This window comes from Actinacidiphila sp. bgisy144 (assembly GCF_057708105.1).
On sequence record NZ_JBYIRM010000002.1, the window covers coordinates 227452 to 285122 of the forward strand.

45 protein-coding genes (2 of these 45 only partly in view) are annotated in these 57671 nt (G+C 74.2%); 24 read left to right on the top strand and 21 right to left on the bottom strand.

Annotation, left to right across the window (positions count from 1 at the left end):
* Positions 1–1124, top strand: the 3' portion of a protein-coding gene (locus tag AC3EVP_RS03965) for a sensor histidine kinase (RefSeq protein WP_335977584.1). It extends 328 nt beyond the left edge of the window; the window shows 1124 of its 1452 coding nt (coding positions 329–1452); its start codon lies off the left edge, out of view; its stop codon occupies positions 1122–1124.
* Positions 1125–1268: 144 nt separating this feature from the next.
* On the opposite strand, the gene AC3EVP_RS03970 is transcribed toward AC3EVP_RS03965, so the two are convergent.
* Positions 1269–1526 (bottom strand): WhiB family transcriptional regulator, encoded by a 258-nt coding sequence (locus AC3EVP_RS03970; RefSeq protein WP_037913060.1) that lies wholly within the window; start codon positions 1524–1526, stop codon positions 1269–1271.
* A 324-nt stretch (positions 1527–1850) separates the two neighbouring features.
* Complete coding sequence (locus AC3EVP_RS03975) at positions 1851–2819, bottom strand: diacylglycerol/lipid kinase family protein (protein WP_435126013.1); 969 nt, start codon at positions 2817–2819, stop codon at positions 1851–1853.
* Positions 2820–2867: 48 nt separating this feature from the next.
* On the opposite strand from AC3EVP_RS03975, the gene AC3EVP_RS03980 reads away from it, so the two are divergent.
* Entirely contained in the window at positions 2868–3317 is a 450-nt protein-coding gene (locus AC3EVP_RS03980; RefSeq protein ID WP_435126016.1) for a hypothetical protein, read from the top strand.
* Positions 3318–3537: 220 nt separating this feature from the next.
* On the opposite strand, the gene AC3EVP_RS03985 is transcribed toward AC3EVP_RS03980, so the two are convergent.
* The 4 genes from AC3EVP_RS03985 to AC3EVP_RS04000 all read right to left on the bottom strand — a co-directional run bounded on the left by AC3EVP_RS03985 (position 3538) and on the right by AC3EVP_RS04000 (position 6739).
* Positions 3538–4650, bottom strand: coding sequence for an RNA polymerase sigma factor SigF (locus AC3EVP_RS03985; protein ID WP_435126019.1), 1113 nt, complete (start codon positions 4648–4650; stop codon positions 3538–3540).
* 19 nt (positions 4651–4669) lie between these two features.
* A complete protein-coding gene (locus AC3EVP_RS03990) occupies positions 4670–5083 on the bottom strand; it encodes an ATP-binding protein (RefSeq protein WP_335977263.1) in 414 nt (137 codons plus the stop codon).
* Between the two features lie 155 nt (positions 5084–5238).
* The gene (locus AC3EVP_RS03995; protein WP_335977262.1) at positions 5239–5796 is read right to left on the bottom strand and encodes a GNAT family N-acetyltransferase; all 558 of its coding nucleotides are present in this window, start codon (positions 5794–5796) and stop codon (positions 5239–5241) included.
* A 52-nt stretch (positions 5797–5848) separates the two neighbouring features.
* Positions 5849–6739 (bottom strand): 1-aminocyclopropane-1-carboxylate deaminase/D-cysteine desulfhydrase, encoded by an 891-nt coding sequence (locus AC3EVP_RS04000; protein ID WP_435126023.1) that lies wholly within the window; start codon positions 6737–6739, stop codon positions 5849–5851.
* Between the two features lie 529 nt (positions 6740–7268).
* Here AC3EVP_RS04000 and AC3EVP_RS04005 point away from each other — a divergent pair.
* Positions 7269–8186: a MurR/RpiR family transcriptional regulator gene (locus AC3EVP_RS04005; protein ID WP_335977259.1), complete on the top strand. Its 918-nt coding sequence runs from the start codon at positions 7269–7271 to the stop codon at positions 8184–8186.
* A 30-nt stretch (positions 8187–8216) separates the two neighbouring features.
* Here the strand turns inward: AC3EVP_RS04005 and AC3EVP_RS04010 are convergent, their stop codons facing one another.
* The gene (locus AC3EVP_RS04010) at positions 8217–10238 is read right to left on the bottom strand and encodes an N-acetylmuramoyl-L-alanine amidase (protein WP_435126026.1); all 2022 of its coding nucleotides are present in this window, start codon (positions 10236–10238) and stop codon (positions 8217–8219) included.
* A gap of 264 nt (positions 10239–10502) precedes the next feature.
* Between AC3EVP_RS04010 and AC3EVP_RS04015 the strand changes: the two genes are divergently transcribed.
* Entirely contained in the window at positions 10503–10931 is a 429-nt protein-coding gene (locus AC3EVP_RS04015) for a MerR family transcriptional regulator (protein ID WP_435126029.1), read from the top strand.
* The gene (trxA, locus tag AC3EVP_RS04020) at positions 10928–11275 is read left to right on the top strand and encodes a thioredoxin (RefSeq protein WP_435126032.1); all 348 of its coding nucleotides are present in this window, start codon (positions 10928–10930) and stop codon (positions 11273–11275) included. Before AC3EVP_RS04015 ends, trxA begins: the two co-directional genes overlap by 4 nt.
* Before the next feature lie 111 nt (positions 11276–11386).
* On the opposite strand, the gene sodN is transcribed toward trxA, so the two are convergent.
* Positions 11387–11782, bottom strand: a complete 396-nt coding sequence (gene sodN / locus AC3EVP_RS04025; RefSeq protein WP_335977251.1) for a superoxide dismutase, Ni — start codon at positions 11780–11782, stop codon at positions 11387–11389.
* A gap of 134 nt (positions 11783–11916) precedes the next feature.
* Here sodN and sodX point away from each other — a divergent pair, with 134 nt between their 5' ends.
* The gene (gene sodX / locus AC3EVP_RS04030; RefSeq protein WP_335977250.1) at positions 11917–12342 is read left to right on the top strand and encodes a nickel-type superoxide dismutase maturation protease; all 426 of its coding nucleotides are present in this window, start codon (positions 11917–11919) and stop codon (positions 12340–12342) included.
* Here sodX and AC3EVP_RS04035 read toward each other — a convergent pair.
* The 4 genes from AC3EVP_RS04035 to AC3EVP_RS04050 form a co-directional block, all read right to left on the bottom strand.
* Positions 12246–12878, bottom strand: coding sequence for a CGNR zinc finger domain-containing protein (locus AC3EVP_RS04035; protein WP_435126037.1), 633 nt, complete (start codon positions 12876–12878; stop codon positions 12246–12248). The genes sodX and AC3EVP_RS04035 overlap by 97 nt on opposite strands.
* A gap of 184 nt (positions 12879–13062) precedes the next feature.
* Positions 13063–13815: an amino acid ABC transporter ATP-binding protein gene (locus tag AC3EVP_RS04040; protein WP_335977579.1), complete on the bottom strand. Its 753-nt coding sequence runs from the start codon at positions 13813–13815 to the stop codon at positions 13063–13065.
* Between the two features lie 52 nt (positions 13816–13867).
* Positions 13868–14899 carry an amino acid ABC transporter permease gene (locus tag AC3EVP_RS04045; RefSeq protein ID WP_435126040.1) on the bottom strand — a complete coding sequence of 344 codons (1032 nt, stop codon included), beginning with the start codon at positions 14897–14899 and terminating at the stop codon, positions 13868–13870.
* A gap of 1 nt (position 14900) precedes the next feature.
* Entirely contained in the window at positions 14901–15863 is a 963-nt protein-coding gene (locus AC3EVP_RS04050) for an ABC transporter substrate-binding protein (RefSeq protein WP_335977245.1), read from the bottom strand.
* A 436-nt stretch (positions 15864–16299) separates the two neighbouring features.
* Between AC3EVP_RS04050 and AC3EVP_RS04055 the strand changes: the two genes are divergently transcribed.
* Together AC3EVP_RS04055 and AC3EVP_RS04060 are read left to right on the top strand one after the other, a co-directional pair.
* The gene (locus tag AC3EVP_RS04055; RefSeq protein WP_435126044.1) at positions 16300–17514 is read left to right on the top strand and encodes an NAD(P)-dependent malic enzyme; all 1215 of its coding nucleotides are present in this window, start codon (positions 16300–16302) and stop codon (positions 17512–17514) included.
* Between the two features lie 144 nt (positions 17515–17658).
* Positions 17659–18621 carry a zinc-binding dehydrogenase gene (locus tag AC3EVP_RS04060; protein ID WP_435126047.1) on the top strand — a complete coding sequence of 321 codons (963 nt, stop codon included), beginning with the start codon at positions 17659–17661 and terminating at the stop codon, positions 18619–18621.
* Here the strand turns inward: AC3EVP_RS04060 and AC3EVP_RS04065 are convergent.
* From AC3EVP_RS04065 to AC3EVP_RS04075, 3 genes are all read right to left on the bottom strand, one after another.
* Positions 18611–19624, bottom strand: a complete 1014-nt coding sequence (locus AC3EVP_RS04065) for a PadR family transcriptional regulator (protein WP_435126050.1) — start codon at positions 19622–19624, stop codon at positions 18611–18613. The genes AC3EVP_RS04060 and AC3EVP_RS04065 overlap by 11 nt on opposite strands.
* 1 nt (position 19625) lies before the next feature.
* Positions 19626–20546 carry a DUF4097 family beta strand repeat-containing protein gene (locus AC3EVP_RS04070; RefSeq protein WP_335977237.1) on the bottom strand — a complete coding sequence of 307 codons (921 nt, stop codon included), beginning with the start codon at positions 20544–20546 and terminating at the stop codon, positions 19626–19628.
* 186 nt (positions 20547–20732) lie between these two features.
* The gene (locus AC3EVP_RS04075; RefSeq protein ID WP_335977236.1) at positions 20733–20915 is read right to left on the bottom strand and encodes a DUF6104 family protein; all 183 of its coding nucleotides are present in this window, start codon (positions 20913–20915) and stop codon (positions 20733–20735) included.
* A gap of 333 nt (positions 20916–21248) precedes the next feature.
* Between AC3EVP_RS04075 and AC3EVP_RS04080 the strand changes: the two genes are divergently transcribed.
* From AC3EVP_RS04080 to fxsT (AC3EVP_RS04135), 12 genes are all read left to right on the top strand, one after another.
* Positions 21249–23333, top strand: coding sequence for a VMAP-C domain-containing protein (locus AC3EVP_RS04080; protein WP_435126054.1), 2085 nt, complete (start codon positions 21249–21251; stop codon positions 23331–23333).
* Positions 23334–23369: 36 nt separating this feature from the next.
* Complete coding sequence (locus AC3EVP_RS04085; protein ID WP_335977234.1) at positions 23370–24392, top strand: AAA family ATPase; 1023 nt, start codon at positions 23370–23372, stop codon at positions 24390–24392.
* A gap of 7 nt (positions 24393–24399) precedes the next feature.
* Positions 24400–27789 (top strand): SAV_2336 N-terminal domain-related protein, encoded by a 3390-nt coding sequence (locus tag AC3EVP_RS04090; protein WP_435126058.1) that lies wholly within the window; start codon positions 24400–24402, stop codon positions 27787–27789.
* A 162-nt stretch (positions 27790–27951) separates the two neighbouring features.
* On the top strand, positions 27952–28152 hold the full coding sequence (fxsA, locus tag AC3EVP_RS04095; RefSeq protein WP_335977231.1) for an FxSxx-COOH cyclophane-containing RiPP peptide: 201 nt from the start codon (positions 27952–27954) through the stop codon (positions 28150–28152).
* A gap of 152 nt (positions 28153–28304) precedes the next feature.
* Positions 28305–29501 carry an FxsB family cyclophane-forming radical SAM/SPASM peptide maturase gene (locus tag AC3EVP_RS04100; protein ID WP_435126061.1) on the top strand — a complete coding sequence of 399 codons (1197 nt, stop codon included), beginning with the start codon at positions 28305–28307 and terminating at the stop codon, positions 29499–29501.
* Positions 29498–31111, top strand: coding sequence for an aKG-HExxH-type peptide beta-hydroxylase (locus AC3EVP_RS04105; protein ID WP_435126064.1), 1614 nt, complete (start codon positions 29498–29500; stop codon positions 31109–31111). Before AC3EVP_RS04100 ends, AC3EVP_RS04105 begins: the two co-directional genes overlap by 4 nt.
* Before the next feature lie 96 nt (positions 31112–31207).
* Positions 31208–34216, top strand: coding sequence for an FxSxx-COOH system tetratricopeptide repeat protein (gene fxsT, locus AC3EVP_RS04110; RefSeq protein WP_335977228.1), 3009 nt, complete (start codon positions 31208–31210; stop codon positions 34214–34216).
* 57 nt (positions 34217–34273) lie between these two features.
* Positions 34274–34654: a CU044_2847 family protein gene (locus tag AC3EVP_RS04115; RefSeq protein ID WP_335977226.1), complete on the top strand. Its 381-nt coding sequence runs from the start codon at positions 34274–34276 to the stop codon at positions 34652–34654.
* Positions 34651–35580, top strand: a complete 930-nt coding sequence (locus tag AC3EVP_RS04120; protein WP_335977224.1) for an AAA family ATPase — start codon at positions 34651–34653, stop codon at positions 35578–35580. The genes AC3EVP_RS04115 and AC3EVP_RS04120 overlap by 4 nt, the downstream gene beginning before the upstream one ends.
* On the top strand, positions 35577–37781 hold the full coding sequence (locus tag AC3EVP_RS04125; protein ID WP_435126068.1) for a hypothetical protein: 2205 nt from the start codon (positions 35577–35579) through the stop codon (positions 37779–37781). The genes AC3EVP_RS04120 and AC3EVP_RS04125 overlap by 4 nt, the downstream gene beginning before the upstream one ends.
* On the top strand, positions 37768–39174 hold the full coding sequence (locus tag AC3EVP_RS04130; RefSeq protein WP_435126070.1) for a CHAT domain-containing protein: 1407 nt from the start codon (positions 37768–37770) through the stop codon (positions 39172–39174). Before AC3EVP_RS04125 ends, AC3EVP_RS04130 begins: the two co-directional genes overlap by 14 nt.
* Positions 39171–42602 carry an FxSxx-COOH system tetratricopeptide repeat protein gene (gene fxsT, locus AC3EVP_RS04135; RefSeq protein ID WP_435126075.1) on the top strand — a complete coding sequence of 1144 codons (3432 nt, stop codon included), beginning with the start codon at positions 39171–39173 and terminating at the stop codon, positions 42600–42602. Before AC3EVP_RS04130 ends, fxsT (AC3EVP_RS04135) begins: the two co-directional genes overlap by 4 nt.
* A gap of 87 nt (positions 42603–42689) precedes the next feature.
* On the opposite strand, the gene AC3EVP_RS04140 is transcribed toward fxsT (AC3EVP_RS04135), so the two are convergent.
* From AC3EVP_RS04140 to AC3EVP_RS04155, 4 genes are all read right to left on the bottom strand, one after another.
* On the bottom strand, positions 42690–46553 hold the full coding sequence (locus tag AC3EVP_RS04140) for a multifunctional oxoglutarate decarboxylase/oxoglutarate dehydrogenase thiamine pyrophosphate-binding subunit/dihydrolipoyllysine-residue succinyltransferase subunit (protein ID WP_435126077.1): 3864 nt from the start codon (positions 46551–46553) through the stop codon (positions 42690–42692).
* 259 nt (positions 46554–46812) lie between these two features.
* Complete coding sequence (locus AC3EVP_RS04145; protein ID WP_335977211.1) at positions 46813–48012, bottom strand: HAMP domain-containing sensor histidine kinase; 1200 nt, start codon at positions 48010–48012, stop codon at positions 46813–46815.
* Complete coding sequence (locus AC3EVP_RS04150) at positions 48009–48722, bottom strand: response regulator transcription factor (protein ID WP_435126081.1); 714 nt, start codon at positions 48720–48722, stop codon at positions 48009–48011. The genes AC3EVP_RS04145 and AC3EVP_RS04150 overlap by 4 nt, the downstream gene beginning before the upstream one ends.
* 74 nt (positions 48723–48796) lie before the next feature.
* Positions 48797–49510: a spermidine synthase family protein gene (locus AC3EVP_RS04155; protein WP_335977207.1), complete on the bottom strand. Its 714-nt coding sequence runs from the start codon at positions 49508–49510 to the stop codon at positions 48797–48799.
* 147 nt (positions 49511–49657) lie between these two features.
* On the opposite strand from AC3EVP_RS04155, the gene AC3EVP_RS04160 reads away from it, so the two are divergent.
* Together AC3EVP_RS04160 and lon are read left to right on the top strand one after the other, a co-directional pair.
* The gene (locus AC3EVP_RS04160; protein ID WP_435126085.1) at positions 49658–50596 is read left to right on the top strand and encodes a class I SAM-dependent methyltransferase; all 939 of its coding nucleotides are present in this window, start codon (positions 49658–49660) and stop codon (positions 50594–50596) included.
* A 211-nt stretch (positions 50597–50807) separates the two neighbouring features.
* Positions 50808–53231 (top strand): endopeptidase La, encoded by a 2424-nt coding sequence (lon, locus tag AC3EVP_RS04165; protein WP_435126088.1) that lies wholly within the window; start codon positions 50808–50810, stop codon positions 53229–53231.
* Between the two features lie 114 nt (positions 53232–53345).
* Here the strand turns inward: lon and AC3EVP_RS04170 are convergent, their stop codons facing one another.
* Positions 53346–54230: a lysozyme gene (locus tag AC3EVP_RS04170; RefSeq protein ID WP_435126091.1), complete on the bottom strand. Its 885-nt coding sequence runs from the start codon at positions 54228–54230 to the stop codon at positions 53346–53348.
* Between the two features lie 264 nt (positions 54231–54494).
* On the opposite strand from AC3EVP_RS04170, the gene AC3EVP_RS04175 reads away from it, so the two are divergent.
* The gene (locus AC3EVP_RS04175; RefSeq protein ID WP_435126286.1) at positions 54495–54932 is read left to right on the top strand and encodes a MarR family winged helix-turn-helix transcriptional regulator; all 438 of its coding nucleotides are present in this window, start codon (positions 54495–54497) and stop codon (positions 54930–54932) included.
* A gap of 109 nt (positions 54933–55041) precedes the next feature.
* Here AC3EVP_RS04175 and AC3EVP_RS04180 read toward each other — a convergent pair whose 3' ends face one another.
* Positions 55042–55797, bottom strand: coding sequence for a protein phosphatase 2C domain-containing protein (locus tag AC3EVP_RS04180; RefSeq protein WP_435126094.1), 756 nt, complete (start codon positions 55795–55797; stop codon positions 55042–55044).
* 341 nt (positions 55798–56138) lie between these two features.
* On the opposite strand from AC3EVP_RS04180, the gene AC3EVP_RS04185 reads away from it, so the two are divergent.
* A protein-coding gene (locus tag AC3EVP_RS04185) for a sensor histidine kinase (RefSeq protein WP_435126097.1) crosses the window boundary here: on the top strand, positions 56139–57671 show its start. The gene runs 1581 nt beyond the window's last position; only the first 1533 of its 3114 coding nucleotides appear in the window; it begins with the start codon at positions 56139–56141; the stop codon falls past the right edge of the window.

Below are 57671 nucleotides of genomic sequence, written 5' to 3' on the forward strand. Positions count from 1 at the left end.
CGGTCCGCCGCGACGGCCGGGTGCTGGGGGTGATCGCCCGCAACACCAACCTGCTGACCGTGCGCACCCCGAGCCGGCTGGAGCTGACCTATCTGCAAAGCGCCTCCGACCTGGCGCAGATGATCGCCGCCGGCGCCTTCCCGTTCCCGGCCGAGCAGGTGGACATGGACGCCTCGCCGCGGGCCGGCGACGGGCTGATCCGGCTGGACGCCGACGGCATCGTGCAGTACGCCAGCCCGAACGCGCTGTCCGCATACCACCGGCTGGGCCTGGCCGCCGACCTGGTCGGCCAGCACCTGGGCCAGGCCACCGCCGAACTCGCCCCGGACCGCGGCCCGGTGGAAGAGGCGCTGGTGAAGCTCGCCAGCGGCTGGGCGCCCCGGGAGTTCGAGGTGGAGGCGGGCGACGGGGTGATCCAGTTGCGGGCCATCCCGCTCAAGCCCAAGGGCGTGCACACCGGTTCGCTGGTGCTGCTCCGCGACGTCACCGAACTGCGCCGCCGCGAGCGGGAGTTGATCACCAAGGACGCCACCATCCGGGAGATCCACCACCGGGTGAAGAACAACCTCCAGACGGTCGCGGCGCTGCTGCGGCTCCAGGCCCGCCGGATGGACTCCGAACGGGCCCGGGAGGCGCTGGACGAGGCGGTGCGGCGGGTCGGGTCGATCGCGATCGTGCACGAGACGCTGTCGCAGAACCTCGACGAGACGGTGGAGTTCGACGAGATCGCCGACCGCGTGCTGGCGATGGTCGCGGAGATCTCACCCGGACGGGTCACCACCCGGCGCGGCGGCCGGTTCGGCATCCTCAGCGCGGAGACCGCCACCCCGCTGTCCATGGTCCTCACCGAGCTGCTCCAGAACGCCCTGGAACACGGCTTCGGGCCGGGGGAGTCGGGCAGCGTGGAGGTCGCCGCGACCCGCGCCCGCGACCGCATCACGGTCACCGTCCAGGACGACGGGCGCGGGCTGCCGGCCGGCTTCGACGCCCAGCGGGCGGGCAACCTCGGCCTCCAGATCGTCCGCACCCTGGTGGTGGGCGAGTTGGGCGGCACCTTCGACATGCACCCGGCCCCGACCGGCCCGGGCACCCGTGTGGTGCTCGAACTCCCGTTGGACAGCTGAGCGTTCGGCGCCGCCGGCAGGCGGGCACACGAGAAAGCCCCGTACCCATCCGGTACGGGGCTTTCTCGATGCTGCGTGCTGCGCGTATTGGCAGGTGCTGCGCGCTGCGGCTCGGGGGTAAGGCTTCTAGGTCGTCCGGTGCTCTCAGGCGCTGGCGTTACGGGCCCGGTTGCGGGCGGCGCGGCGCTTCATCGCACGACGCTCATCCTCGCTGAGGCCACCCCAGACACCGGCGTCCTGGCCACTCTCCAGCGCCCACTGAAGGCACTGGTCCATGACAGGGCAGCGCCGGCAGACGGCCTTGGCTTCCTCGATCTGCAGCAGCGCAGGACCGGTGTTGCCGATGGGGAAGAAGAGCTCGGGGTCTTCCTCGCGGCAAACGGCGCGGTGACGCCAGTCCATGGCTGCTCCAACTCCTTGTGTGACAAGCAGGTTGCTTGTGAATGTGAACGCTTTCACGAATCCCCCGCGCAGGAACGGGACGCCACCCAACCGTCGCTGGTCGGTGCGGTCCCGCTGGTGTGAGGTAGGAGATTCGGGCTCTCATGGGGGCCGTTTGCTCGGCCGTCCCGATCGCCAGTAAGAGACTCGCAAACCTCGGCTGGAGATACAACCCCTTCAGGAAAGTTTTTTTGGATTCCTCGGTGTCGCCTCGGTCACAGCCGTACTTCCATGGGGTGCGGGGCAGGCTAAACGTTCGAGTAAAAGGACTTTAGGCTCTTCGACTTACACAATCACACGCAGTGCACGGCGTACGCCTGTGAAGGTTGCGCTCGTACGCAGTCCCAGGTGGTCACCGTCGACCTGGAAGGGCAGCGGCGCCTGCGAATGCAAGGTGAAGTCCGTCAGGTCGTGCAGGGCCACCGCGTACTTGCCGCGGGGGCCGCGCTCCGGCGTGGAGCGCAGCAGCTGCGCCGCGTACCGGGCGCCGGCGACCGTGGACATCTTGGTGACGCCCAGCACGTCGAGGGCGGTGTCGAAGGACGCGTCGGGGGAGGCGTACACCGGTTTGTTGCCGAGATAGGTCCACGGCGCGGTGTTGCAGATTATGGCGGTGGACAGCCCCCCCACCGGCTCCGCGTCCGGCTGCTCCAGCGTGATCGTGCCGTGCCGGCGGTGCGGGTCGGCCAGGAACTGGCGGGCCACCTGCCGCAGGTACAGCGCGTGCGTGGACCGCTTGCCCAACTCCCTTTGCTGCTCCACCCGTCCGACCACTCCGGCGTCGAAGCCCAGGCCCGCGCAGAAGGTGAACCAGCGCGGCGGCACCCCCTCGTCCTCGGTGCCTCTGGTGCCGCTGACCAGGCCCAGGCCGACCGTACGGGACGAGCCGGCGCGCAGCGCGTCCAGCAGGGCGCCGGTGGCCTCCACGGCGTCGTTGGGCAGGCCCAGGGCGCGGGCGAAGACGTTCGTCGAGCCGCCGGGGACCACGGCCAGGTGCGGCAGGGCCTCCGGGTCGGGGCCGTGGTGCAGCAGGCCGTTGACGACCTCGTTGACGGTGCCGTCGCCGCCGAGGGCCACCACGAGCTCGACCTCGCCCTCCTCCGCGGCCTTCCGCCCGAGGTCCCGCGCGTGCCCGCGGTACTCCGTGGTGGCCACCTCCAGCTTCAGGTCGCTGGACAGGGCGGTACTGATCACGTCGCGGACCCGCGCGCTGGTGGTGGTGGCGGCGGGGTTGACCACGAGAAGAGCACGCATGCTCGACAGCGTACCTACGGATTTTCGCGCCCGGCTACGCTGGCAGGTGTGAGCCAGAAGACGACGAAGCGCATGGAGTCCACGGCGTCCGGGGTGTCCGGGGCGGAAACCCCGGGTGAAGCGGCCGGGCCGCCCCCCGCGCGGCTGACCGCCGCGGCCGCGGTGGCCGGGCTCGAAGGGGCCGCCATCGCCGCGTGGGGCGTCACGATGTTCTTCGGCGGCGGCAGCGACGTGCTGCCCGGGCTGCTCGTCCTCGCCCTCGCCGCGCTGCCGCTCCTCGCCGCCTACGGGCTGCGCCGGGCCCGCCGCTGGAGCCGCGGGCCCGCGCTCATCGTCCAGCTCGTCGCGCTGCCCATCGCGTGGAACCTGCTGCGCAGTGACGGCGCCGGCCTCGTCACCGCCGGCGCCGTCCTCGGCGTCCTCGCCCTCGCCGGCCTCGTCCTCCTGGTCCACCCGGCCACCACGGACGCGCTCGGTATCAACCGGACCGCCGCCTAGCCCCTCCCCGTAAGCACCCGGACCTTGCGGTGGGTGGGTGGCTTGTCGCGCAGTTCCCCGCGCCCCTGAGTAACTGCGGCTCGCACCGGGCTTACCCCGGAGGAACCCGGGCATATCCAGGGGCGCGGGGAACTGCGCGACAAGCCACCGCGGACCGCAAGGTCCCGAAGCCCACAGGACGGGGCAGCCCGGGGGGTCCGCTCGGCCCGCCCGGCAAGGGCTACTCGTCGATGAGGAGTTTGTCCCGCAGCTGCGCCAGGGTCCGGGCGAGGAGGCGGCTGACATGCATCTGCGAGATCCCCACCTCCTGCGCGATCTGCGACTGCGTCATGTTCCCGAAGAACCGCAGCAGCAGGATCGTCTTTTCACGCGGCGGGAGCTGCTCCAGCAGCGGCTTGAGGGACTCCCGGTACTCGACCCCCTCCAGCGCCTCGTCCTCGGACCCGAGCGTGTCCGCGACGGCGGGCGACTCGTCGTCGGTGTCGGGCACGTCCAGCGACAGCGTGCTGTACGCGTTCGCCGACTCCAGCCCCTCCAGGACCTCCTCCTCGGAGATCTTGAGGTGCTCGGCGAGTTCGTGCACCGTCGGCGCCCGGCCGTGCCGCTGGGACAGCTCGCCGGTGGCGCTGGTGAGCGACAGCCGCAGCTCCTGGAGCCGGCGCGGCACCCGCACCGCCCAGCCCTTGTCCCGGAAGTGCCGTTTGATCTCCCCGACCACGGTCGGCGTGGCGTACGTGGAGAACTCCACCCCGCGCTCGACGTCGAACCGGTCGACCGACTTGATCAGCCCGATCGTGGCGACCTGGGTGAGGTCGTCCAGCGGCTCGCCGCGGTTGCGGAAGCGGCGGGCGAGGTGCTCCACCAGCGGCAGGTGCATCCGGACCAGCTGATTGCGCAGCTCGGCCCGCTCCGGCGAGCCCTCGGGCAGCTTGCCCAGCTCGACGAAGAGCGCGCGGGCGCCCGAGCGGTCGTGCGGGTCGTGCTGTCCGGCGGACCCGGCCGGCCCGGCCGCGGCGGGCTGCTCCTCGGCCGGCCCGGGCTGCTCAGGCCGGGTGGCCTGCTCGCCCGGTGCCGCGTGCTCGTGCTGATCCATCCGGTCCGCCTGCTCCGCCTGCTCCGCCTGCTCCGACGCGTCCATCACTTCCCTACGGTCCGTCCGGCCGGGGCCGTCCTCCACCGCCCCGTGGTCGGGGTGGGGTCTTGCCGACAGCCGCGGCGGCCCGGCCGGACCGGTGCCCCCGGGCCCCTGCTGCTGGGCCGGTACGAAGGCGCGGCCGCGCACCGCGGGCACGTCGTGCTCCGCGGGCGGGCCGGGGGTCTCTGCTGGGCTCACGACGGCCGCCTCACATGCCTCACGACAGTCCGGGTACGGCGCCGCGCTTCTTGTGCAGACTGATGCTGACCGTCTGGTCCGGCGCGACCGTGGAGTCCACCTCGCCGGCCAGTGCGGACAGCACCGTCCAGGCGAAGGTGTCGCGCTCGGGCGCGCGCCCGTCGGTGGTCGGCGCCGAGACGGTCACCCACAACGAGTCGCCGACCAGCCGGAACACACAGCTCAGCACGGAACCGGGGACGGCTTGTTGCAGCAGGATCGCGCACGCCTCGTCGACCGCGATCCGCAGGTCCTCGATCTCGTCGAGGGTGAAGTCCAGCCGGGCGGCGAGTCCGGCCGTGGCCGTCCGCAGTACCGACAGATACGCTCCCGCCGCGGGCAGCCGGACCTCGACGAAGTCCTTCGACCCGGGCTCGCCTGCGATCTGGGACACCCACACCTCCAAGGTGGCACACAGTGATTGCTCTGGTTCGCAGCGACGCTACCGCGATCCGTGCCCGGCTGTCGCCCGGACGGCGCACGGCCCTTCCCATTCTGTCACCGATCGTAAGCGTACGGGTACGGAAGGTGGGGGTGCTCGCTGCCGGCTCAATACGTAGGAGTCGGCGTCTGGTTGGACGACGGGACACCGCCGCCGGTTGCATCCGGCCCCGAACCGGCGCGGGCGGCCAGCGCGTGCAGCGCCGGGCCGGACAGCCGCTGGACCGTCCACTCGTCCTGCGGCCGTGCCCCGATCGAGCGGTAGACGCCGAGCGCCTGTTCGTTCCAGTCCAGCACCGTCCACTCGAACCGCTCGTAGCCGCGTTCGACGCAGATCGCCGCGAGGGCGGCCAGCAGCGCCTTCCCGTGGCCGCCGCCGCGCAGCTCCGGGCGGACGTACAGGTCCTCCAGGTACATGCCCGGCTTGCCGGTCCAGGTGGAGAAGTTCCGGAACCACAGCGCGAACCCGGCCGGGCCCTCGCCGCCGGCCGCTGCGCCGTCGGGCTCCGCGATCAGCGCGGACGCCACCGCGTCGGGGCCGAACAGCGCCTCGCGCAGCTGCTCCAGGGTGGCCCGCGCTTCCTGCGGCGCCCGTTCGTAGGCGGCCAGTTCGCGGATCATCGCCTGGATGGCGGGGACGTCTTCGGGGGTCGCGGCGCGGATCATGCGACCAGGTTACGGCGGCGCGGTGTGGTGGCCGTAAAGGTGTTCGGCCGCATCAGCCGGTGATCACCGCCGCGACCCGGGTGCCGGGCGGGAAGGCCCCCTCGCCGGCGAGGCGGAAGACGGCGTGCAGCGCCTTGGCGACGTAGACGCGCTCCACCGGCCGGCCGTCCAGCGCCTCGCGGTGCCGGCGGGCGAAGTCGTCGGTGAACGCCGCCAGCTCGGGGGTGGTGCGGGCGAAGCCGCCGGCGTGGCAGCGGTCCTCCACCTGCCAGTCGCCGCGCCGCTCGCCGAAGGCGTCGTGCTGGAGGCGTAGCACCTCCTCGGTGAGGAAGCCGCCGCGCAGTGCCGCGACGCCGATCGCGCGGACCGGCGGCGGCAGTCCGGCCGCCAGTCCGGCGAGGGTGCCGCCGGTGCCGCAGGCGACGGCCACCACGTCGGCGGCGGTGCCGATCTCCCGGCCCAGGGCCGTGCAGCCGCGCACCGCGGCCGGGTTGGAGCCGCCCTCGGGGATGACGTGGGCCGGGCCGTACCGCTCCAGCAGGGGGTCCAGCACGTCGGGCGCGGTCTTGCGGCGGTAGGCGGCGCGGTCCAGGAAGTGCAGCACCATGCCGTCCGCGGCGGCGCCGGCGAGGGAGGCGTTGAGCGGGCGGTGGGCCAGTTCGTCGCCGCGGACCACGCCGACCGTGCGCAGGCCGAGCAGGCGGCCGGCGGCCGCGGTGGCCCGCAGGTGGTTGGAGTAGGCGCCGCCGAAGGTCAGCAGGGTGCGGTGGCCCGCCGCCTCGGCCGCGGCCAGGTTCGGGCCGAGCTTGCGGAACTTGTTGCCCGGGAGGTCCGGATGGGCCAGGTCGTCCCGTTTGAGCAGCAGCCGTACGCCGTGCCGGGCCAGCCGCTCGTCGGCCACCTCCACCAGGGGAGTCGGCACCCTTCCCGCCAGTACGCTCACCCGTCCATTCTCCCGAGTGCGGGGGCCCTCCGGGGGTGGGGTGACCCTCCGGGGCGGATGCTTCTGTCGGCTCCGGGACCACCCGCCGGCCGGTGGCCGGTCGCGCAGTTCCCCGCGCCCCTGGCTCCGCTCGGGTTTCCCCGGCCGGGAGGCGGGAGAACCGGCGCGGTTGCTCGCGCCTCTGGCGCTGCTCGGGTCCTCGGCCCGGGAGGCGGCAGATCCGGCGCGGTTTCTCGCGCCTCTGGCTCTGCTCGGGTCCTCCGGCCGGGAGGCGGGAGAACCCGCGCGGTTGCTCGTGCCCTTGGCTCTGCTCGGGTCCCTCGGCCCGGGAGGCGGCAGATCCGGCGCGGTTTCTCGTGCCCCTGGCTCTGCTCGGGTCCTCCGGCCGGGAGCGGCAGAACCCGCGCAGTTCCCTGCGCCCTTGGCGCTGCTCGGGTCCTCGGCCCGGGAGGCGGCAGAACCACCCGCTTGAGGGGTATCGGTGCACAAGTGTCACCCGGCCGGGTGACAGTGGTGCATTCTTACTCCCGTGCCTGAAACCGATGCCAGACCCGTGCGGTCCGCCGCGGCGGGAGTCACTGCGGTCAGTGACGCGGGGGACGCGCTCACCGCGACGGTGCGCGGCCTGCTGCCGTCGCTGACGCCGGCGGCGGCCCGGATCGCGACGCTGATCGTGCGCGACCCCGCGAAGGTCGCGCGCAGCACGATCTCGGAGCTGAGCGCGCTGGCCGGCACGAGCGAGTCCTCGATCGTGCGCACCGCGCGGGCGCTGGGGTTCGCCGGCTACCCCGAACTGCGGCTCGCGCTGGCCGCGTCGGCGGCCCGGCAGGGGCCGCGCTCGACGCTGTCGGCGGGCATCACCCCCGACGACTCCGCCGAGGAGGTCATCGCCAAGCTGGTGCACACCGAGTCGCAGGCGGTGCAGGAGACGGCCACCCAACTGGACCCGGAGCAGCTTTCCGGCGCGGTCGGGGCGGTGTGCGGGGGCGGGCAACTGCACATCGCGGGGGTCGGCGCCTCCGGGCTGGTCGCCCAGGACCTCCAGCAGAAGCTGGCCCGGGTCGGGCGGCCCTGCCACGCGCACGGCGACTCGCAGTCCGCGCTCACCAGCGCGGTGCTGCTCGGCGAGGGCGACGTGTTCCTGGCCGTCTCGCACTCGGGCGAGAGCCGGGACGTGCTCGAACCGCTGCGCCGGGCCTCGGCGTTGGGCGCCACCACGGTGGTCATCACCAACCACCCGATGTCCTCGGCGGCCCGGCTCGCCGACTTCGTGCTGGTGTCGGCGGGCCGGGAGACCACCTTCCGGCCGGGCGCGATGGCCAGCCGGATCAGCCAACTCGTGGTGGTCGACTGCCTGTTCGTGTGCGTGGCACAGCGCACCTTCGACCTGTCCAGCCGGGCGCTGCGGATCACCCACCAGGCGCTGGAGGGCGACCGGGCGCGCTGAGCGCCGCGCGCGACCGGCCGCCGTCCGGGGTCACTTCGCGGGCACCACGTCCACGTCGTCGGCGCTCACGAACGCCATCCGGTGGTTGTAGACGATCTCGTAGACCTTCGTCTGCCCGATGAAGTCGGTCCGGTCGTGGGGCGCGGAACCGTCGTAGTTGATCGCGAAGTACGAGTCGGTGTGCACCGCCGGGCCGGCGGCGACGTACGACTGCCCGGCCGCGATCGTGTACTTCTTCGCCGGGGTCTGCGGGCGCGGCGCGGTGCCGCCCTCGTAGGCGACGAAGTCCGCGGGGTAGACGGAGGCTTCGGGGTAGGCCGTGGTGTAGACGGGGATGGTGCTGCGGCCCGCCTTGGGCACGATCCGCTCGGCTGTCACCGGCACGGTGGTGGGGTGCTTCGCGGTGTCCTGGAGCCACGCCTCCTGGCCGCCGTACCAGATGGCGGTCCAGCCGGGCCGGCGGTCGGCCACGACGTACTGCTCACCGGCGGGGGCCTTGTCGCCCCAGTCGTTCATCGCGTCGGTGCCCGCGCCGGTCGGATGCAGGTAGGGGTCGGCGAGCAGCGGCGCGTCCGTGCTCGGCGCGGTGTACAGCGGCACGAAGCTGGACGGCGCGTCGCTGGAGGTCACCGGGCAGTCGAAGCTGCGGTAGGGGCCGGGGAACTGCTTGTAGCCCTGGACGTCGTCGCAGTACGTGGTGGTCTGCTTGTTGTCCTGGTAGCCGGGCTTGATCGCCACGACGTCGCTGCCCTGCGCGGCGGTGGCGCGGATCGGCGCGCCGAGCAGGTCGAAGAAGTGCTCCCAGTCCCAGCCCGGCCCCGGGTCCCAGTGCTGGGTGGCGATGCCGGTCTCGGTGCCGCCGGGGATGTTGTCGTGGCCGAGGATGTGCGCGCGGTCCAGCGGGATGTCGTACTTCGCCGCCAGGTACTTCACCAGCTGCGCGGTCGAGCGGTAGAGGTTCTCGCTGAACCAGGCGCCGCCGTGGGTGGCCCACGCCTCCTGCTCGATGCCGATCGAGTGCTGGTAGAAGGAGCGGTTGGCGCTGTCCCAGGCGATGTCCTTGTCCGGCGTCATCTGGGTGATCAGGCCGTCGGAGGAGCGCACCACGTAGTTCGCGCCGGCGAAGTAGGTCGGGTCGCGGAACAGGTCGAGGGTGCCGTCGTAGGTCTCGTCGGTGGTGTGCAGCGTGATGTAGCGGATGTCCAGGCCGCCGTTGGGGCGGTCGGCGATGTCGTGGCTGCCGTAGTCGCCGAGGTCGTCCGGGTCCAGCAGGGTGTAGGCGCCCGGAATGTAGTTGCACGTCACGGACTTGGGGCACTCGGGCTGCTGGTCGCTCTCGGGCGGCGTGACGTCGGTCAGGCCCAGCTTGCGCACGTCGGAGCGGTTCGGGTGCAGCCCGGCCAGCGGGGCCAGCGTGATCTGCTGGCCGTCGTCGGTGGTGCGGGCCTCGCCGGTGCGCAGGGCGCTCCACACGCCGTCGGCGAACGCCTGGGCGACCGAGTCCTCGGTGGACTGGCTGTAGCGCGCCGCGGCGGCGTACCAGCCGTCCACGGTCTTCGGCAGCCGGCCGTGCCCGTAGCCCTTGGCGTACGAGGCGAGCAGCGCGGCGCCGCCGCGGATGTTCTGCGCCTCGTCGCCGCGCACGGTGGCGGTGTCGGTGCCCAGCAGGGCGGCCGCGGCGGCCGCGGTGTGCTCGGCGGGTGCCTTGAGCAGGTCGGCGTAGCGCGGGGAGGCGGTCGTCAGGCCGTCGCCGTCGAGGTCCTGCGCGGTGAGGTCGGTGAGGTTCATCGGGCCGTAGCCCGCCTCGGCGTTCTCCTGCCCGGCGTGGTCCTCCCACCGGGTCTCGTAGAACGACACCGCTTCGAGCACCGGCGCGGGCACGCCGAACTCGGCGGCGGCCGCGGTGAATTCGGCCTGCCGGGTGGACTGCGGGTCCGCGGCCTGCGCGTCGGCGGTGGTCACCGCGGTCAGTGACAGGCCGGCCAGCAGCGACATCGCTGCCACCAGCGCGGCGGTTCTGCCGCGGCGCGGGCGGGTGAGGGGGTGGTGCATCCAGGCTCCTCGCGTTCAGGTCGGGCGGGCAGAGCGCGGCCCGCGCGGTGCGCGCACGGGGGGTGCGCGGGCGCGGGTTCGCGCAAGTGCTGCGCCGCAGCCTGGCGAGGTCGGCTGGCAGTAAGCAACCTCCTAGACGTAAATCCTGAAAGTTTTCTTCACCGGCCGGGGTGCGGGTCGCCGCGAGTCGGGTGATTCCGGACCGGCCGCGGGTGCGCGCCGGGGCTGGCCTTGACGCGCACGTCAAGGTCTACGGTCGTCCGTATGCGCATCGGTGAACTCGCGGACCGGGCGGGCACCACGACCCGTACCCTCCGCTACTACGAATCCCTCGGGCTGCTGCCGCCTGCCGGGCGCGCCGCCAACGGCTACCGCTCCTACGGCGATGAGCACGTGCGCATGCTGGCGCAGATCCGCACCTTGCAGGACTTCGGCTTCGGCCTGGAGGAGACCCGGCCGTTCGTGGAGTGCCTGCGGGCCGGCCACGAGGCCGGGGACACCTGTGCGGACTCGCTCGCGGTCTACCGCCGCAAGCTCGCCGAACTGGACGCGTGCGTGGCGCGGTTGAGGTCCGTACGGGACCAGGTGGCCGCGCAGCTCGCCCGGGCGGAGCTGGCCGCGGGGGCCGCGGAGGCCGCGGGGGAGCCGATGTGCGAGCTGGCACCGCCGACCGAGAGGACTCCTACGCCATGACCGCCGCCACCACTCATCTGCACCCCGGGGTGCCCGTCACCACCGACGCGACCTTCGCCGCCGACGTGCTCGGCTCCGACCTGCCGGTGCTCGTCGACTTCACCGCGTCCTGGTGCCCGCCCTGCCGCATGATCGCGCCGGTGCTCGCGGAGATCGCCGCCGAGGAGGCCGGCCGGCTGCGGGTCGTCCAGCTCGACGTGGACACCAATCCGGCCACCCAGTCCGCCTACGGGGTGCTGTCGATGCCGACGCTGATGCTCTTCCGGGCCGGCGAGCCGGTCAAGGCGCTGGTGGGCGCGCGGCCCAAGCGGCGCCTGATGCAGGAACTGTCCGACGAGATCTGACCCCGCCCGCCCACGAAAACGGCCCCGCCCGGTGCCGCCCCCCACGCACCTAAACGTGGGAAACGCCACACGGAACGGGACCGTCGACCGCCTGCCGGATACGGCGGGCGGTCACGCCTTCTTGGTCTCCCAGAAGATCGTGTCGATCTCGGCGATCAGGTCGAGGGCCTTCTGGCCGGTCGCCGGGTCGTTCGACGCCTTGGCGGCGCTGAGCGCCTTCAGCGTGTCGTTGACGAGCTGGTGAAGCTGCGGGTACTTCTCGAAGTGCGGGGCCTTGAAGTAGTCGCTCCACAGCACCGAGACGTGGTGCTTGGCGAGTTCCGCGCGCTGCTCCTTGATCAGGACAGCGCGGGTGCGGAAGTCAGCGTCCTCGTTGGCCTGGTACTTCTCCTGCACCGCCTTCACGGACTCGGCCTCGATGCGGGCCTGGGCCGGGTCGTACACGCCGCAGGGCAGGTCGCAGTGGGCGCTTACCTTCACCTTGGGCGCGAACAGGCGAGTGAACATGGCCGTCCTTCCTCGTGATCGTCTTTCAGGTGCGACATTACTCCCTGGGGTAGGGGATTTCCCGGCTGCCCCAGGTGGCTTAGGACGAAAGTCTGGTGTCACTCTGGTGGAAGCAACGAACCTGGAGGCGGAGGATGCGCGAGCAGGGGGCGAGGCTGTCGTGGCAGCTCGTCGAGGTCACCGGCCCGTCGATGGCACCGACACTGCTGCACGGCGACTGGCTGCTGATCCAGAAGGTCAGCAGCGGAGCCGAGCAGGTGCGCGAGGGGGACGTGGTGGTGATGCGCCACCCGCTCCAGCAGGACCTGCTCATCGTGAAACGGGCGGTCGAGCGCCGAGACAACGGCTGGTGGGTGATGGGGGACAATGCCTTCGTCGCCAACGACAGCCGGGAGTTCGGCACCGTGCCGGACGACCTGGTGCTGGCCCGCGCCAGGGGCCGCTTCCGGCCACCGGGGGAGCTTCAGCGCTCGGTGGCGGGCGTGGCGTCCTGGGTGGCGTCCTGCGTGCGCCCGCTGCGCGCGGACCGGTCGTTCTCCAGGCGCTTGCGGGCCCGGTAGGCCGCGACGTTCGCGCGGGTGGCGCAGCGGTCGGAGCAGTACCGGCGCGAACGGTTCGTCGATGTGTCGACATACGCGTTGCGGCATGGGGATGCTTCGCAGATTCCCAGCCGGTCCACGCCCAGGGAGGTGACCTGGACCGCCAGCCCCATGCAGGCGCTCGCGGAGTACGCGGCGGCGGCGTTCGCCGCGTGGTCGGCCAGGTGCAGGTGCCAGTCCGGCCGGCCGGTCTCCTCGTTGACCAGCGTGTGGCCGGAGACCTGCGGGCTGACCGGGAACTCCAGCATCAGCGCGTTGAGCACGTCGACCGCGCGGACCTCCTCCTGCGCGTCGGCCGCCTCGAAGACGCCGCGCAGCCGGGTGCGTACCGCCCGCAGCCGCGCCACGTCGCTCTCCGTGACCCGGCCCAGCAGCTGCGAGTTGCTGCCGAGCAGGTCCCGTACGGCGTCGGTCGAGGTCAGGGTGTCGGTGCCGCGCCGCGGTTCCTCGGTGTTCACCAGGCGCACGGCGTAATCCGCGTAGTAAGCCAGTTCCACTTGGGGTCCTTACTGGGGGCGGCCACGCCTGCGTAACGGCCGCTCGGGCTACCAGGGTATTACGTACGCCGGTGCGGGCCGGGGTATGCCGGGCGGGCGAGGCGCGGGCCGGGCACGCCGGTGCGGCCGGCCCCCGCCGCGGGCCCCCGGGGCGTCCGGGGCCGCCCCGGGGACCCGCCGGCGGTCACAGCACCTTGGACAGGAACGCCTTGGTGCGCTCGTGCCTCGGACTGGTCAGCACGTCACGCGGGTGGCCGGACTCCACGACCTGGCCGTCGTCCATGAAGACCAGCGCGTCGCCGACCTCGCGGGCGAAGCCCATCTCGTGGGTGACCACGATCATCGTCATGCCGTCCTCCGCCAGCCCGCGCATCACGTCGAGCACGTCGCCGACGAGTTCGGGGTCGAGCGCGGAGGTCGGCTCGTCGAAGAGCATCAGCTTGGGCTCCATCGCCAGTGCCCGGGCGATCGCCACCCGCTGCTGCTGGCCGCCGGAGAGCTGGGACGGGTAGTTGGCCGCCTTGTCGGCCAGCCCCACCCGGTCCAGCAGGCGGGCGGCCCGCTCCCGGGCCACCGCCCTGCTCTCCCGGCGCACCTGCACCGGGCCCTCCATGACGTTCTCGATCGCGGTCAGGTGCGGGAAGAGGTTGAAGCGCTGGAAGACCATCCCGATGTCCCGCCGCTTGGCGGCCACTTCACGGTCGCGCAGCTCGTAGAGCTTCCCGCCGTGCTCCCGGTAGCCGATCAACTCGCCGTCGACGTACAGCCGTCCGGCGCTGATCTGCTCCAGGTGGTTGACGCACCGCAGGAAGGTGGACTTGCCGGAACCGGACGGGCCGATCAGGCAGAACACCTCGCCCGGCGCCACCTCCAGGTCGATGCCCTTGAGGATGTGCGCGGCCCCGAAGGACTTGTGCACCGCCTCGGCCCGCACCATCGGTCCGCCGCCGGAGCCCGCCGCCCCGGCGCCCTTGCTGGTCGTGCTCATCTCAGGCCACCTTCGGTCGGCGCACGGTGGACAGGTTGGTCCTGATCCTCTGCCACGGGGTCTGCGGCAGCGAGCGCTGCGAACCGCGCGCGTACCGCCGCTCCAGGTAGAACTGGCCGACGCTGAAGACGCTGGTCAGCACCAGGTACCAGATCGAGGCGACGAAGTACATCTCCATGATCGCGGTGGTGTCGCTGCCGATGTTGGTGGCCGCGCGCAGCAGTTCGGTGTACTGCACCACCGAGACCAGCGACGAGGTCTTGAGCATGTTGATGAACTCGTTGCCGGTCGGCGGGATGATCACCCGCATCGCCTGCGGCAGCACGATCCGGCGCATGGTGCGCGCGCCCGTCATGCCGAGCGCCTGCGCCGCCTCGGACTGCCCCACGTCCACCGACTGGATGCCGGCCCGGACGATCTCGGCCATGTACGCGCCCTCGTTGAGCCCGAGGCCCAGCAGCGCGGCGACGAACGGGGTCATCACGGCAGTGGTGTCGTTCTTGTACAGCGGCATCAGGTTGATGGTGTGGAAGATCAACGCGAGGTTGAACCACATCAGCAGCTGCACATACACCGGGGTGCCGCGGAAGAACCAGATGTACAGCCACGCGACGGCGCCGGTCACCGGGTTCTTCGACAGCCGCATCACCGCCAGGAGAACGCCCAGCACCAGGCCCATGGCCATGGAGCACACCGAGATCAGGATGGTGTGCCAGGTGCCCTGGAGGATCGTGTGGTCGAAGAGCCGGCTGCGGACGGTGCCCCACAGGATGTCGCCCTGGGAGAAGGCGTAGCCGAGCCAGCCCAGCAGCCCGAGGACGACCAGCCCGGCCACCCAGCGCCCGTAGTGGCGCACCGGGATGGCGCGGATCGGTTCGTACGGGACGACCTGGGGCGGGACCGCGGCGCCGCCGCCGGACGGGGTCTCGGACGGGGTCTCGGACGGGGTCTCCGCTGGCGTCTCCGACGGGGTGTCCGACGGGGTGTCCGACGGGGTGTCCGACGGGTCCGGGCCGGTCACTGCACCGGCCATGTCAGGAGCCGCCGTTGATCGAGGCCGTCTTCACCGCGCCGCTGTCGGCGTTCCACTTGTGCAGCACCTGGGCGTAGCTGCCGTCCTGGATGATCGCGTTCAGCGCCTGCTGGAGGGCGTCCCGCAGCTGGCTGTTGCTCTTGTCGAGCGCGATCCCGAACGGGCCGGCGTCGGCGGGGGAGCCGGCGATCTGGAAGTCCTTGCCGCCCCCGGACTTCTGCGCGATGTACGCGGCCACCGGGGTGTCGTTGAGGTCGGCGACCGCGCCGCCGGCCTTGACCCGGGTCTGCGCCTCGGCGTCGGTGTCGAACGCCTGGATCGTCAGGCCCTTGGAGCCGCAGGCCGTCTTCTGCTTCTTGAAGGCGTCCTCGTAGATCGTGCCGCGCTGCACCGCGACGGTCTGGCCGCACACGTCGGCGAGCGCGTTGATGTTCTTCGGGTTGCCCTTCTGTACCAGCAGCGAGGAGCCGGACATGTAGTAGTCGACGAAGTCGACGCCTTTTCCGGTCTTCTTGCCCTTGTCGTCCAGTCCCTGCTGGCGGTCCTTGGTGTCGCTCATAGCGGACATCACGATGTCCTCGCGGCCGGTGTACAGCGAGGTGATCAGACCGTCGAACTGGCCGTTGGTGAACTCGAACCGTACGCCCAGCTGCTTGGACAGCGCCGCGCCGAGGTCGGGGTCTATGCCGATGATCTTGCCGTCGGACGTCTGCTCCATCGGCGCGTACGAGGCGTCGGTGCCGACCTTGATGACACCGGCGTCCTGGTACTTCTTCGGCAGCTTCGCGAAGAGCGGGGCCGCGGACTTGCTGGTCGAGGAGGTGGCGCCGGACGAACTACCCGAGTCGTCCTTCTTGGTCTGGTCGCCGCACCCGGTGAGGACCAGGGCGCCGGCGACCGCGAGGGCGGCGACCGCGGTGATGCGGGTGCGGGGGGATGTACACCGAGGGGAGCCTGCGGTCATCGCTGTGTCCTCCAACAAAACGAGCATGTCACTGCGTTCGGACCTTGGGTGTGGGGGGCACGCGTCTTCGAGTACCGCCACCCAGTGTGATCCGTGCATCTTGCCATCCGGACAGCCCCTGACAGGGTTCTCGTTGTGTCAAAATCGGATAACGGGCCATCCCCGGGCTGCCATCGGGCCGGCACACCAAGGCCGGACCGCGATGCAGCCGTGTCGTCCTGACCGCCCCCGCGAGGGGCGGCGGCTTCCGGTACAGCTTCCGGTACAACAGGACCTTCACCCCCATCCGGGGCCCACGGCGTGCGTGCGGCACGCCCGGCGCCGCGCTGCCACCTCGGTTACTCGTACCCCGGTGGCACCGGCGCTCCGCCCACCCGCCCCGCCCAGCCGGCGGATGGGCACCTCAACCCTCACTTCTCGACCAAGGGGTCACACAGTGGCAGCGGAGATCGTCAATCCCGGCAACCTCGCGGACGCCGCGGCGACGGACGAGCAGTTCCCGATCGACCCGGTGTTCGCCCTGCACCGCGGCGGCAAGATGGCGGTGGCCGCCACCGTCCCGGTCCGCGACGCGGACGACCTGTCGCTCGCGTACACGCCCGGCGTCGCCGAGGTGTGCACCGCGATCGCCGAGCAGCCGGAACTGGTGCACGACTACACGTGGAAGTCGCAGGTCGTCGCGGTGGTCACCGACGGCACCGCGGTGCTCGGGCTGGGCGACATCGGGCCGGAGGCGTCGCTGCCGGTGATGGAGGGCAAGGCGATCCTCTTCAAGCAGTTCGGCGGGGTGGACGCGGTGCCGATCGCGCTGGCCTGCACGGACGTCGACGAGATCGTGGAGACGGTGGTGCGGCTCGCGCCGTCCTTCGGCGGGGTGAACCTGGAGGACATCTCCGCGCCGCGCTGCTTCGAGATCGAGCGGCGGCTGAAGGACGCGCTGGACATCCCGGTCTTCCACGACGACCAGCACGGCACCGCGGTGGTCACGCTCGCGGCGCTGCGCAACGCGGCCACGCTCACCGGGCGTTCGCTCGGCGAGCTGCGGGCGGTGATCTCCGGGGCGGGCGCGGCCGGGGTCGCGATCGCGAAGATCCTCGTGGAGGCGGGCGTCGGGGACGTCGCGGTCACCGACCGCAAGGGCGTGGTGCACGCCGGCCGGGACGACCTCAACGCGGTCAAGCGGGAGCTGGCTTCGTATACGAACAAGGCGGGGCTGACCGGTTCGCTCGCCGACGCGCTGGCCGGCGCGGACGTCTTCATCGGCGTCTCGGGCGGCACCGTGCCGGAGGAGGCGGTGGCGCGGATGGCGCCGGGCTGCTTCGTCTTCGCGATGGCCAACCCCACGCCCGAGGTGCACCCGGACGTCGCGCACCGCTACGCGGCGGTGGTGGCCACCGGGCGCAGCGACTTCCCCAACCAGATCAACAACGTGCTCGCCTTCCCGGGGATCTTCGCCGGCGCCATGCAGGTGCGGGCCTCCGCGATCACCGAGGGCATGAAGCTGGCCGCGGCCGAGGCGCTCGCCGCGGTGGTCGCGGGCGAGCTGTCCGCCGACCACGTGATCCCGTCCCCGTTCGACCCCCGCGTGGCCCCGGCGGTCACCGCGGCCGTGGCAGCCGCCGCCCGCGCCGAGGGCGTCGCCCGCAGGTAGCTGTGACTGGCCTGGCCCCGGCCCGGGACGAGCGGCGCGTGCGACCGCCCTCCCGGGCCGCCGGTGCCCCGTGCGGTGGCGCGTTCGGCGCTGCGCAGCGGGGGGTGCTTTCGTACTGGTGGGTAGGGGGCCTAGGGTCGGGGGATGTTTGCTGTGTATGCGGGGCGGATCGATGCCGAGCAGCCGCTGCGGGGGCTGGAGTCGGGGGAGCGGCCGGCGCCGGAGCGGCGCGAGGGGTGGAGCCGGGTCGAGGTGCGGGCGGCCTCGCTCAACCACCACGACCTGTGGTCGCTGCGGGGGGTGGGGCTGGGCGAGGAGAGCCTGCCGATGATCCTCGGCTGCGACGCGGCCGGGGTGGACGAGGACGGCAACGAAGTGGTGCTGCACTCGGTGATCGGCCAGACCGGGCACGGGGTCGGCCCGCGTGAGCGCCGCTCGCTCCTCACCGAGAAGTACCAGGGCACCTTCGCCGAGCAGGTCGCGGTGCCGACGTGGAACCTGCTGCCCAAGCCGCCGGAGCTGTCCTTCGAGGAGGCGGCCTGCCTGCCCACGGCATGGCTGACCGCCTACCGGATGCTCTTCACCAACGCCGGGGTCCGCCCGGGCGACTCGGTGCTGGTGCAGGGCGCGGGCGGCGGCGTGGCCACCGCGGCGATCGTACTGGCCAAGGCCGCCGGCCTGCGCGTCTACACCACCAGCCGCAGCCCCGCCAAGCGGGAGAGGGCCCAGGGGTTGGGCGCCCACGGGGCGTACGAGCCCGGCGCGCGGCTGCCGGAGCGGGTGGACGCGGTGATCGAGACGGTCGGCGCGGCCACCTGGTCGCACTCGGTGAAGTCGCTGTGCCCGGGCGGCACCCTGGTGATCTCGGGTGCCACCAGCGGCGCCAACCCGCCCGCGACGGAGCTCAACCGGATCTTCTTCCTGGAGTTGAAGGTCGTCGGGTCCACGATGGGCACGAAGGACGAGCTGGAGGACCTGCTCGCGTTCTGTGCCGCGACCGGGGTGCGCCCGGTGATCGACTCGGTGCTGCCGCTGGACCGGGCCCGGGAGGGCTTCGAACGGCTGGCGGCGGGCGAGGTGTTCGGCAAGCTGGTGCTCACGACGTAGGTCCGCGGCCGTGCAGCGCGGCGGTGATGTGCGCCGCCGCGGTGGACAGGTGGCGCCGTACCTCGCGGAGCTGCGCGTCGGTGACGCCGTGGTCGCGGGCGGTGTCGCGGACGCTGTCGCGGAAGCGGTCCAGCAGCCGTTCGAGGTCGCGGCGCGGGTCGTCGGAGGGCGGCAGGCCGTCGTCGGGCTCGTCGGCGCCGGGCTCGCCCGCGGTGGACTTGCCGGCGCCGGGCGGGGCCGGGGGCGCGGGCGGGGCCGGGGGCGCGGGCGGCGGCGGGGCGGTGGGCGGTGCGGGCTTGGCCGCGCCGGCCGGCGGCTGGCCGAACTGGCCCAGCTCGCGGGTGAGTTCGGCCAGGCCCTCGCGCAGCCCGCTCTGCCAGTCGCCGGCCTTCGCGTGCGACTGCACATGCTCCTGGACCTGCCGGGCGATCCGCTGCATCTCGTCGCGGGCGGAGTCCATCGCGTCGCGGGTGGCCTCGCGCGCGGCCTCGCGGGCCGCCTTTGCCTGGCGGCGGGCGTCACGCGCCTCCTCCTTGGCGCGGCGGCTCTCCTCCTTCGCCCGCTTGGTCTGCTCCTTCCACTGCTGGTGCGCCCCGCCGCGGTCGTCGGGGTGCGCGCGGGCCTGCTGGGAGGCGGCGCGCACCTCGCGGCGCAGGTCGCCGGCGGCGCCCCGGACGTCCTCGCGGATTTCGGCGGCCAGCGAGGAGACCGACTCGCGGATCTCGGCCTCCAGCCCGGCGATCTCGTCGGCCCGGGAGGCGAGTTCGGCGCGGCCCTCGGCGGTCAGCGCGTAGACCTTGCGGCCGCCCTCGGTGGAGTGGGTGACCAGGCCCTCCTGCTCCAGCTTGGCGAGCCGGGGGTAGACGGTGCCGGCGGAGGGCGCGTACAGGCCCTGGAAGCGCTCCTCCAGCAGGCGGATCACCTCGTAGCCGTGCCGGGGGGACTCGTCGAGCAGCTTCAGCAGGTACAGCCGCAGCCGGCCGTGGGCGAAGACGGGGGGCATGTCAGACGTCCTTCCGCAGCGAGGGGGCGTCGCCGTCCGGGTGGCCGGGGCCCTCGGGGCTGTCAGAGCTGTCGGGGCTCTCGGGCCCGCCGGGGCTGTCGGGGTCGTCCACCGGGGGGCGGCGCAGCAGCGCCAGGGAGCCGGACACCGTGGTCGCCTTCAGCCGGGCGGTGCCGCGGCCGATCCGCCCGGTGATCCGCTTCGCGCCCCAGCCGCCGGACACCCGCAGCTCGTCGAAGGCGCAGAAGACGCTGCCGCTGGTGGTGTTGGCGTCGACCTCGGCGTCGCCCGGCTCGGGGATGCGCAGCGCGATCTCGCCGGAGACGGTGTTCAGCCGCACCTCGCCGCCGGCCGACGGGTCCAGGTCGAGCACGATGCTGCCGCTGACGGAGTCGGCGCGGACCTCCCGCCCGGCGCCGTCGACCACGGTCAGGTTGCCGGAGACGGTGCTGAACCGCAGGTCACCGGAGAGCGCCTGCGCCTCCACGTTGCCGCCGACGGTGTGCGCCTTGACCGGGCCGCTCAGCCCGACCAGGGTCGCGTCCCCGTTGACGCCGTGCACCGTGGTGGCGCCGCTGATCCCGGAGACCACCGCGTTCGCGCCGACCACGCCGACCTCGACCCTGGTGTGCTGCGGCACCGCGAGGGAGATCTCGGCGCGCCGCGTCCAGCCCTTGCGCTCCAGCCACTTGGTGAAGCCCTTCCACTCCAGGTCCTCGTAGCCGACGCTGAGCGTGCCGTGGTCCAGCCGGACCCTCAGCGGCGGGCCGTCCAGCGCGGTGATCTCCACTCTGGCCGGGCCGTCGTCGGCGCCGACGACGTTGACCGCTCCGTTGACGATCCGGACCTTCAGGGTGTCGATCCGCTCGTCGAAGACGAACTTCTCCGGCCCGGCGACGTGCCGCTCCGACGTCCCGCTCATCGTGCCCCTCCTCGGGTACCCGGCCAACGCAACATATCGCGTCTTCCGAAAGACACGATATATCGCGTGCTGCACAAGTCAAGCGGTTGTCGTCGCCAGGCGCCCCGCACCCGGGCGCGGGGCGGGGCCGCGGCCCTGGTCGGGGCGCCCGCGGGGTACGGCCGGTTTTCCGGCAACCGGAAGCCGCTACTCGTCGTCTTCCTCGTCATCCAGGCGGGCCAGCCAGGTGGCCAGCCGCTCGACCGGCACCTCGAACTCGGGGTTGAGGTCGACGAACTCGCGCAGCCGGTCGGCCAACCACTCCAGGCTCACCTCCTCCTCGCCGCGCCGGTCGGCCAGTTCCTCGATACCGCGGTCGGTGAAGTACAAGATCTGCTCCGGAACAGGGGTGGGACGGGCTGTGGCAGGGCAGGGACAGCGCAGGAGGCGCCGGGGGGCGGTGCCGCCCGGGCGGGCGGCGGGGCCGGCGGTCCCCAGGCCCGCACACGGTCAAGGATAGGCAGTGTCCGGGAAGGACCCCGCGCAGGTCGGGCGGGCGATAACCTTCCTTGCACGACCCGGCAGTGGGGGGATTGAGCAGGTGCGGACGGCGGTGAGGAGCCCGAGGGCGGCGGCAGGCGGCGCGCCGCGCACCGCCGCGGCCCGCGCGGGGGCGCCGACCCGCGCCGCCGCGTGCGCCGACGGCCGGGCAAGGGGCGCACGGTGACGTCCGGGGGCGCATCGGAGCAGCTGGCCCAGGCCGCCGAGATCCTGGTCCCGCTCGCCGAGGAGGCCACCGTACGCATTCACGGCGCGGACGCCGGGAATCCTCTCCTGGGCAGCGGCTTCTTCGTCGCGCCGAACTGGGTGCTCACCTGCGCCCACGTCGCGAGGGCCGAAGGGGAGGTGACACTCGTGGGCGCGCCCCGCAAGGAAGTGCGCGTCGGCTACCGCGACCGGCTCCTCGCGGGCGTCGTCGAGTGGGCCCAGCCCGCCGGTCCCGCCGCAGGCGTCCCCGGGCAGAACCAGGGCACCGGCTACGGCGCCGGCGGGTCCGGCTACCGCGCCGCCGACCGCGTCCCCACCGGGTGGGCCGCCCCCGACCTGGCCCTGATCCGCCTGGTCGACCCGCTCGACCACCCCTGCGTGTGGCTCACCGAGCGCACCGCCAAGGGCTACACCACCAACCCGGTCGCGTACTTCGGCTGGCTGCCGATGGGCGACGTCCTCGTGCCGTACAGCGGGCGGTGCGTCATCAGCGGCCAACTCGGCGTCGGCGGCGGCGGTCTGATCCGGCTGAGCAACGACGACGAGATGCCGCAGGGCCTGTCCGGCGGGCCCGTGGTGGACCTGGTGCGCGGCGAGGTGATCGGCGTGCTCCAGGCCCGCCGGGCCGAACGCGACGGCGGACTGGCCGTCAGCATCCAGCAGTTACGGCTGCTGCCGACGGCCGAGAACCCCGCCGACGACCTCTACCACCGGGTGATGACCGCCCACGACCTCTACCACGCCGACCACCACAAGTTCCTGCTCAACCGGGACTTCTACGGCTGGACCGAGGCCCACGGCGAGATCGGCGCCTCCGCCGGCCGCGCCCTGACCCCCGGCCGCCGCACCACCCTGCTCGGCCTGCTCGCCCAGCTCCCGCCGCCCTCCGCCCGCGCGCTCGGCGACATCGTCACCGAGGTGCGCGGCGCCGCCGGCCAGGGCTTCGCGGTCGCCCCGCGCGCCTGGCGCGACGGCCTGGGCATGCTCTACAACCTGCCGCACGGCTCCGAACTGGAGGCGGTGCTGCGCTACGCGGTGCTCGCCGCCACCGCCGAACGCACCCAGCCGGCACGGGAGTCCGACGAGCGCAAGCTGTGGGAGTGGGCCCAGTCCACCGCGGCCGACCAGGACCTGACCATGCTCTTCCGCACCTCCCTGATGGGGGAGTGGACGTCGCGGCTGCGGGCCCGGCACGCGGAGGTGCCGGCGCAGACCGGCCCGGACCCGGCCCTGCGGGCCCGCGGCGAGGCCCAGTTGGAGATCATCCCGCGCGGCTGGGAGCCCGATCGCTTCGACTGGCGGGTCACCGTCTCCCCGGAGAGCGGCGAAGTCGACTGCGTGGACGAGGACTTCCGCGGCACCGCGGTCGCCGACCTGCCCGCGCGGCTGGCCGCGCCGCTCACCGAGGCGTTCCGCCGCTGCGACGAGCCCGGTTACGTCGCCGCGCTCCAACTGGCCGTCCCCGGCTCCCTGATGGCCTTCGCCGCCGACACCTGGCGGCTGGACCCGGACGGCGCCACGCTCGGCGCGCTGCGCCCGGTGGTGGTCCGCCGCACCGACCCGCCGCCGGACACCGACGCGGACGTCGCCGAGGAGCGGCTCGGCCGCTGGCACGCCCTGCACCGCCGCGCGCCCGACCCCGAAGTGCTCGACTGCGAGGACTCGCAGACCCGGCCGCTGCCCGACGACGACGAACTGCGCGCCCGGCCGCAGGAGATGCTGCCCGTGCTGTGCCGCAGCGGCGCCGCCGCCCCCGAGGCGCTGCACCGGCTGCTGCGCTGCGGCTACTCGGTGGCGCTGTGGCGGCGCGACCCGATCGAGTCCCGGCAGGTCTGCTCCGAACTGCACCGCGGGGTGCCGCGGGCGGTCCGCGCCGCCCGTACCGCCGCCGGGCTGCCCGCCCGGCTCGCCGACCTGCGGGCCGCCGTCGCGGAGGGCGTGCCCGAGGCGTTCTGGTCCGGCGCCCTGGCCCTGCTGTACGACGATCCGACCCGTCCCCTGACCCTTCCCGGAACCGACGAGCTGTTGGAGACTCCATGACGAACACCGACACCCGGGACCGACGGGGGAACCGCGATGAGTGACGTGACCGGTTCGGGCGCATCGGGCGAGTGGCTCATCTACCGCGGCACCGGCGAACCGCACACCGGCATGGACAACCTGCCCGAGCCGCCCCCCTGGCGGGACTTCGACGGCGGCCCGCTGGTCGGACCGGGCCCCGGCCCGGACAGCTCCTCCGCGCGAAGGCTGGGCGCCTACCGGCACATGGCCGAACTGCACCGCCCCAGCCCCGAGGAGCTGGAGATGGTCAACGCGGCGCTCTACCTGCGCCGCCCGCTGCTGGTCACCGGCAGCCCCGGCGCCGGCAAGAGCACCCTGGCCCACGCGGTCGCCTACGAACTGGGCCTGGGGCGGGTGCTGCACTGGCCGATCGTCAGCCGCAGCACCCTCCAGGACGGCCTGTACCGCTACGACGCGATCGCCCGCCTCCAGGACACCCAGATCGCCGCGAACTCCGGCACCGCGCCCCCCGGCGGCATCGGCAGCTACATCCGGCTCGGCCCGCTGGGCACCGCGCTGCTGCCCACCGCGCAGCCGCGCGTGCTGCTCGTCGACGAGCTGGACAAGAGCGACATCGACCTGCCCAACGACCTGCTCAACGTCATGGAGGAGGGCGAGTTCGGCATCCCGGAGCTGGAGCGGCTGGCCGAGCGCGAGCCGCAGGTCGAGGTGCTGACCGACGACGGCAACCGGGTCACGCTGCGCGAGGGCCGGGTGCGCTGCCGGGCCTTCCCGTTCGTGATCCTGACCAGCAACGGGGAGCGGGACTTCCCGCCGCCGCTGCTGCGCCGCTGCATCCACCTGGAACTGGGCCGGCCCGACCACGAACGGCTGTCCACCGTGGTGCGCGCCCACCTCGGCGACGAGGCCGCGACCCTCGGCGACGACCTGGTGCGCCGCTTCCTGGAGCGCTCCCGCAGCGAACTGCTCGCCACCGACCAGCTCCTCAACGCCATATACCTCACCCACCACGCGGCGCCGCCGTCCCGCGCGCGGCTCGCGGACATGCTCATCCAGCGGCTCGACAGGCCAAGGTGAGGCGGCCATGGCCGAGAAGGGCCCCGGGCGGTACCCCGACGACGCACCCGTCGGCGGCGACCTGACGGCGCGCGGCGCGCCGGACGGCGGCGCGGACGGCGGCGGTCGCGGCGGCACCGACCCGCTGGCCCGGGTGGTCGGGGCGATCCGCGGGGCCGGGCTCGACCCGGACCCCGGCGAGCTCGCCGACGCCCTGTGGCTGGCCCGCTGGTCCCGCCCGACCGCCCGGCCCGACCCGGAGGGCCTGGGCGGCGCCCACCGCGCCTCGCCGGGCGGCGTGGACTACCCGCACGCGCACCGCCCCGACGGCACCGACGGCGCCGGCACCCGCCTGGTCCCCCCGACCCGCTCCGACACCGCCGAACACCCGTCCGAGGAACGGCTGATCGGCCTCTACCCCGGGCAGGGCGTGGCCGGCCCGGTCGGCGCGGCACCCCTGGGCACCGCGCTGGGCGTCGCCGTCCCGGAGGCCGGCGCCCTGCCGCAGCTGCTCGAACTCCAGGCCGCGCTGCGCCCGTTGCAGCGCTACCGCAGCCCGGCCCGGCCGCTGCGCGAGGAGCTGGACGAGGCCGCGACCGCCGAACACGCCGCCCGCGCGGGCGGGTTGCTGCTGCCGGTCTTCCGCCCGACCTCCCACGGCGACGCCTCGATGCAGCTGCTCATGGACACCTCCTCCTCGATGTTCGTCTGGGAGCGGATGCTCCGCGAACTGGCCGGCGTCTTCGAACGCCTCGGCGCCTTCCACGAGGTGCACGTCCGCTACCTGCACGCCACCCCCGACGGCACGCTCGGCGTGAGCAGCCGCTTCGAACCCGAACCGGCCGGGCTGCTCTCCGCCGAGCAGCTCGGCGACCCCACCGGCCGCCGGATCACCCTCATGGTCAGCGACTGCGCCGGGCCGCTGTGGCGCTCGGGGCAGGCCCACCGGCTGCTCCACCGGCTGAGCCGGCACGGCCCGGTCGGCGTGCTCCAGCCGCTGCCCGCCCGGCTGTGGAGCCGCACCCTGCTGCCCGTCTCCTACGGGGTGCTGCACCGCTCGGAGGGGATGCTGCTCTCCTCGCCGCTGCGGTTCTCGCCCGGCTCCACCGGGGTGCCGCCCGAGCCCGAGGCGCTGCCGGTGCCCGTACTGCCGCCCACCGCCGCGGCGTTGGGCTCCTGGGCGCGGCTGCTGGCCGGGATGGGCGCGGGCGAGGTGCCCGCCGCCGTCGGCTGGGTGCGCGCCGACCAGCCCGCGGTCCGCTCCCGGCCGCGCCGGACGACGGTGCCGGTGCCCGCGCTGGTCCGCCAGTTCCGCGCCGCCGCCTCGCCGGCCGCCGCCCAGCTCGCGGTCTACCTGGCCGCCGCCCCGCTGTTCCTGCCGGTGATCCAACTGGTGCAGCGCACGATGCTGCCCGACTCCGGCCCGGCCGAACTGGCCGAGGTGCTGCTCAGCGGCCTGGTGGTGCGCAGGAGCGGCGACGACCAGCGCTGGTACCACTTCGCGCCCGGTGTCCGCGACGCGCTGCTCGGCCCGCTCGGCGTGGACGAGGCGCGCCTGGTGCTCAAGCACTGCTCGGAGTACGTCGAGCAGCGGTTCGGCAAGTCCGGCCCCAACTTCCCCGCGCTGGCGATCACCCAGCTCGCCGAGGGCCCCGGCGACCCGACCGCCGACGCCGCGGTGCGCTCCGCGGTGCGGCGGGCCGCCCTCGGCGCCGGACCAGGCGGCGCCGGCGGCGGGCGCGGCGGCGAGGAGGGCACCGTCGCGGAGTCGCGGCAGCCGTTCGCGGAGGTCGCCGCGCGGGTGCTGGAGCGCTTCATGCCGCTGCCCGACGACGGCGCGCCAGGACCGTACCCCGGCTCCGCGGCGGTGCAGTCCTCCACGGTGGTGCAGCGCGCCCGGGACCTCGCCGACCGGTTCACCGCCGAGGGCCTGGTGCAGTACCTGCTGGACGCGGTGGGGCTGCTGCGGCGGGCCGCCGCGGAGGAGCGGATGCGCGGCCTTGACCCCGACCTGTGGACCGAACTGGCCCAGCAGCTGCTGCGGTTGTGGCGGCTGCGCGGCGGCGCGGGACTGCTGGCGGAGGCCCGCGAGGCGTCCGAGACCGCAGCCGCCCACCACTCCTCGCTGCCCGCCCGCTCGGTGCGGGCCCGGGTGCTCCAGGCCACCGCCCAGGAGCGGGCCGCCGCCGGCGACAACCGCGGCGCGCTCGAACTCCTCCAGCGCGCCGACCGGGAGTTCACGGCCGTGTGCGCAGCGCCCGGCCTGGACTCCGCGAAGCTGCTCGACGCGACCCTGGAGCGGGTCGCGGTGCTGGAGGAGCAGTGGGTGATCAGCGGCGACGCGGTGCTGCTCCAGGAGACCGTCGGGACGCTGGAGGCGGTCGCCGACTCCTGGTCGCCGCGCCGCCCGCGGCCCAGCGCGCTGCTGCTCGCGCACGGCCGCGCCCTGCTGCGGCTGGCTGACGCCGCCGACAGCCGGGAGCGCCGCCAGACCTACGCCCAGCAGGCCGCCCGCAGTTACGCCGGCGCGCTCACCGCGCTGCGCCGCGAGGAGGCCGACCGGGACGCCGTCACCGCCGCCACACTGGCCCTGGTCGACGCCGAACTGCTCACCGGCGGGCGGCTGGTGGAGGCGCAGCGGCTGGTCGACGACGCCCTGGACGGCACCCGCGACCGGCTCCAGCGGGCCGCGCTGCTGGCCCGCGCCGGGCGGATCAGGCTGGCCCGGCACGCCGCGGGCGGGCCGGCCACCGAACTGGAGGCGGCGGCGGCCCGGTTCGAGGAGGCGGCCCGGCTGACCCCCCGCGACCGCACGGAGTACAGCGGCCTGATGGCGGAGTGGGGCGCGGCGCTGCTGGCGCGCTCGGAGCTGCCCGGCGGCTGGACGTTCGTCAACCGCGCGGTGCTGGTGCTGCGCGACTGCCGGATGGAGACGCCCGAGTCCGACCCGCGCCAGCCGGAGCGGCTGCTGATGCTGGGGCGCGCGCTGATACTGCGCTACCGGGCCGAACAGGAACTGGTGGACCTGCGCGAGGCCGAGCAGGTGCTCGGGCTGGCCGCGCAGGGCGCCGACGTGGCGGACCTGGCCGCGCGGATATGGTTCGAGCTGGGCGAGTCGCACCGCCTGGTGCCCAGCCACTCGCGCCGCCCCGAGCGCCTGGACCAGGCGGCCGACGCCTACCGCAAGGCGGCCGCCGCGGCCGCCGACGCCGCCCGGGCGGCCGCCGAACCCGAGCCGATGGTGCGGCTGGCGGCCCGCGCGCACCACTGGCGCGGCGACGCGTACGAGACGGCCCGCCGGCCCCGCGCCGCCGCCGACGCCTACCGGGCGGCGCTGCGCGAGTGGCGCCAACTCCCCGACGACGGAGGCGAGGAGGGCCGCGACACCGGCGCGCGCCTGGACGCCCTGACCAGTTGAGCCGCACGTCACCCCCGTACAGGCCGAACTCCCGTGCGGGCAGGCGTGGTTGCCGCGCGCCTGGTGGGGCACCATGGACCTGACGGGCGGTCGGGGCGGGCGGTGGCAGCACGGCGGGAGCGCGGGGCGGGCAGCACACCTTTAGGTTCGGGGAGGAGCACGATGGAGGAACGACCCAACGAAGGCGCGGAGCCGTACACCGAACCCGCCCTTCGCGAGGCCGGGATCGACCTGCTCGGCATGGACCTGGAGCAGTTGCGCACCGTGCAGCACCCGGTACTGTCCGCGCTGGTCGGCGACTTGCGCGCACGGGTGGCGAAGCCGGGCAGCGAGGCGCTGTGGGGGTTCGACAACGACACGTGAGCGCCGCCGCGCGCCGGCTCTCTTCCGGCCGCGCTCCGGAAGGGATACGGCCATTTCACCGGACGGGTGTTTGCCGCCCCGCAACTGGCGGGAACAACCGCGGGGGCCGGCGGGAAGCCCCTCGATGGCCCGCGCCCGGGGGAGGTGAGGACGTGCGGCACACGGCCGGGCCACCCGGACGCCCGCCCTTTCCGATCCGGCAGTTCATCCTCAAGACGCACAGCCGCTGCAACCTCGCCTGCACCTACTGCTACCTGTACGCGGGCCCCGACCGCACCTGGCGCGACCGCCCCCGGGTGCCCGCCGCCGAGGTGACCGCGCGCACCGCCGCGCGCATCGCCGAGCACGCCGCCGCGCACCGCCTGAGCGAGGTCGCCGTGGTCTTCCACGGCGGGGAGCCGCTGCTCGCCGGCGCCGAACGCCTCGCCGCCGACCTCGACGTGATCCGCCGGGCGCTGCCGCCCGGCTGCACCGTGCACGGCAGCGTGCAGACCAACGCCACCCTGCTCACCCGCGACCGGGTGCGCACCCTCGCCCGCGCCGGGCTGCGGATCGGCGTCAGCCTCGACGGCGGGCTGCCCCACCACAACCGCGAGCGGGTGGACCACGCCGGGCGCCCCTCGTGGCCGGCGGCCGCCGCGGGCCTGCGGCTGCTGGCCGCCCACGCGCCCGAGGCGTACGGCGGCGTGCTGTGCGTCGTCGACCTGCGGCACGACCCGGTCGAGGTCTACGACGCGCTGCTCGCCTTCGGCCCGCCCGCGGTCGACCTGCTGCTGCCGCACGGCAACTGGAGCGCCCCGCCCCCCGGCCTGCCCGCCGCGCCCGACGACCCCGCGCCGTACGGCAGTTGGCTGACGGCCGTCTTCGACCGCTGGTGGGACGCGCCCGAACGCCGCACCCGGATACGGCTGTTCGAGGAGTGCGTCGCCCTGCTGCTCGGCGTGCCCGCCGCCATCGAACGGCTCGGCCTCCAGCCGTTCACCGCGGTGGTGGTCGAGACCGACGGCAGCATCGAACAGGTCGACTCGCTCAAGTCCGCGTACGAGGGCGCCGCCGCGACCGGCCTCGACGTCTTCCACCACAGCTTCGACGACGCGCTGGCCCACCCCGGCGTCGCCGCCCGGCAGGCCGGCCTCGCCGCGCTGGGCGCCACCTGCCGGGCCTGCGCCCTGGTCGCGGTCTGCGGCGGCGGCCACTACGCCCACCGCTACCGGGCCGGCGCCGGCTTCCGCAACCCGTCGGTGTACTGCGCCGACCTCGCCCACCTCGTGCGCCACACCGCCCGCCGGCTCGCCCAGGCGGCCGGTACCGGGTCCGGCCGCCACACGACCCGGGAGACCATCCGGTGAACCCGCTCGGCACCCCTGGCCCCACCACCCCGCCCCGCGGGCCCGGCGCCCCCGGCGGCGCCGGCCGCGACGGGCTGCCCGCCGACATGCTGCCGGTGCTCGGCAGCACCGGCAGCACCCCGGGCCTGCTCGACCTGCTCGTCGCGCACCAGCACGCGCGGCGGCTGCTGACGCTGCGCGCCCTGCTGGAGGCGGTCGCGACCGCCCCCGCCGGGACCCTGCCCGAGGGCACCGCCGACCGGGTGCTGCGCGACTGGCGGCTGCTGGAGGCCGCCGACCGCGCGGACAGCGCCGCCACCCGGCGGGTCGTGCAGTACCCGCACACCGGGGCCTGGGCGGAGCGCTGCCTACGCGCGTTGACGCGGCCCGGGCAGGCGCACCGCGCCGCCGCGGAGCTGCCGCACCTGGCCGCGCTCGCGGCGGCCGCCGCCGCCCGCGCCGGTCTGCGCTTCACCGTCGACGTACCCGCGTACGGCGGGGAGTTGCGGCTGCCCACGATCGGCGGCCACCGGCCGGGCCGCGCGGCAGGCGCCGCGAGGTGCGCGCCCGGCGGCCCCGGACCGGTCGGACCCGGTGGACCCGGTGGACCCGGTGGACCCGTCGGAACCGGCGGAACCCGCGGCCAAGGACCCGGCGACCCCGCCCCCGTACCCGCCCCCGTACCCACCGTCCGCGTCGTCGGCGAACCCCACCGGCTGTGGCTCCTCCCGCTGCCGCCCGACGGCACCCGGCCCCCGGCCCCCGGCCCCGGCGCCGTCGAGGTCCGCGAGGGCCCCGACGGCATCTGGCGCTCCGCCGCCCCCGGTTGGCGCCCGCTCCAGGCGCTGCGCCACCCCGACGGCCGCGCCGTCCTCATCGACGACGTGGACCCCTACCGCGACGAGGAGCGCCGCACCAACCCCTACGGCCTTGACCTCGCCGACCGGCTCGACCCCGCCGGGCACGCCGCGTGGCGGACCGCCTGGCGCGACGCGCGGCCCTGGCTGCGGCTGGGCGGCACCACCCGGGCCCAGGAGGTGGCCGCGCTGCTGGACTGCGTGGTGCCGCTGACCGGCGCGCCCGGCGCGCAGTGCAGCGCCACCCGCGGCGAGGCGTTCGGGGCACTGCTGTCCAGCACCCCGCGCGACGGCCTGGAGCTGGCCGCCACACTGGTGCACGAACTCCAGCACGCCAAGCTGCTGGCCGTCTCCCAGCTGGTGGTGCTGCACACCGCCGACGACGCGCCCGGCTACTTCGCGCCCTGGCGCCCCGACCCGCGGCCCTTCGACGGGCTCTTCCACGGCGCCTACGCCCACCTCGCGCTCGCCGACTTCCACCTGCGGGCCGCCACCGCGCTGACCGACCCGGCCCGCCGGGACGCCGCCTGGGCCGACCACTGCCGCTGCCGGGAGCAGGTCGGCGCCGCGCTGCCCCAACTGCTCGGCGCCCGGGCCCTGACCCGGCAGGGCCGGGCGCTGGCCACCGCGATGGCCGCGCACCACGCCCGGTTGGCGGAACACGCCCCGCCCGACGGCCATTTGGCCCGCGCGAGCGCCTATGTGGAGACCGCCCGGGCCATCTGGCGCAGAAGACGGGCGCAGACTGCCACGAACGGGCGCGAACCGGCATGACGGCACGTCAACGGGGGAGCATTCGGTGTAGTTTCTGACGCAGTCACCTGTCGCACCGTCAGAGCACTCTGCGCGCACAACGAGGGAGTCGGTCGCATGGCCGGAGGGCGGAACACCGCTTCAGCAGCAGCCGCACGGGGACCGGTGACGATCAGCTTCGCCGGGTACAACCGGGCGTGGGCGGCATGGATCGCCAGCCGGCTGGAGCGGCACGGCCTCCAGGTGTCGATGCAGCGCTGGGACCTGCTGCCGGGGACCAGCGTGCAGCAGGGCCTGCGCGACCTGCTGCTGTCCGAGGGCCGGGTGCTGGTGGTGCTCAGCGAGTGGTACTTCCGGCTCGGCCCGCGTGACCCGGAGGAGTGGAACGAGGCGCTGCGCGAGGTCGTCCCCGAGCACAGCGACCGCTTCGCCGCGGTGTGCGTCACCGCCGCCTCGCTGCCCAGCGCCGCGGCCTCGCTCAGCGCGGCCGACCTGTGGGGACTGGGCGCGGCGGAGGCCGAGCGTCGGGTGCTGTCCCGGCTGGGCGTCTCCCCGCCGCGCTCGTCCGCCGGCGACACCCTCAGCGGCGCCGGCGGCCCCCGCTTCCCGCTGGAGCAGCCCTCGGTGTGGGGCGGCGTGCCGCGCCGCAACACCCGCTTCACCGGCCGCGAGGCGCTGCTGTACGGGCTGTACCAGCAGTTGACCGCCGCCGAGCCCGGCGCGGCCGTCGTCACCCTGCACGGCCTGTCCGGCGTCGGCAAGACCCATATCGCCACCGAGTTCGTGTACCGGTTCGGCCTGGAGTACGACGTGGTGTGGTGGGTGCGCGCTTCCGAGCGCGGCACCCTGCGCGAGAAGCTCGCCGGCCTCGCCCCCGCCCTCGGCCTGGTCACGGGGCGGGAGTACGGCGAGCGGCTGCGGGCGGTGCGCGACGCGCTGCGCCGCGGGGACCCGTACTTCCGGTGGCTGGTGGTGCTGGACGGCGCGGACCAGCCCGAGGAGATCCACGACCTGGTGCCGACCGGGCCGGGACATGTGCTGATCACCTCGCAGAACCGGGAGTGGGGCGAGCACAACAGCGCCCTGATCGAGGTGCCCGTCTACGACCGCGACGAGTCGGTGGCGTTCGTACGCCGCCGGGCGCCGCGGCTGGACAACGCCGACGCGGACAAGCTCGCCGAGGCGCTGGGCGACCTCGCGCTGGCCCTGGACCAGAACGCGGGCGCCCTCAACGACTCGAACATGCCGGTCGACGAGTACATCGAACTGCTGCGGCACGGCGCCGACGTGGAGCCCGGTCTGAAGGTCGCCGCCGACTTCCAGATGACGTACTTCACCGCCTTCTCGATACTCCTCAACCGGCTGCGCGAGGACAAGCCGGAGGCGGTCGACCTGCTGCGGCTGTGCGTGTTCTTCGCGCCCGGGCCGATCCCGGTCCGGCTGCTGCGCGACCTGCCGATCCGCGACGTGCCCGAGCGGCTCGCCGGGCTCATCGAGGACCCGCTGCTGTGGAACTCCGCCATCGGCAAGCTCGCCCAGTGGTCGGTGATCCAGTCCGACCCGCAGGAGACCGACACCGAGGAGTCGGCCGGCTCCACCGACGTCGTCCAGATGCACCGGCTGGTCTACCAGGCGGTGCGCGCCGACATGCCCCGCGAGGAGCAGAGCCTGTACTCGCGGGTGGTGCGCAAGCTGCTCGCCGCCGCCGACCCCGGCCGCCCCAACGACACCCGGCTGTGGCAGCGCTACGCCGAGATCGTGCCGCACCTGGAGGCGTCCGGCGCGCTCAGCTCGACCAACCCCGAGATCCAGTCGACCGTCCTGAACTGCCTGCGCTACCTGTACTTCTCGGGCGAGTACCGCGCCGCCCAGCGGATCGCCGCGGCCGCCGCCGAGATCTGGCCGCGGCTGCTGGAACCGGACCACCCCCGGCTGTGGGACCTGCTGCACAACCAGGCCAACGCCATCCGGGCCACCGGCGACTACACCACCACCGAGGCCATCGACCGCCGCGCGCACGCCCGGCTCAGCGCCGACCGCGGCCCCAACGACCTGCTGGCGCTGCGCGCGGCCGGCAGCCTCGCCGCGGACCTGCGGGCGCTGGGCGAGTACGACGAGGCGCTCGACCTGTCCCAGCGGGTCCGCGACAGCTACCGCGAACTGCTCGGCCCGCAGGACGCCCGCACCCTGGTCGCGCAGAACAACATCGCCGTCACCTACCGCCTGCTCGGCCGCTACCACGACGCGCTGGAACTGGACCGGCAGACCATGGAGGCGCTGCGCGAGCAGTTGCGCGACCGGCACAACCTGACGCTGTCGTCGGAGAACTCCTACGCCCACGACCTGCGGCTGCTCGGGCGCTACGAGGACGCCACCTCGGTCCAGGAGCGCAACGCCGACATCCACCGCATGGTGCTCGGCCCGGACAACCCGCAGACGCTGCGCGCCCAGCACAATCTCGCGCTGTGCCACCAGCGCGGCGGCGACCGGCCCAAGGCGGCCGTCTTGCTCGCCTCGCTGCTGGAGCGCTGCGAGCGGGTGCTCGGCGACAGCGATCCGCTGACCGTGCGGGTGGCGGCCACCTTGTCGACCTTCGAGCGCGAGCACGGCGACCTGGACCGCGCCCGCGAGCTGGGCGAGGCCGTGCTGTCCCGCTACCGCACGCAGTTCGGCGCCGGCCACCCGTACACCGCGGGCGCGCTCGCCAACCACGGGCTGCTGCTGCGGGCGGCCGGCGAGCGCCAGCAGTCCCAGATCGAGGTGGAGGACGCGCTCGCCGCGATGAGCCGCGTCGTGGGCGAGGAGCACCCCTGGACGCTGGGCTGCGCGCTCAACGTCGCCGCGGCCCGCAACTTCGCCGGGGACCCGGAGGGCGCCGCCGAGCTGAGCCGGATCACCGCGGACCGGGCCGCCGCCCGGCTCGGCAAGGACCACCCGCTCAGCCTGTCCTGCCGGGTCGCGCTCGCCACCGACCTGCGGAACCTGCGGCGCCGCCCGGAGGCCGACAAGGTCGAGGAGGAGGCGCTCGAGGCGCTCGCCCGCACGCTCGGCCCGCAGCACCCGCACACCATCTCCGGGCGCTCCCGCAGCCGCCCGTACTGGGACTTCGAACCGTTCAGCTCCTGACCGGGCCGCGCACGCCGCGACCCGCGCACGCCACCACCGCCTTGGGGGACGAGGAAGATGCCCGTAGTCAGCGGCCCGCCCGGCGCCTCGGGCGCGCCGCCGGTCCAGGTCCAGGTCGAGGTCCAGCCCGGCCCGGCGCAGCAGTCCGGCCCGGCCGGCCCCGCCGAGGGCGTGTACGGCGCCACCCGCGGCAATCCGGCCCGGCGCGTCGCCGAACTGTCCCGCGACGTGTACGACGACGGCATCGCGCTCGCCTGCCGCTGCGCGGAGGTCGCCGCCGCCCGGTTCCGGGCGCTGCCGGACGGCACCCGGCCGCAGGAGGTCGAGATGCAGTTCGGCATCAAGATGGACGCCTCGCTCGGCGCCTACGTCGTGCAGAGCTCCGCCGAGGCCCAGTTACAGGTGACGTTCCGCTGGCACACCGGCGCCGCGTCGTGACGGCCGGGATCACGATCCTGCCGTACAGCTACGTCGTCGGCCAGGAGGAGCTGAAGCTCGCGCTGGAGCTGAACTTCATCGCCGAGGCGATCGGCGGGGTGCTGATCTCCGGTCAGCCGGGCACCGCGAAGTCCACCGTGGTGCGGGCGTTCGCGCTGATGGCCCGCGGCCGGCTGCCGGTCACCCTCACCATCGACGCCACCGACGACCGCGTCCTGGGCGGCTGGGAGCTCAACGCGCTGCTGCGCGGCGAGACGACGGAGCAGCCCGGGCTGCTGGAGGCCGCCCACGCGGACGGCCTGCTCTACATCGACGAGGTCAACCTCCTCAACGACCACGTGGTCAACATCATCCTCGACGTGTCCTCCACCGGTGTGCTGTCGGTGCAGCGGGAGGGCCTGGACAAGGTGATGAGCGTCCGGTTCGGCCTGGTCGGCACGATGAACCCCGAGGAGGGCGGGCTGCGGCCCCAACTCCTGGACCGGTTCGGCCTGATGGCCACCGCCCAGCCGCTCGACACCGCCGGGCGGCACGCGATGCTGCGCGCGGTGCTGCGGTTCGACGAGGAGAGCGCGGACCCCGGATCGGTGTGGCTGGCCGAGGGGCGCCGGCTGGACCGGGAGCGCCGCGACCAGTTGCTGGCGGCCAGGGCCCGGCTGTTCGACGTCGAGGTCGGCGACGACGTCGTCGGGCTCTGCGCGAAGACCGCCGCCGCCTTCCAGGTGGTCGGGCACCGCGGCGAGGTGGTCATGCTCCAGGCCGCCCGCGCCCAGGCCGCCGCCGAGGGCGCCCCCGCGGTGACCGCCGCCCACCTGCGGGTCACCGCGCCGCTCGCGCTGCGGCACCGGCGCCCCGAGAGCACCCACGGCGGCTCGGCCGACTGGGCGCCGGACGACCTCGAACGCCTCGACCAGCTGCTGTCATGACCGGCCGCGACCCCGCCGATGCGTCGTTCGGCCGCCTCCTGCGGGTGTTCGCCTGCGCCGCCGCCGACCCCCGCCTGTCCGGCGTCCTACTCTTCGACGTCCCGCCGGCGCTGACCGCCGAGGTCGTCGGCCTGTTCTCCGCGGCCGTCGCCGAGGGCGGGCAGGTGGTGCACCTCGGTGCGGCCGTACGCGAGGACGACCTGTGGTCGCGGACGCGGCTGCGGCCCGCACGCGGGCGGATCGCGCTGGACGTGCTCCCCGGGGACCTGGTGGAGGCCGACCCGGCCGCGCCGCCGCGCGCGGTGGTCGTGCCGGACCTGGCCCGCCTGCCGCTGCCGGGGCTGCGGGCAGCGGTCACCGTGCTGGGTGCGGAGGCGGCCTCCGTCGAGCGGCACGGGGCCAGCGCGACCTGGCGGCCGCGCGCCCGCTGGCTCGCCTTCTGCCGCACCGAGGACGCCGGACGGGTCTCCCCGCACCTGCTCGACCGCTTTCCGCTGCGCTTGGCGGTGCCCGGACTGCGGCTGCCTGCTGACCGGACTGCTGCTGACCGGCTGCCCGTCGACCGGACTGCTGCCGACCGTCTGGCCGCCGACCGCTTGCCCGCTGACCGGCTGCCCGCTGACGGTCCGGCCGCCGACGGTCCGGGTGCAGACCGTCCGGCCGGCGGCCGGACTGCCGCCGACCGGACTGCCGCCGACCGGACTGCCGCCGACGGTCCGGGCGCCGACCGTCTGGCCGCCGACCGGACTGCTGCTGATCGTCCGGCCGCAGACCACCTGCCCGCTGACAGCCCGGCCGCCGACGGTCCGGGCGTAGACCGTCTGGCCGCCGACCGGCTGCCCGCCGACGGTCCGGCCGTAGACCGTCTGGCCGCCGACCGGCTGCCCGCCGACGGTCCGGGCGCTGACGGTCCGGCCGGTGACCGGCTGCCCGCTGACGGTCCGGCGGCTGGCCGCCCGGCCGCCGGGCGGTACCGCCGACCGCCGCTCGACGAGGAGGCGCTCGCCCGCGTCGCGGAGCAGCCCGGGGAGCGGCGGGCCCTCGCGCTGGCCCGCATCGCCCGCGCGCTGGCCGGCCTCGCCGACCCCGCCGCGCCCGCCACCACCGCCGCCCATGTCGCCGAGGCGGCCCGGCTGATCGGGCTCGCACCGGACCGCCCGCCCGCGCCCGACACCGACCGGCCGCGGCCGGACCGCCCCGAGCCGCTGCCGCCGCCCGAGCCGCCCGCCGCACCGCCGCAGCCGGAGGGCGCCGAGCCGGGCTCGGCGGTCCACACGACCGAACTGCCCGCCCCCGGCCCGGAAGAACCGCTCACCCCCTTCGCCGACCCGGCGCCCGCCCGGCCCGAGCCCGGCGGCCCCTACCCCGAGGACGAGGCCGAGCCGCTGCGGGAGTACGCGCCGCTGCGCGCGGCCTGGCGGCGCGCCTCCGGCCCGGCCGCCGACCGCGGCCCGGTCACCGGCATCCGCCGCGCCACCGACCTGCGGGACCTCGCACTGGTGCCGACCGTCATCGAGGCGGCCAAGCACCAGCGGCTGCCCGGCCGGGTCCGCGACCGCGGCGCCCTGGCCATCACCGCGGGCGACCTGCGCAGCCACGCCCGCGCCGCGGAACCCGAGCGGATGCTGGTGCTGCTGCTGGACCACACCAGCCGGCCCGGGCCGGACTGGCAGCAGGCCATCGCCCCGTACGTGCAGTGGGCGTACGCCGCCCGCGCCACCGTCGCCGTGGTCGAGGTCGGCGGCGCGCCCACCGCCGACGAGCTGCGCGCGCACACCTTCCACGCCCGCAACGTGCTCGACCCGCGGCTGGCCGAGGCACTGGAGCGCACCCCGGGCCGGGCCAGCCCGCTCGCCCACGGGCTGCTGCTCGCCGCCCAGTTGGTGCGCCGCGCGTTCCAGCAGCAGCCGACCGCGCTCGCCGAGGCATGGCTGGTCGTCGCCAGCGACGGCCGCGGCAACATACCCTTGCGCACCAGCCTGACCGGGATGCACGAGGGGCCGGTGGGCCGGCGCGGGGTGCAGGACGCGCTCGTCGCGGCCGGCCAGTTCGGCGCGATGGGCCGGATGCGGCTGCACACGGTCGTGCTGGACACCGGCGCGCAACCGTACGCGGAGCTGCCGTTCGAGCTGGCCGACGCGCTCGGCGGGAGCGTGGTGGCCGGGCCCGCGACGGAGGGGGACGAGGATGCCGCCGGCTGACCGGATGCGGCGGGCCACCGCGTGGATCACCGGGGTCCGCGGCGCGGCGGGCGCCGGCCCGCGCAGCCCGCGGCCGGCGCCGCTGCCCGTGCCGCGCCCGGCCCGCGCACCGGACGCGGCGGTCCCGGACACCCCGCCCGAGGCGCTGGGCACCGCCACCACCGACCCCACCGGGCGGCTGCCGGGCGGCCTCGCCCAACTCCGGGTGCAGCGCGCCCGGTCCGCCGCCGGCGAGCCCGCGTACGTGCTCACCGGCACCTGCGGCGGGTCCGAGGAGGAGCGCCCGTACGGGCCGCCCGAGCCCCAACTGCCGCCCACGGACATCAATCTGGCCCGGGTGCACGCCGCCGGCGCGGTGCCCAGCCAGTTCTACCGCGCGGTGCGGCACTGGTCGCAGCTGCAACGGCCGCTGGTCGGCTGGCTCAACGACCAGCGGGCCCGGCACGGCGCCGCGCTGCACGTGGTGGTCTGGGACGACACCGACTACGAGATCCCGTGGGAACTGCTGCTGCTCACCACCGGCGACGGCGGTCCCGACCTGCCGCTGGGGGCCGCCGTGCCGGTGGCGCGCTGGACCACGATCCGGGAGCTGCGGCGCCCGCTGCTGGACGTGCCCGCGGACTGCTCGGGCCGGGTCCTCGGCTACTTCGACGGGCGGATGCGCCAGGACATCGACGTCTTCGCGCCCTTCGACCACGAACCGCACACCGACGTGGACCGCTTCCTGGACCGCCTCGACGAGCGCCGCCGCGACCCCGACCGCCCGGACCACCCCGACAACCCCGGCCGCGCGGACCGCCCCGACCACCCGGACCGCCCCGGCGACCCGCACCACCCCGGCCTCGGCCTGGTCTACATGGGCTGCCACGGCACCCACGGAAAGCGCATCGACGACCTCACGGCGGGCATGCTCACCTGGCACGAGATGGACGAGCCGGCGATGCGCGCACTGCGGGGCGGCACCGGGAGCGACGGCACCCTGGTCTGCCTCAACGTCTGCCACTCCGGGCGGCTGGTGGAGAACAAGGGCGGCGGTGAGGACGCGTTGCGCGGCTTCTCCGAACTCTTCCTGCGCAAGGGCGCCAAGGCGTGCATCGCCACCCGCGGCGAGGTCGGCGAGAGCGAGGCGCGCGCCCTGCTGCGGCACCTGGTGAAGTACGCCCGCGAGCGGCCGGGCGTACCGCTGGCCCACATGCTCCGCGACTTCCGGGCGCTGGCGGTCGGCCAGCTGCCCCGGCGGCTCCCGCGCACCCGGGAGCCCGGCGGCGGCCAGGACGTCGAGGCCCAGCGCCGGGTGCTCACGCTGCTCTACCACTTCATGTACGTCTACTACGGGCACCCGCTGACCACGCTCCGGCTCACCTCCGGCCGCCGCGGACCGGAGGCGCGGTGAGCGGCGAGGGCGCGCGGCTGCGCGTCGAACCGGTCGTGGCCCGGCCGCGCGTGGCGGAGGCAGGCCGCGGCTACCTGGTCACCGTGGACCTGCGCAGCACCTGCGACCCCGGCGAATGGCCCTACGAGCAGGAGGAGTTCGCGTTCGGTGTCGCGCTGGACGGCGGCCCCGAACTGCTCTGCGAGGCGCTCGGCCACCCCTCAGTGGTGCTGCACCGCTTCGGCGGCACCTACGGTCCGGCGCGGTTCGTGGTCACCGCGAACGGCCGCCCGGGCCCTGCCGAGTTGCGGCTGTCGGTGTTCAACGGGCACGGCGTGCCGGTGCGTACGGCCGGGCTGCCGGTGCGGATCGTGGCCACGGGAGCTGCGGCCGCCCTCCCCGTCGAGGGCGTCGCGGTACTGGCCGCGCCTGGCCGGACCGGTGGCCCGCCACCCGCCCACCGCGTCACCGTCAGCTACGCCGGCACCGACCGGCCCTGGGCGGTGTGGATCGCGCACCGCCTCGAACTTCAGAGCGTCCAGGTGTCGTTGCAGCGCTGGAACGTCGCGCCGGGCGCCTCGGTCGAGCAGGGCCTGCGGGACCTGCTGCTGTCGGGCAACCGGGTGCTGGTGGTACTCAGCGCCTGGTACTTCCGGCTGGGCCTGCGCGACCCGCAGGAGTGGAACGAGGCGCTGCGCGCGGTGGTCCCGGCGCATGCCGGCCACTTCGCCGCAGTCCGCGTCAGCGCCGCCGAACTGCCCGCCGCCGCAGCCTTGTTGGAGGGCGCCGACCTGTGGGACACCGCCGCGCCGGAAGCCGAGGCGCGGCTGCTCGCGGCGCTGGGCGTCGAGCGCGCCCAGCCGCCGGAGCAGACCGCGGACGGCCCGCGCTTCCCGCTGGAGCAGCCGGCGGTGTGGGGCGGTGTGCCGCGCCGCAACACCCGCTTCACCGGCCGCGAGGAGGTCCTCACCGCGCTGCACCGCCGGCTCGCCGAGGCCCCGTCGGGCGCCGCGGTGAGCACGCTCATCGGCCTGTCCGGCGTCGGCAAGACCCATGTCGCCACCGAGTTCGTCCACCGCTTCGCCGCCGAGTACGACGTGGTGTGGTGGGTGCCCGCCGGGGAGCGCGGCACCCTGCGCGAGCACCTGGCCGGCCTCGCGCCCGTCCTGGGCCTGGTGACCGGACGGGAGTACGGCGAGCGGTTGCGGGCGGTGCGGGACGCGCTGCGCCGCGGGGACCCGTACGCGCGGTGGCTGGTGGTGCTGGACGGCGCGGACCGGCCGGAGGACGTCCACGACCTGCTGCCGGCCGGGCCGGGACAGGTGCTGATCACCTCGCAGAACCGGGAGTGGGGCGAGTACAACAGCGCCCTGGTCGAGGTGCCCGTCTACGACCGGGACGAGTCGGTGGCGTTCGTACGGCGCCGGGCGCCGCGGCTGGACGACGCCGACGCGGACAAGCTCGCCGAGGCGCTGGGCGACCTGCCGCTGGCGCTGGACCAGAACGCGGGCGCGCTCAACGACTCGCTCATGCCGGTCGACGAGTACGTCGAACTGCTGCGCCGCGGCACCGAGGTGGAGTCCGGTCTGAAGGTCGCCGCGGACTTCCAGATGACGTACTTCACCGCGTTCTCGATCCTGCTGAACCGGTTGCGGGAGGACCGGCCCGAGGCGGTGGACCTGCTGCGGCTGTGCGTGTTCTTCGCGCCGGGCCCGGTCCCGGTCCGGCTGCTGCGCGACCTGCTCGGCCGCGGCGCCGCCGGCGGGGACGCCGGCGGGGACGACGGCACCGGCGCCGAGATCCCCCCCGAACTCGCCCGGCTGACCGCGGACCCCGAGGCGTGGGACGCGGCCGTCGGCAAGCTCGCCCAGTGGTCGGTGATCCAGTCCGACCCGCAGGAGAACGGCGCCGTGGAGCCGGCCGGCTCCACCGACGTCGTCCAGATGCACCGGCTGGTCTACCAGGCGGTCCGGGCCGACCTGCCCGAAGAGGAGCGCAGCCGCTACTCCCGGGTGGTGCGCGCCGCCCTGGTCGCCGCCGACCCCGGCCGCCCCAACGAGCCCGCCCACTGGCCGCGTTACGCCCAGATCGTGCCGCACCTGGAGGCATCCGGCGCCCTGGAGACCGCCGACCCGGCCGTCCAGACCACCGTGATCCGCTGCCTGCGCTACCTCTTCCTGTCCGGCGAGTACGGCGCCGGCCTGCGCACCGCCGCCCGCGCCAACGAGTACTGGCCGCAGCTGCTCGACCCCGGCGACGCCCGGCTGTGGGACCTCGCGCACAACCGCGCCAACCTGCTGCGCGCGCTCGGCGAGTACACCGAGAGCGAGGCCCTGGACCGGGACGCCTACGAACGGCTGAGCGCCGACCGCGGCCGGGACGACGTGCTGGTCCTGCGCGCCGCCGGCAGTCTCGCCGCCGACCTGCGCCAACTGGGCCGCTACCACGAGGCGCTGGACCTCGCCGAGCTGGTGCGCACCGGCTACCACCGGATCGGCGACGAGGGCGGCGAGCTGACCGCGCAGAACAACGTGGCCGTCACCTACCGCCTGCTCGGCCGCTACACCGAGGCCCTGGAACTGGACCGGCGCACCCTGGCCGCCCAGCGCGACCGGCTCGGCGCCCGCCACGCCCGCACCCTGTCCTCGGCCGACTCCTGGGCGCTCGACCTGCGCCTGCTCGGCCTGACCGAGGAGGCGCTGCGCGCCCAGGAGATCAACTGCGCCCGGCACGCGGAGGTGCTGGGCCCGGACAACCCCCAGTCGCTGCGCGCCGAGCACAACCTCGCCGAGTGCCAGGGCCAGGCGGGCGACGGGCCGGGGGCGCTGGCGACCCTCGGGCGGCTGGTGAACCGCTGCGAGCGGGTGCTCGGCGAGACCGACCCGCTGACGCTGCGCGTCACCGCGTCGTACTCCTGCCACGAGCGCGCCCACGGCGACCTGGACCGGGCACGGGCGCTGACCGGCACCGTACTGGACTGCTACCGGCGGCAGTTGGGCGGCGAGCACGCGTACACCGCCGGCGCGCTCGCCAACCACGCGCTGGTGCTGCGGGCGGCGGGGGAGCGGATCGAGGCGGACACGCGGGCACAGGCGGCGCTGGCGGCGATGGAGCGCGCGGTCGGCCCGGACCACCCCTGGACGGCCGGCTGCGCCCTGAACGCCGCCGTGGTGCGGCAGGAGGCCGGCGACCCCGCTGCCGAAGAGGCGGCCCGGGACGCGGCCGCCCGCGCCGAACGGGCCCTCGGCCCGGCCCATGTGCTCACCGCGATGTGCCGCTCCGCCCACGCGGCGGCGCTGCGGGGCGCCGGCCGCGCGGCCGAGGCGGACCTGCTCGACCAGGACGCCGTGCGGGCCCTGACCGCCGCGCTCGGCCCCGGCCACCCGCGGACGGCCGCGGCCAGGGCCGGCGCCCTGCCGTGCTGGGACTTCGAGCCGTTCAGCGCGTGAGCGCCGGGAACGGCCGCCGGCCCCCTGCCCGGGACGGGGCAGGGGGCCGGCGGCCGTACGGGGCCCGGGGCTGAGCCGGGCCGGAGGTCAGATCTCGAAGACCTCGTTCACCAGGTTCTGCTGCTGCTCCTGGTGCCGCTTCGCCGAGCCCACCGCGGGCGACGACGAGGACGGGCGGGAGACCCGGCGCAGCCGGTCCGCGTTGTCCGGGGCGGCACCCAGCACCAGGTCGAGGTGGTCGATCAGGTTGAGCGCGATGAACGGCCACGCCCCCTGGTTGGCCGGCTCCTCCTGGGCCCACACGAACTTCTGGGCCTTGGTGAAGGGCGCCAGCGCCTGCTGGATCTCCGTGCCGGGCAGCGGGTAGAGCCGCTCGATCCGGATGATGGCGACATCGCCCGCGCCGCGCTTCTCCCGCTCGGCGATCAGGTCGTAGTAGACCTTGCCGGTGCAGAAGACGACCTTGCGGACCGCCTCGGGCTGCACCGTGGTGTCACCGATCACCGGCTGGAACTGGCCGGTGGTGAAGTCCTCGGCCTTCGACGCCGCCGCCTTCAGCCGCAGCATCGACTTCGGGGTGAAGACGATCAGCGGCTTGTGGTGCGGGTTGTGCACCTGCCAGCGCAGCAGGTGGAAGTAGTTCGCCGGGGTGGTCGGGAACGCGACCGTCATGTTGTTCTGCGCGCACAGCTGGAGGTAGCGCTCGATCCGGGCCGAGGAGTGGTCCGGGCCCTGGCCCTCGTAGCCGTGCGGCAGCAGCAGGGTGACGCCGGAGGTCTGGCCCCACTTCTGCTCGGCCGCCGAGATGTACTCGTCGATGATCGAGGAGGCGCCGTTGGCGAAGTCGCCGAACTGGGCCTCCCACATCACCAGCGCGTCCGGCCGGGCCAGCGAGTAGCCGTACTCGAAGCCCATCGCCGCGTACTCGCTGAGCAGCGAGTCGTAGACGTTGTAGCGGGCCTGGTCCTCGGACAGGTACAGCAGCGGGGTGTAGTCCTCGCCGGTCACCCGGTCGATGAGCACCGCGTGCCGCTGGCCGAAGGTGCCGCGCCGGGAGTCCTGGCCGGCCAGCCGGACCGGGGTGCCCTCCAGCAGCAGCGAGCCGATCGCCAGCGTCTCGCCCATGCCCCAGTCGATGGTGCCGTCCTCGACCATGGCCGCCCGGCGCTGAAGCTGCGGCAGCAGCCGCGGGTGCACCGTGACGTGGTCGGGGATGTTCACCTGGGACTCGGCGATCCGCTTGACCACCTCGGTGCTGACCGCGGTCGGCACCGCGACCGGGAACTCCGCCTGGCTGTCCTGGCTCTGGCTCTCCGCCGGCGCCGCGACGGCCTCGCGGACCTCGGTGAAGACCTTCTCCAGCTGCCCCTGGTAGTCCTGGAGCGCCTGCTCGGCCTCCTCCAGGGTGATGTCGCCGCGGCCGATCAGCGACTCGGTGTAGAGCTTGCGCACCGAGCGCTTCTTGTCGATCAGGTCGTACATCAGCGGCTGGGTGAACGCCGGGTTGTCCGACTCGTTGTGGCCGCGGCGCCGGTAGCAGATCAGGTCGATCACGACGTCCTTGTTGAACGCCTGCCGGAACTCGAAGGCCAGCCGCGCCACGCGGACCACGGCCTCCGGGTCGTCGCCGTTGACGTGGAAGATCGGCGCCTCGATCATCCGGGCCACGTCGGTGCTGTACATCGACGAGCGCGCGGACTCCGGGGCGGCGGTGAAGCCGACCTGGTTGTTGATCACCACGTGCACGGTGCCGCCGGTGCGGTAGCCGCGCAGCTGCGACATGTTGAGCGTCTCGGCCACCACGCCCTGGCCGGCGAAGGCCGCGTCGCCGTGCAGCGCGACGGGCAGCACCGTGAAGTCGGTGCCCGCCTTGTTGATGACGTCCTGCTTGGCGCGGGCGATGCCCTCGATGACCGGGTCGACGGTCTCCAGGTGCGAGGGGTTCGCGGCCAGCGAGACGTTGATCTGCTCGCCGTCCAGGCCGGTGAAGGTGCCCTCGGCGCCCAGGTGGTACTTCACGTCGCCGGAGCCGTGCATCGACTTCGGGTCGAGGTTGCCCTCGAACTCGCGGAAGATCTGCGCGTACGACTTGCCGACGATGTTCGCCAGCACGTTCAGCCGGCCGCGGTGGGCCATGCCGATGATGACCTCGTCCAGCCGGGACTCCGCCGCCGCGTCCAGCACCGCGTCCAGCAGCGGGATGACCGACTCGCCGCCCTCCAGCGAGAACCGCTTCTGGCCGACGTACTTGGTCTGGAGGAACGTCTCGAACGCCTCGGCGGCGTTCAGGCGGCGCAGGATGCGCAGCTGCTCCTCGCGCTCCGGCTTGGCGTGCGGGCGCTCGATCCGGTCCTGGATCCACTTGCGCTGCTTGGGGTCCTGGATGTGCATGTACTCGACGCCGACGGTGCGGCAGTACGAGTCGCGCAGCACCCCGAGGATGTCGCGCAGCTTCATCAGGGACTTGCCCGCGAAGCCGCCGACGGCGAACTCGCGCTCCAGGTCCCACAGGGTCAGCCCGTGCTCCAGGACGTCGAGGTCCGGGTGCTTGCGCTGCCGGTACTCCAGCGGGTCGGTGTCGGCCATCACGTGGCCGCGCACCCGGTAGGAGTGGATCAGCTCGAAGACCCGCGCGGCCTTGGTGACGTCGTCGTCGTGCCCGGTGTCGATGTCGGTGCGCCACCGCACCGGCTCGTACGGGATACGCAGCGCGGCGAAGATGTCGTCGAAGAAGTCGTTCTCGCCCAGCAGCAGCTGGCTCATGATCCGCAGGAACTCGCCGGACGCCGCACCCTGGATCACCCGGTGGTCGTAGGTGCTGGTCAGCGTCATGACCTTGGAGATGCCCAGCTTGTTCAGGGTGTCCTGGGAGGTGCCCTGGAACTCGGCCGGGTAGTCCATGGAGCCGACGCCGAGGATCACCGACTGGCCGGGCATCAGCCGCGGCACCGAGTGCACCGTGCCCAGGCCGCCGGGGTTGGTCAGCGACGCGGTGACGCCGGAGAAGTCGTCCATGGTGAGCTTGCCCGCGCGGGCCCGCCGGACGATGTCCTCGTACGCCTGCCAGAACTCGAAGAAGTTCAGCGTCTCGGCCTTCTTGATGGCCGCGACGACGAGCTGGCGGTCGCCGTTCGGCTTCACCAGGTCGATGGCCAGACCGAGGTTCACGTGCTCGGGCTTGACCAGCGTCGGCTTGCCGTCCTTCACCGCGAAGGAGTGGTTCATCGACGGCATCGTCTTCAGCGCCTGCACCATGGCGTAGCCGATGAGGTGGGTGAAGGAGACCTTCCCGCCCCGGGCCCGCTTGAGGTGGTTGTTGATCACGATGCGGTTGTCGAAGAGCAGCTTCACCGGGACCGCGCGCACCGAGGTGGCGGTGGGCAGCTCCAGGGAGGCGCTCATGTTCTTGGCGACCGCGGCGGCCGGGCCGCGCAGCTGCACGTACTCCGTCGCGGCGGGCGTGGCGGCGGGCGCGGCGGCCGGCTTCGCGGCGGGCGTGGCCGCGGGCGCCGGGGCGGCCTTGGCCGGGGCCTGGGCGGCGGCGGGCTTCGGGGCCGCGGCGGGAGCCGGCTGGGCCGGCGCGGGAGCGGCGGCCGGAGCCGGGCGGGCCGGGGCCGGGGGCGCCGCGGGAGCCGGGGTGGGAGCCGCGGCGGCCTGCGGGCCGGCCGGGGCCGAGGGCGGCGTGGAGCCGGGTACGCCCGCGCTGGCGCGGGCGGCGGCGCCCGAGGCACCGCCCTGGCCCGCCGGGGCGGCCGGCGCGGCGGAGCCGTCCGGCTTGTAGTCGGCGAAGAAGTCCCACCAGGCTCGGTCTACCGAGTTCGGGTCCTGGAGGTACTGCTGGTAGATCTCGTCCACGAGCCACTCGTTCGGGCCGAAACCCGCTGCGGGGCCCTCGCCCTGCGCTTCGTGGTCGGTGGAGACACTAGAGCTATTGGGGGACTGTGGCGACACGGCGGCAACCGCCCTCTTCCGCTTCACAAGATGGTGGACAGCGGGAATAAAGGCTACGCCTACCTGGCGTCTCCATGCAGTTTAGGGGGGCAGTCGTCGCGTAAGTCACACCCGAAGACTGGTTTCGGGACGGATCGTGGCGGGAAAGTGGTCCCTCTTGCGGGTTTGCCCGTCCGCCGGCGGGCCTCCGGCGGCGGGTCCGCGGGCGTGTTCCGCCCGCCTCGCCGCCCACCCCGCCGACCGCCGCGGCGGCGCCGCGTCAACGCTGCTGCGCCGGCTTCCCCGGGAGGGTGACGTGGATGCGGCAGCCCCGCGGGGATTCGGCCACCTCGATCCGCCCGCCGTGCAGGTCCACCGCCCAGCGCGCGATCGCCAGGCCCAGACCGGTGCCGCCGTCCGTGCCCGGATGGGAGCCGCGGTGGAAGCGGTCGAAGACCCGCACCCGGTCCGCCTCTGGGATGCCCGGCCCCTCGTCGCACACCTCCAGGTCCAGGCTGCCGGGCACCGGCCCGCCCCGGGCCCGTACGGTCACCCGGCCGCCGGGCGGGCTGTGCTTCATCGCGTTGTCCACCAGGTTGGCCACCACCTGGTGCAGCCGCTCCCCGTCGGCGTACGCCACCAGCTCCGGCGGCGAGACGTCCAGGTGCAGCGGCACATCCGCCCGGGCCCGGGTCTGGGCGCCGCCGGACCTGCCGCGGTCCGCGCCCAGGCTCGCCGTCTTCAGCACCGCCGACAGGTACGGCCACACCTCGAACCGCTTGGCGTCCAGCCGCACCGCGCCGCTGTCCAGCCGGGACAGGTCCAGCAGCTGGGTGACCAGCTTGCCCAGCCGCTCCGTCTGCTGGAGGGCCAGCCGCATCGTCTCCGGGTCGGCCGCCGAGACGCCGTCCACCACGTTCTCCAGCACCGCGCGCAGCGCGGCGATCGGCGTGCGCAGCTCGTGCGAGACGTTCGCCACCAGCTCCTTGCGGTGCCGGTCCACGGCGGCCAGGTCGGCCGCCATCCGGTTGAACGTCTCGGCCAGCTCGCCGACCTCGTCGCGGCGCTTGCGGGCCACCCGGCGGCTGTAGTCCCCGCCGGCCATCGCCCGCGCCACCGCCGTCATCTCGCGCAGCGGCGCGGTCAGGTTGGTCGCGACGATCTGCGTGATCAGCAGCGAGGCGATGATCGAGAAGATCGTGATCACCCGCAGCTCGGTCCTGGAGTGGATCGCCAGCGTCACCAGCAGTGTGGTGATCATCACGGAGGCGATCACCAGCGCCTGGAGCGCCGCCTTGATCGAGCGGGTCGGGTCCCAGGGGCGCAGCGCCTCCCACAGCCGGCTCAGCCACGCGCGCACCACGACCCGGGCCGGCCGCCGGTTGCCGCGCGGCGCCCGGCGGCGGGTCCACCACAACGCGCCCAGGGCCCGCGCCGGGTCCCGGGTGCGCGCGGGGTCCCCGATGGGGCCCGGGGTCATGACGTCGGGTTCTCCAGGGCGTAGCCGACACCGTGCACGGTGCGGATGCGCTCCGCGCCGATCTTCCGGCGCAGCGCCTTGACGTGGCTGTCCACGGTGCGGGTGCCCGACGCGTCGGTCCAGTCCCACACCTCGGCGAGCAGCTGCTCCCGGGAGAGCACCGCCCGCGGCTGGTGGGCCAGGCACACCAGCAGCTCGAACTCCGTCGGCGTCAGGTGCACGTCGCTGCCGCCGACCCGGACCCGGCGCTGGGTGTGGTCGATCTCCAGGTCGCCGAGGTGGATGCTGGCGCCGCGCACGGTGGACGCCGCGTCGGCGGCCCGCTCCACCCGGCGCAGCAGCACGTGCACCCGGGCGGCCAGCTCGCGCATCGAGAACGGCTTGGTCATGTAGTCGTCGGCGCCGACGCCGAGCCCGACCAGCATGTCCGTCTCGTCGTCGCGCGCGGTGAGCATCAGCACCGGCACCGGCCGGTCGGCCTGCACCCGGCGGCAGACCTCCAGCCCGTCGTACCCGGGCAGCATCACGTCGAGCACCAGCAGGTCGGGCTGCCAGCTGTGGGCCGCGTCCACCGCGGACGGGCCGTCGCTCGCCGTGCGCACCTGGAACCCCTCCGCCTGGAGGCGGGCCGCGATCGCCTGAACTATCGTCTGGTCGTCCTCGACCACCAGGACACGGCGCTGCGCGCCCGTCGTCTGTGCGCTGTCCACTTCCGCTTCCGCCCCACAAGCTCGTCCGATACCGGCAGCGTACGGGGCGGGCCGCGGCCCTGACTATGACGCCTTCACGCCTTGACGGCTACATGCACCACATCGGGCACCCCGCGCGCGACCGGAACCTCGAGTGTCCGCACCCCGGAGTACCCCGCCCCCGTCAAAGCGGCCTCGAAGGCGGCCGAGGGCTGCGCCGACCACACGGCCAGGACACCGCCGGGGCGGAGCAGCTCCCGGCAGTCGTCAAGCCCGCTGGGACTGTAGAGACTGCCGTTATTGTCGGTGACTGTCCAGTCCGGCCCGTTGTCGATGTCCAGGCAGAGCGCGTCGTAACCGCGTTCGGGGCCCGCGGCGGGCGCGGCCGCGGGGCCGGGCGCGGTGCGCAGGTAGGCCAGCAGGTCCGCCTCGACCAGCCGCACCCGCGGGTCGTCGAGGGCGCCGCCGGTGTGCGCGGCGAAGTGGCCGGCCCGGTGCCAGTCGATCACCGCCCGCTCCCGCTCGACGACGTCGATCCGCGCCCAGCGCGGCTGGGCGGCGGCGTGCGCGAGCGAGAACCCGACGCCGAGCCCGCCGATCAGCACGCTCGCGCCGTCCCGGCCGGGCGGCAGCGCGGCCAGCGCCGCGTCGACCAGCAGCCGTTCCGAGCGGCCGTCGGAGGTGTCCATCAGGAAGGTGCCGTTGGCGATGATCTCCAGGTGCGGGCCCCGCCGCCGCAGCACCGCCTCCCCGTACGGGCCGTCGCGCCGGTCCAGCACCACCGGTTCCTCGGTGTTCGTCGCAGACATGACCTCATTTTGGCGTACCCGGGGGAATTCCATGGCCGCCCGTCGGCCGCCGGGTCACCGGGCGTTCAACTCCCGTACCGGAGGACTTCCGGTGAACTGCGCCCGGTGCTGGTCCGGGCCGCACAGCCGGGGCGTAGGTTCCGCCCCATGCCGATACTCAACAGCCCTGTGGCCAAGCGGCTCCTGCGTCCCGCGACCTCCCTCGTCGACCGCCGTGTGCAGCGTCCGGTGTCGCGGTTGCGCAAGGAGATGGACACCCTGCGGCGGGAGGTGAAGGAGCTGGAGAAGCTGCGGCGCCAGGTCGACGAGCTGCGCGGCCAGGAGTACGCGGTCGGCCTGCTCTTCGACCGGACCGGCCGCAGCGGCCCGCGGCTGCCCACCGCGGCGCAGATCGACCAGCTGGTGGCGCAGGTCGCCGAGACCACCGGCGCGGACCCGAAGGCGGCCCGGCGCAACGTCACGATCGCCTTCCGCAACGTGATCGCGCTGGAGGCGCTGGCGGTGGGCCGGCTGGCCGGCTCGACCCAGAACGTCTGCGGCAAGCTCGCCGCGGTGCCGCTGCTGGACCCGCCCAACGCGCAGGTGCTGGAGATCGGCACGCTGTACGGGCTGTTCTCCGCCACGATGCTGCGGATGCTGCACCGCGCCGGGATCGAGCCCGAGCTGACGGTGGTGGACCCGCTGGTCGGGACCCAGCTCCAGCCCGGCGGGCTGGAGGGGCTCGACCCGACCGGCACCCCGGTGCGGCTCGACGTGGTCCGGGCGAACCTCGCGCTCGGCGGCAAGGCGGGGGAGCGGGCCCGGGTCCAGGTCGGGTTCTCCGGCGACCCGGACGTGCGCGCGGCCGTCTCCGACCGCGAGTACGGCGTCATCGTCATCGACGGCGACCACTCCGCCCAGGGCGTCGCCGAGGACCTTCAGTGGGCCGAGCAGATCGCCGCCCCCGGGGCGGTCGTCGTCCTCGACGACTACGGCGACGACAAGTGGGCCGGCGTCCAGCAGGGCGCCGACGCCTACCTCGCCGGCTCCACCCGCTTCGCCCTTCTCGGGCGCGTCTCGACCTCCGCGTTCCTGCGGGCGCGGTAACCCGGACCCCGGAAGGACCCGAGCAAGTCAGGGGCGCGGGGAACTGCGCGACCAGCCAGGTACGGCCGCAAGGTCCCGGGCGGACAGGAGGCGCCCCCTTCCGGGGGACGGGGGTGCCCTGATCGCTCAGGGCGAACGCGGACCGGGGAACATCGGCGAAGCCCCTTGCATTGAGTGAGGTGTACTCAACTTGCTTGCATAGGGAGCGATCATGGCGTTTGAGCCGAAGAGTTCCAACCTCACCCTCCCCGTACTGCCCCTCGACGGCGAGGTCGTCCTGCCCGGCATGGTCGTACCGCTCGACCTGACGGACACGGAGGTACGGGCCGCGGTGGAAGCCGCACAGGCGGCCCACGCGGGCCGCGGCAGCGGCAAGCCCCGGGTCCTGCTCGTCCCCCGGGTCGACGGCAGGTACGCCGCCGTGGGCACCCTCGGCACGGTCGAACAGGTCGGCCGCCTCTCCGACGGCGACCCCGGCGCCGTGATCAAGGGCCGCTCGCGCGTGCGGATCGGCGCCGGGACGACCGGCCCGGGCGCGGCGCTGTGGGTGGAGGGCACCGTGGTGGAGGAGCCCGCGCCGCAGGAGGCGCCGGGCACCGTCGCGGAGCTGATGAAGGAGTACAAGGCCCTCGCCACGAGCTGGCTGCGCAAGCGCGGCGCCTGGCAGGTCGTCGACCGGGTGCAGCAGATCGACGACGCCGGCCAGCTCGCCGACAACTCCGGCTACTCCCCGTTCCTGAGCGTGGAGCAGCGTGTGGAGCTGCTGGAGACCGCCGACCCGGTGGCCCGGCTGAAGCTCGCCACGCAGTGGCTGCGCGACCACCTCGCCGAGCAGGACGTCGCCGAGACGATCCGCAAGGACGTCCAGGAGGGCATGGAGAAGCAGCAGCGCGAGTTCCTGCTCCGCCAGCAGTTGGAGGCGGTCCGCAAGGAGCTGTCGGAGCTGAACGGAGACCCGGACACCGAAACGGACGACTACCGGGCCCGGGTGGAGTCCGCCGACCTGCCCGAGAAGGTCCGCGAGGCCGCCCTGAAGGAGGTCGAGAAGCTGGAGCGCTCCTCGGACGCCTCCCCGGAGGGCTCGTGGATCCGCACCTGGCTGGACACGGTCCTCGAACTGCCATGGAACAGCACCACCGAGGACACGTACGACGTGGCGGGCGCGCGGGCCGTGCTGGACGCGGACCACGCGGGTCTGGACGACGTGAAGGAGCGCATCACCGAGTACCTGGCGGTCCGCAAGCGCCGGGCCGACCGCGGCCTCGGTGTGGTCGGCGGGCGCCGCGGCGGCGCGGTGCTGGCGCTGGTCGGGCCGCCCGGGGTCGGCAAGACCTCGCTGGGCGAGTCCGTGGCCCGCGCGATGGGCCGCAAGTTCGTCCGGGTGGCGCTGGGCGGCGTCCGCGACGAGGCGGAGATCCGCGGCCACCGCCGGACGTACGTCGGCGCGCTGCCGGGCCGGATCGTGCGCGCGATCAAGGAGGCCGGGTCGATGAACCCGGTGGTGCTGCTCGACGAGGTCGACAAGGTCGGCTCGGACTACCGGGGCGACCCGGCGGCCGCGCTGCTGGAAGTCCTCGACCCGGCGCAGAACCACACCTTCCGGGACCACTACCTGGAGGTCGAACTCGACCTGTCCGACGTGGTGTTCCTCGCCACCGCCAACGTGCTGGAGGCCATCCCCGAGCCGCTGCTGGACCGGATGGAGCTGGTCCGGCTGGACGGCTACACCGAGGACGAGAAGGTCGTCATCGCCCGCGACCACCTGCTGCCCCGGCAGTTGGAGCGCGCGGGTCTGGACGCCGAGGAGGTCGGGCTCGAGGAGGACGCGCTGCGCAGGCTGGCCGGGGAGTACACCCGCGAGGCCGGTGTGCGGAACCTGGAGCGGACCGTCGCGCGGCTGCTGCGGAAGATCGCGGCGCAGCACGAACTGGGCGAGCGCGAGCTGCCGTTCACGGTCGGCGCCGGCGACCTGCGGGCGCTGATCGGGCGGCCGCACCACGTGCCGGAGGCCGCGCAGGACCCGGAGGAGCGGCGTACCGCGGTGCCGGGCGTGGCCACCGGGCTCGCGGTGACCGGCGCCGGGGGCGACGTGCTGTACATCGAGGCGTCGCTCGCGGACCCGGAGACCGGCGGGTCCGGGCTCCAGCTCACCGGCCAGCTCGGCGACGTGATGAAGGAGTCCGCGCAGATCGCGCTCTCCTTCCTGCGCTCGCGCGGGGCGGAACTGGAGCTGCCGGTCGGCGACCTGAAGGACCGCGGCGTACACCTGCACGTCCCGGCCGGGGCGGTGCCGAAGGACGGACCGAGCGCGGGTGTCACCATGACGACCGCGCTGGCGTCCCTGCTGTCCGGCCGCCGCGTCCGCACCGATGTCGCCATGACCGGTGAGGTGTCCCTGACCGGGCGGGTGCTGCCGATCGGCGGGGTCAAGCAGAAGCTGCTGGCCGCGCACCGGGCCGGGATCACCACCGTGGTGATCCCGAAGCGGAACGAGGCCGACCTCGACGACGTCCCCGCGGAGATCCTCGCGGCCCTCGACGTCCACCCGGTCGGCGACGTCCGCCAGGTGCTCGAGCTGGCGCTCGAGCCGGCGGCCGCGGACACCTCCGCCGAGGAGGTCCCGCTCGCGGCGTGAGCCTCCGCCGTTCCCCGCGCCCCGTGGTGGTGGGCGTCCTTCCGCCGAAGGAGCCGCCACTTCAGGGGCGCGGGGAACGTCCGCGTCCGGGCCGGTGGCCCGGGGCGGTCCCGGTCAGCCCAGGGCGAGCGCCTTGAGGCGGGTGGTGTCGCCGTTGAAGTAGTCCTGGTCACCGGGGAAGGTGCCGCTGTCGGCGTGCTGCCAGAACGTGTAGTAGGTGTAGCCGCCCGGCAGGGTCCCCGCGCTGGTGGAGTACTTCGCGATCCAGAACGGGCTGGTGGTGGCGAAGCCGCTGTTGTTGCCGGTGCAGGTCGACCACCAGTCGTAGGTCGAGTAGATCACCGGGTAGACCCCCTCCTTCGCGTGGTACTCGTTGGCGAAGGCGTGTATCCAGCTGACCATGCTGGCCTGGCTCAGGCCGTAGCAGGTCGCGCCGTAGGGGTTGTACTCGATGTCGAGCGCGCCCGGCAGGGTCTTGCCGTCGGCCGACCAGCCACCGCCGTGCGCGATGAAGTAGTCCGCCTGCGTCGCGCCGCCGGAGGTGTCCGGCGTGGCGAAGTGGTACGACCCGCGGATCATGCCCACGTTGTAGGACCCGTTGTACTGCTGGGTGAAGTACGGGTTGGTGTAGGTGGTGCTCTCGGTCGCCTTGACGTAGGCGAACTTGCCGCCGTTCGCCCAGGCCGTGGTCCAGTTGACGTTGCCCTGGTAGCCGGAGACGTCCATGCCGGGCGTCTGGGTGGCCATCGGGACCGCGGTGTCGGAACCGGAGCCGGTGTCCGAGCCCTCGTGGGCGGGGACGGTGGAGCCCATCCAGTCCAGTTCCGGGTGGGTGAGGTGGCCGGCACTCTTCGCCGTACCGGTCGCAGCCGCCGCATGGGCCGCGCCGGGGACGGTGAACGCCAAGGTGAGCAGCGAAACGATCAGGCCGACGAGGACCGCCAGCCGGGTTCTTGCCGAGCCGGTGCCGTGCACGACGGAGGAAACTCCGTGGGACATGCGTGCCTCCATGAGGGGCAGGTCGGGGGACTCGCAGCGTCATGGTGTGGTCATGACAGATCTGACGGTACGTTGGACGCTACGCGCGTGGAAAGGGGGGCCGGGAACCGCCGTTGGTCTACGCCTGCGAAATACTTGGCGTGCTGCGGAAACCACCGTGGGTGAAGCAAACTTTCAGCCGTTGAAAGCGGGGCTCCTGTGACCGAAGCGAACCGTGCCGCAGGCGAAGCGGGCGGAACGGACGGTGCGGGCGAGTCGCAGCCGGTGCCCGGCGACAGCGTGGCGGGCTCCCTCGAACGGGAGTTGACCGTCCTCTTCCGCCGGGCCCGGGCCGCCTCGGGCGAGGTGGCCCGCGAGGTGCACCCCGGACTGGAGACCGCCGCGTACGGCCTGCTGGTCCGGCTGGACGAGGCCGAACCCGAGCGGGCCACCGAACTGGCGGCGTACTTCGGTGTGGGGAAGGCCACGATGAGCCGCCAGCTGCGGGCGATGGAGGAGCTCGGGCTGGTCACCCGCGAGCCCGACCCCGCCGACGGCCGCGCCTACCTGATGCGGCTGACCGACGAGGGCCGGGAGCGCTTCGCCCGGGTGCGGCGCGCCCGCCGCGAGCGCTACCTCGGGCAGCTCGCGGAGTGGGACCCGCGGGACGTCGCCGAACTCGCCCGCCTGCTGCACCGCCTCAACGCGACGCAGGACGGCTGACGCCGACGCGCCTGCACGGCGGCCCGGACCGTGCGGGCCGCCGGGACCGCACCTGATCGCCCCGGCCGCACCTGACCGCCGCGGCCGCAGTCGCACCTGATTGCCGCGGCTACAGCTCCACCAGTACGGCCGTCGCGTCGTCATGCTGCTTGCCGGGCGGCGGCTGCTCCGCCTCCAGCGCCCGCACCCGGGCGAACAGCCGCTCCGGCCCGGACTTGCGCAGCAGCGCGAAGGTGCCCGTCCAGTCGTCGACCGCGTAGTACTCCACCGCGCGCGCGGCGCCGTCGGTCAGCGCGGCCAGCGCCGTGACGTCCGCGCGCGGCAGCCGCCCGGTCACCGCGCGCTCCACCACCGCCGGGTCGGCCGCGGCCGTGAAGAAGCCGCCCTCCCGGTTCCGCAGCGGCGCAAGCCGCAGCCCGGCCGCGCGCAGCCGGTCGATCCGGTCGTCCAGCACCGCCGTCACCACCCCGGCGGTGTCCTCCACCAGCAGCGCCGAGTCCGACAGCACCAGGTACTCCACCGCCTCCGCGTCCCAGCGGGCGGCCACGGCCGTGGCCTGCGGCGTCAGCTGGTGAGAAAGATCACAGGTGTCCTGGTGGGCCGCCGCGGTCCGTGCGATCGCCTCCGCGAGGCACTCCGCGAGCGCCGACTCCCGCCGGGCGCACGCCAGTTCGAGCAGAGCGCCGCCCAACCGCGCGGTGAACCACGGCACCGAGTGCACACAGCCGCCGTTGTCCGGCGGGGGCGTGACCCCGTCCAGGACCACCACCACCCCGCCGGCGCCGGACGCCGGAAGCGCCACCGCCGCGAAGTCCTCGTTGGGCACGCCCGCCGTGCCGGGCTCGGTCGCCGTCTCGATCCGCATGCGCCCAGTCTCGCAGCCGGCTGGTCCGGACCACGGCAACGCCCTGCTGTGCGCGGGCATCCTCTCAAAGCGGAACGGCGGGTGCCAGGCCGTGTCCGGCGCGGCGGGCGCGGTGCGCATGGTGGCGCCCGTGCCCGACTTGTCGGTCAACTCGCCGGTGCGATTCACTCGTTCGGGTGTCCGAGGGGACGACGCCTGGCTCCCCTCCCCGCTGGCCTGCGAGGGTCTGAGGGACTTTGCACGTATCCCGGGGCGACCCCGGGCCCCGCAACCCGTGAATGCGAGCACCGACAGTGCGTGAACGACGTCTCCGACGGCGCGAACGGCGGGTCAGGCAGCGCATGCTCGCCGCCCTGCTGCTCTGCTCGGCCATCGTCCTGGCCGCGGCGGCGCCCGGTGTCGCCCTCGCCACCGGAGACCTGTCGTCCGCCCAGGACCGGGTCGGCGCCGCCCGGCTCGCCACCCGCGCGGCCGCGTTGGCCGCCGACCTCGCCGACGAGCGGGACGACCTGGCCGGGGCCGTCGCGGCCGGCCAGCCCGCCGCGTCCGCCGCCGACCGGCAGCGCACCGACCGCCAACTTGCCGACGTCACCGGCGGCGGCCACCTCTCCGCCGACCTGCGCACCGCGCTCGCCACCCTGCCGGCCGTCCGCAAGGCCACCCTCGCCGCCGCCACCGCACAGGCCGCCGTCGCCGGCTACCAGCCGCTGATCGACGCGCTCGGACGCGCCATGGGCCCGGTCGGCGCCCCGCTGGCCCGGGCCACCGCGGCCGCCTCGGTCCAGCGCGGCCTGCTCGTCGCCGGGCTGACCGCGAGCGGCACCCAGCGCGCGCTGGTCGCCGCCGCCCAGGCCGCCCGGCTCCAGGAGCAGGCCGCACTCGCCGAGTTCGACGCCACCGCGCCCGCCGCCCTGCGCAGGACCTACGACCGGACCGTCACCGGCGCCGACACCGCCGAAGCCGACCGCGACCTGGACCAGTTGCTCGGCGGCAGCGAACTGACCTCCGCCGACCGGGAACTGGGCACCGGGAAGGTCGCCGCGGCGCTCACCGCCCGGCTCTCGCTGATGCGCGGCGTCGAGGCGTCCGCCGCCGCCGACGAGGCCGCCACCGCCGCCTCCCACCGCGACCACCAGGTCACCGTCCTCGAACTGCGGGCCGCCCTGGCCGCGTTGTGCCTGCTCCTGCTGGTCGCGGTGCTGGTCACGCTCTTCCGCACCCTCACCCGCCCGCTCGCCGCCCTGCACCGCTGGTCGAAGGCCGCCACGGACAGCGGCCAACAGGCTGAGGCGATCGGCTCCGACGAGTTCGCCGCCGTCGCCCGCCGTATCAACTCCCTCGCCCAGGACGCGCGTACGCTGCGCGCCCGCGCCGCCGAACTCGACGCCGAGCGCGCCGAGGCCGAGGCCGCCCACGCCGCGCTCGCCGCCGACCACCGGTCGGCGCTGGCCACTGCCGCCGAACTCGCCCGCACCCGCGACGACCTGCTGCGCTCGCGCGAGGAGCTGGCCGAGCAGCTGAACCAGGCGACCGCGCGCAACGCCACCCAGGTCGTCCAGGTCAACCTGGCGCTGCGCACCCTCGGCCTGATCGAGCGCCAACTCACCCTGATCGAGGGCATGGAGGAGCACGAGCAGGAACCCGACCGGCTCGCCACGCTCTTCCGCCTCGACCACCTCGCCACCCGGATGCGCCGCAACAGCGAGAACATGCTGCTGCTCACCGGGACCGAGCACAGCCACGGCGCCACCGCCCGCCCGGTGCCGCTGATCGACGTGGCCCGCGCGGCCATCTCCGAGGTCGAGCGGTACGAACGCGTGCGGGTGCTGACCATGCCCGAGGCCGAGGTGGCCGGCCGCGCCGCCGACGACATC

What these genes read in the sequence shown, in the direction of transcription:
- AC3EVP_RS04155 (WP_335977207.1), bottom strand. Translation starts at nt 49,510, where the DNA reads ATGTCTGCGACGAACACCGAGGAACCGGTGGTGCTGGACCGGCGCGAC.
- AC3EVP_RS04145 (WP_335977211.1), bottom strand. Translation starts at nt 48,012, where the DNA reads ATGACCCCGGGCCCCATCGGGGACCCCGCGCGCACCCGGGACCCGGCG.
- AC3EVP_RS04180 (WP_435126094.1), bottom strand. Translation starts at nt 55,797, where the DNA reads ATGCGGATCGAGACGGCGACCGAGCCCGGCACGGCGGGCGTGCCCAAC.
- AC3EVP_RS04090 (WP_435126058.1), top strand. Translation starts at nt 24,400, where the DNA reads ATGGCCGAGAAGGGCCCCGGGCGGTACCCCGACGACGCACCCGTCGGC.
- AC3EVP_RS04015 (WP_435126029.1), top strand. Translation starts at nt 10,503, where the DNA reads ATGCGCATCGGTGAACTCGCGGACCGGGCGGGCACCACGACCCGTACC.
- AC3EVP_RS04065 (WP_435126050.1), bottom strand. Translation starts at nt 19,624, where the DNA reads ATGCCCCCCGTCTTCGCCCACGGCCGGCTGCGGCTGTACCTGCTGAAG.
- sodN (WP_335977251.1), bottom strand. Translation starts at nt 11,782, where the DNA reads ATGTTCACTCGCCTGTTCGCGCCCAAGGTGAAGGTAAGCGCCCACTGC.
- AC3EVP_RS04050 (WP_335977245.1), bottom strand. Translation starts at nt 15,863, where the DNA reads ATGACCGCAGGCTCCCCTCGGTGTACATCCCCCCGCACCCGCATCACC.
- AC3EVP_RS03995 (WP_335977262.1), bottom strand. Translation starts at nt 5,796, where the DNA reads ATGATCCGCGCCGCGACCCCCGAAGACGTCCCCGCCATCCAGGCGATG.
- trxA (WP_435126032.1), top strand. Translation starts at nt 10,928, where the DNA reads ATGACCGCCGCCACCACTCATCTGCACCCCGGGGTGCCCGTCACCACC.
- fxsA (WP_335977231.1), top strand. Translation starts at nt 27,952, where the DNA reads ATGGAGGAACGACCCAACGAAGGCGCGGAGCCGTACACCGAACCCGCC.
- AC3EVP_RS04045 (WP_435126040.1), bottom strand. Translation starts at nt 14,899, where the DNA reads ATGGCCGGTGCAGTGACCGGCCCGGACCCGTCGGACACCCCGTCGGAC.
- AC3EVP_RS04070 (WP_335977237.1), bottom strand. Translation starts at nt 20,546, where the DNA reads ATGAGCGGGACGTCGGAGCGGCACGTCGCCGGGCCGGAGAAGTTCGTC.
- AC3EVP_RS04170 (WP_435126091.1), bottom strand. Translation starts at nt 54,230, where the DNA reads ATGTCCCACGGAGTTTCCTCCGTCGTGCACGGCACCGGCTCGGCAAGA.
- AC3EVP_RS04040 (WP_335977579.1), bottom strand. Translation starts at nt 13,815, where the DNA reads ATGGTGCGGGCCGAGGCGGTGCACAAGTCCTTCGGGGCCGCGCACATC.
- AC3EVP_RS03970 (WP_037913060.1), bottom strand. Translation starts at nt 1,526, where the DNA reads ATGGACTGGCGTCACCGCGCCGTTTGCCGCGAGGAAGACCCCGAGCTC.
- AC3EVP_RS04115 (WP_335977226.1), top strand. Translation starts at nt 34,274, where the DNA reads ATGCCCGTAGTCAGCGGCCCGCCCGGCGCCTCGGGCGCGCCGCCGGTC.
- AC3EVP_RS04085 (WP_335977234.1), top strand. Translation starts at nt 23,370, where the DNA reads ATGAGTGACGTGACCGGTTCGGGCGCATCGGGCGAGTGGCTCATCTAC.
- AC3EVP_RS04160 (WP_435126085.1), top strand. Translation starts at nt 49,658, where the DNA reads ATGCCGATACTCAACAGCCCTGTGGCCAAGCGGCTCCTGCGTCCCGCG.
- AC3EVP_RS03975 (WP_435126013.1), bottom strand. Translation starts at nt 2,819, where the DNA reads ATGCGTGCTCTTCTCGTGGTCAACCCCGCCGCCACCACCACCAGCGCG.
- AC3EVP_RS04125 (WP_435126068.1), top strand. Translation starts at nt 35,577, where the DNA reads ATGACCGGCCGCGACCCCGCCGATGCGTCGTTCGGCCGCCTCCTGCGG.
- AC3EVP_RS04010 (WP_435126026.1), bottom strand. Translation starts at nt 10,238, where the DNA reads ATGCACCACCCCCTCACCCGCCCGCGCCGCGGCAGAACCGCCGCGCTG.
- sodX (WP_335977250.1), top strand. Translation starts at nt 11,917, where the DNA reads ATGCGCGAGCAGGGGGCGAGGCTGTCGTGGCAGCTCGTCGAGGTCACC.
- AC3EVP_RS04060 (WP_435126047.1), top strand. Translation starts at nt 17,659, where the DNA reads ATGTTTGCTGTGTATGCGGGGCGGATCGATGCCGAGCAGCCGCTGCGG.
- lon (WP_435126088.1), top strand. Translation starts at nt 50,808, where the DNA reads ATGGCGTTTGAGCCGAAGAGTTCCAACCTCACCCTCCCCGTACTGCCC.
- AC3EVP_RS04130 (WP_435126070.1), top strand. Translation starts at nt 37,768, where the DNA reads ATGCCGCCGGCTGACCGGATGCGGCGGGCCACCGCGTGGATCACCGGG.
- fxsT (WP_335977228.1), top strand. Translation starts at nt 31,208, where the DNA reads ATGGCCGGAGGGCGGAACACCGCTTCAGCAGCAGCCGCACGGGGACCG.